The organism is Lacrimispora xylanisolvens (assembly GCF_002934545.1).
GTDB lineage: Bacteria > Bacillota > Clostridia > Lachnospirales > Lachnospiraceae > Lacrimispora > Lacrimispora xylanisolvens.
The window spans coordinates 230,687-288,357 of sequence record NZ_PTJA01000001.1 but is presented as its reverse complement, the minus strand read 5'-3'; the positions used below and the strand labels follow the sequence as shown (position 1 = coordinate 288,357).

Sequence of the window (57,671 nt, the reverse complement as noted above, 5' to 3'; positions counted from 1 at the left end):
ATAAGTTGCTAAAAAGCATCTCAAAGCCGGAAGGAATCCAATTTTTGATCCGGTCTAACCCCTTCCTGCATAGAAACCCGGCCATACTACCTGCCATGACAGACAGAACCATGGCAGAGGCAGGCTCTGCTATTACAACAACAGAAGCGGCAAGGGTGCCGGCTAACCCGCCGACCTCCCCGCCGCACACAGTGCCTGCTTTATATCCCATAAATACCGGAATCACCAGAGAAGATAAAATTTTTGACATTTCATACAGGTGCTCATTCTGGAATATGCCTGCCGAAAAGGCTGACAGCAGTCCTGCTGTCACAAAAAGAGGTATGCATTCAGCAATCACCCTGCTGTAATACTTCAGTACTTTCCCCGCTAATTTCATCTGTGAAATTCCCCTTTTAAACCCATTATATATTTTTGTAAGTATTATAACATGGTTTACAATCAGATGAAAGGCAGTAGTTTCACAATGAATTAATCTAATTTTCTTTTAATGATTCCACCAGCTGGTCATATTCCGGAGCCGCCATAAAATTTGTTATCAGGACCAGCTGTGCATTGGGATTGCTGTGAGCTGCACGCTCCTTTAATTCCTTATGAGTTACCACGATCTGGGCATCCTGAGGAATGGAGGATACGGGCGAGTGAACCACTGAAATATCTCCAAATCCTGCTGCTGCCAGCTTTTTTTTCAATACAGTAGCTCCCATTGCGCTGGAACCCATACCTGCATCACAGGCAAATACAATTTTTTTAATACTGCTGCCAGATGATACATTCATTTCTACCGTCTGATTTCCTTTGGACTCCTGTTTCATCTTCTTAACTTTATCCTTCGATTCCTCTAAATCTCCGCCTTTTCCTGTGAACCGAAGCAGAGGAAGAGCCACAAGGAAGGAAACTGCGGCAGCTACTGCAACACCTGCCAGCGTACCAAAGTATCCGCCTTTAGGTGTCATTGCAAGAACAGCCAGAATGCTTCCGGGAGATGCTGGTGAGATTAATCCCACGCCCAGGATCTGGAAGACAAAAATTCCACTGGCTCCACCTGCTATAACTGCCAGAAGTAAAAGAGGATTCATCAGGATATAAGGGAAATAAATCTCATGGATTCCCCCTAAAAAGTGAATGATGATTGCGCCGGGCGCTGAGCTCTTGGCAGATCCTTTACCCGCGATGCAATATGCCAGTAAAATTCCAAGTCCCGGTCCCGGGTTTGCCTCCAGAAGAAAGAATATGGATTTCCCCACTTCCTCTACCTGCTGGATTCCCATAGGAGAAAGAATTCCATGGTTGACGGCATTGTTTAAAAACAGAACCTTGGCAGGTTCAATAAAGACGCTTGCCAGAGGCAGCAGTTTATGATCCACAAAGAACCCGACTCCTGCTTCCATCACCCGGTTCAGAACCTCTACAACAGGTGCAACTCCCTTTAAGGCGATAGCTGTTAAGATAGCACCGATGATGCCCAGGGAAAAGTTATTAATCAACATCTCGAAACCGGCGGGGATCTTTTTCTCTATTTTCCGATCAAACTGTTTAAGTATCCAGGCACTGACCGGACCTACAATCATTGCCCCCATAAACATGGGGATACTGGATCCAACGATCACTCCCATGGCTGTGATTGCTCCGATCACGCCGCCCCTCTGACCATAAACGATCGTACCACCCGTGTAGCCGATCAAAAGTGGCAGAAGCATGCTGGCCATAGGAGAAACCAGTGCTCCGATAGCTTCATTGGGATACCATCCCGTTGGAATAAACAATGCCGTAATCAGTCCCCATGCAATAAATGCACCGATGTTCGGCATTACCATACCGCTTAAAAAGCGGCCAAATACTTGTACCTTCTCTTTCATTTTGCATACCCTCACTTTATGATATAGTATTTACTGTGTGACCCGTGGAAGGTATGATTGGCCAATCAATTCCTTTTCATAGCCCTATTATAATCAATGTGAGGTTTAAATTTCAACACGAAGTAACTGGGATTTGGCGCTAGTTTTAGCGCCAAATATTAAAAAACATAGTCAGTCTCTGTTTATCCATAAAAAAAGATGCCGCTTTCAGCTGTAAATCAGCTGTCTCGCGGCATCTTTTTCCTATCATAATTATAAATATGCTTTTAAAAGGGAAACCTTATCAAGCTTCTCCCATGGCAGATCTAAATCGTTTCTTCCAAAATGACCATAAGCAGCAGTCTGCTTATAAATCGGACGGCGTAAATCCAGCATCTTAATAATTCCAGCCGGACGTAAGTCAAAGTTTACCCGGACAATCTCAACCAGCTTTTCATTGCTTAGTTTACCGGTTCCAAAGGTATCAACCATGATGGAGGTAGGGTGAGCAACTCCAATGGCATAGGACAGCTGAATCTCGCACTTATCGGCAAGGCCTGCTGCTACGATGTTCTTTGCAACATAACGGGCTGCATAAGCGGCTGAACGGTCTACCTTGGTGCAGTCCTTTCCAGAGAATGCTCCGCCGCCGTGACGTGCATAACCGCCATAGGTATCTACAATGATCTTACGACCGGTAAGACCGCTGTCTCCATGAGGTCCGCCAATTACAAAACGGCCGGTCGGGTTAATGAAAAATTTAGTATGATCATCCACCAGCTCAGCAGGAAGGATCTCATCAAATACATACTTTTTAATGTCTTTGTGGATCTGTTCCTGGCTGACATCTTCATCGTGCTGGGTAGATAATACCACCGCATCAAGGCGAAGAGGTTTGCCGTTCTCATCGTATTCTACCGTCACCTGTGTTTTTCCATCGGGACGCAGATACGTTAAAGTTCCGTTCTTACGAACTTTTGTCAGCTGAAGTGCAAGCTTATGAGCCAGTGCAATGGGATATGGCATATATTCTTCTGTCTCGTTGCTGGCGTATCCAAACATCATGCCCTGATCTCCGGCTCCGATGGCATCGATTTCTTTGTCTGACATCTTGTTTTCTTTTGCTTCAAGGGCGCGGTCTACACCCATCGCAATATCCTGGGACTGCTCATCAAGAGCAACAATCACACCGCAGGTATCACAGTCAAAACCATACTTTGCACGGTCATAACCAATTTCTCTTACTGTTTCACGCACTACCTTCTGAATGTCTACGTATGCCTGGGTTGTGATCTCACCCATAACCATAACAAGACCGGTGGTAGTACAGGTCTCACAGGCTACCCTGCTCATGGGGTCCTGTCTTAACATCTCATCAAGAATTGCATCTGAAATCTGATCACACATTTTATCCGGATGTCCTTCAGTAACGGATTCTGATGTAAATAATAATTTTTCCATGTTGTCATTTCCTCCTCTGCTTACATGGGGGAATAACAAAAAGAAAAGTCCGCAGCAACGCGGACTTGATTCATATTTGTATCAAATCCTCTTATTGCTCGATTTCTCGCTCAGGTTGGCACCTTCCGGGCGTTTCTTATGGTTATAAACCACAAAACCGACTGGGGTTGCCGTGACTTCACAGATCCTTTGTATCTCCATCACTCTGAATAAGGGATATTACGACTTTTCATTTGTTATTCAATTTTAGCAGTTACAATATCTGCTTTTCCATTTTACTCTAATAACGGGCATATGTCAATAGTCCAGTATTTTTTCTGTCAGGTCAGTCCCAAAGCTTTTCGGGGTAAAGACCGGCGGCTTTAAAGCCTGCAATTGCGTCCACTACCGTCTTTTTATCTTCCTGATAAGTGACACCATACCAGCGGTCTGTACTTTTTAATACAGTTACCTCTGCTTTTTCTTCTTTTAGCAGTTCATCTACCACAAAGGGAAGAAAGTATTCGCATTTAAGAGGATTCTCTTTTAACTCTTTGTTTAAAAAGACGGGGAATCGTTCTTTCAGCTCCGTTAAGATACTACTGGTAAATCCCCATAAATTCATGGATACAAGAGTATCTTCTGAAAGACCGGTCCAGGTTGCACCATCATCTTCCGTAAATTCCGCCTTCTCTCCATGTTTTTCTATTCTGGTCCTCTCACAGATATCGGTGAGCAGTCCATGTTCCGAAACCGTGCATACACCTCTGGCAACATGGCCGTTCTCTGTCAGTGTGTTGTAAAGCTTATAGCCAACCATGGAAAACTGGTATTTATTCCCGTCCTGAACCTGGGATAAGAAGTTGAAAACAGATTGAAACGCACTTTTTCCATAATAATCATCCGCATTGATCACGGCGAATGGACCATCAATCACTTCCTCACAGCAAAGGATGGCATGACCCGTTCCCCAGGGTTTAACCCGTCCGTCCGGCACTTCAAATCCGTCAGGCAGTTTAAAAAGCTCCTGATAGACATATTCCACCTTTACGTGAGCTGCCATGCGGTCACCGATATGCTCTTTAAATTCTTTCTCAATGGCTTTCTTAATGATGAAAACCACCTTTTCAAAGCCTGCTTCCACTGCATCGTAAATAGAAAAATCAATAATCTTGTTTCCATGGGCGTCCACCGGATCGATCTGTTTTAATCCGCCGTACCGGCTGCCCATCCCCGCTGCCATAATAACAAGCACCGGTTTCTTTTTCATTTCCATATCCCCATCCTCCTGTCAAGCAAAACGGCGGGGGAAGCCCCCGCCTATCCTACTTTTAATTTAAATTTCTGAGCTTCTTTTTCTGAGTCCACTTTTTCAATCATGGCTCCCAGACCCTGAAGCTTATCTTCAAAGCATTCATAACCTCTTTGTATATAACCAATTTCATCTACTACCGTATATCCGTCTGCTGCAAGACCGGCAATCACCAATGCGGCCCCTGCCCTTAAATCAGGTGCATTCACAAAGGCTCCTGTTAAGCCGGTTACGCCGTCAATGACAGCCACGTTACCTTCCACCTTTACGTTGGCACCCATGCGGGAAAGCTCATCCACATAGCGGAAGCGGTTTTCAAATATACTCTCAGTTACCACACTGGTACCGCCTGCCAGAGCAAGTGTTACTGCCATCTGAGGCTGCATATCAGTTGGGAATCCCGGATAGGGAAGTGTTTTTATATCAGTATGCTTCTGATTGGTTTTACCTACTACACGAACTGCGTCGTCAAATTCCACCACTTCGCAACCCATCTCCAGAAGCTTGGCCGAAATGGCTTCCAGGTGCTTTGGAATTACATTCTTCACCATGACATCTCCCCGGGTAATTGCTGCTGCACACATAAATGTACCAGCCTCAATCTGATCAGGAATAATGGAATATTCTGTCCCGTGAAGTCTGGAAACTCCTTTTATTCGGATGGTGTCGGTTCCGGCTCCCTTAATATTGGCGCCCATACTGTTTAAAAAGTTAGCCACGTCAACGACGTGAGGTTCCTTCGCCACGTTCTCTAAAATGGTCTGTCCTTCTGCAAGAGTTGCCGCCATCATAATGTTGATGGTTGCGCCAACGCTTACCACATCAAGATAGATATGGCTGGCTACCAGATCGATGGCGTGAGCGATTACTGCTCCCCGTTCAATCTTTACGTCGGCACCCAGAGCACGAAAGCCCTTTAAATGCTGGTCAATTGGTCTGCTTCCAATGTTACAGCCTCCCGGAAGAGGAACCTGTGCACTTTTGTATTTACCAAGCATGGCTCCGATAAAATAGTACGAAGCTCTGATTCTGCGGATATATTCATCATCAACCGATACTTCACGGATTGTCTGTCCATTAATGCGGACCGTATGTCTGTCTATCCGCTCTACTGTGGCTCCGATTTCCTCGATTGCTTCCAGTAATACGTTAATATCTCTTACATCAGGCAGATTATCAATCAGCACATCCTCATCTGTCATGATAGCTGCTGCAAGAATTCCCAAAGCGGCATTCTTGGCTCCTCCAATGGTCACTTCTCCGACCAGGGGATTACCGCCTTTCATAATATACTGCTCCATTTCACACCTCTGACTATCCTTTTATCTATTACAATTCTCTTAATTTTTAACATTCGCCTTTCATGATTATAACATATCTTACGGATTTGTAAAGAGAACGCATTTTCTTATTCCATTATTACTCCGCAGATAAAATCATTTCCAAGGCCAGAGAAGTAAGCAGAGGCATCATTTAGGCCCATTTTCTGACTATCCTTCGTTTCCGGATTATATAGTGTGACATTATACTGGTCATAGCCTGAGATAAGAACATACCCTCCCTGACCTGTGAAGGCTGCAACCGGACACCCCTGGCCGATAAAATAAAGAATCTGATTTAAGGTAGCACCTCTGGCATCAATCATAAAGACTCCATCCATTAATCCATCATCTTCAAAGCCTGACAGATTCCGGATTAAAGCTGCGCCTTTCTTCAATGGGTCTTTCATGGCTTTAACAGGAGGCCGATTCACACGGTTCCACAAAATCTGCTGATTCTGATCAGTCACAATCCCCATCTTATCATAGGCAAGCTCCATCGCCTTAATAAAACTTCTGCTGCTTCCCAGATAATGACCTCCTGCATAGGCCAGATATCTGTTATCCTGACTCTTAGGGCGGCTCTTTAATTCAACCACCTCGGTTGTTTCATAGGCTACCTTCTTTGGCACTGCAATGGTTACATCCCGGCTGGATGCTTCCTGATCCAGCTGGACAAAATAAATCTTTTTGCGGTCCTCTGAAGCGTACCAGCCGATCCCCTTTAATTCTTCATTGGAAATCTCCTGGTTGCAGACAATGGTATCCTGCCTGGAGACCGAATAGGACTGGCTGTCGTTTTTAAGTACCTGGGTTAAGTGAATCCGGCTTCCATCTACCGTCACATCCGCAATATAAGTCTGATCCTGTTCATATTTCTTAACAATCGAACCGCCTTGATCCATAATCTCAATCCGGTACATGGGAGCATCAAGAACCCTGCCGTTCTGAGACCAGATATCACCGTTTTTCGCAATTCCATAGATGAAATCATCACCTACGAAGCCCAAAGGACGAAAACGGTTGTCCTCTCCTCCGCTGATTTCTCTTTTAATTCCGGTATCCAGGTCCATCAGATGAATCACACTGGCACCGAAAACGTCATTTCCTTCCTGCCATGCAAAATGACGCTCTGTACTGCTGACCGCATAGCCTCCCTCAGAAACAGAATCTGCCAGCACCATATATTCGTTGCTGTTTAAATCAATTCCATAAACAGACCTGCCGGCCATAAGATAGAGCATTCCGTTGGTCCCTAAATGGGAAAGCTGACCCACTTCTTCTTTCAGCATCTCAAAGGATGAGGTGACCGGTGTAAAGAACCGCTCCCCTATGGCATTCTCGCCGCTGCTGTACCGGTAGAGAGCAATACCCATGCTCCCTTCATGTATCCCCCGGTTCATATATCCGTAGACTAGAAAATCCACATCGCCGTTGTCACTTACGGAAAGAACCTTGATGTCATGCTGGTTATAACCACTGCGAAGACCATCGTCGGTTCCGCTCCGGAATGAAAACACCTTTACTGCATGACCCTGTTTCTGATCGTAGGTCCATAAATCCCGATTGATTCCATAAGCAATACAATTTCCGCCAGGACTTTTCTTTGTCTGAACTTCATCTGCATTGGTGATCCCAAGTGTGATCCGTTTTCCAGAGAACAGTTCTTTCTGTCCGGAGAATATCTGATTGGTATTCCGTTCAAAGTCCATCAGATAAATGCGGCGGCTGTCCCATTTCATTGTGTAGGTATCTTCCACCTCATACAGTTCTGAATCTACTCCTTCACCAGCCCTCTCAGCCTGGTACTCCAGACTGACACTGCACATCACACCATCCAAATCTTTCAGAGTGGTCCGGATTTCTCCAACCGGTTTCATAGACATCCCTCCCCAGGTGAGCTGGGAAAAACTGGACCGTATGGAAACATGACCCAGAGAACTGTTATCTTCCGTATTACTGGTCTCCAGATATGTGGTCAGATCCCTTGCCTGGTCATAGTTAAATGTCTTCGTTGTGAAATCAACAGCAAAATCAATCATATCCTTTGCATTGGTACTGTCCGTCCACATGATCCGGGTGTAATAATAAAGTGTTCCGTTATCCGAGGTGTCCAGTGTAAGAACCAGTATATATTCCTTGTCTTTTGTCAGAAGATTCTGTATGGGAAGAGATGCCTTTACGACGCCTTCTTCCTGGTCCCATTTGCTTAGGCTGGTGCGTTCCACAAGGCGGCTTAAATCAAGACTGCGCACTTCATACTGTATCCCGGTTATGGTGCCGTTATAATCTGCAATCCCAAGGTTTAAATTCCGGTCCTGGGGAAGTACGGTAAGTGCCTCTCTTGATACAGTCTGTGCCATATCCTGAACATAGCCATGCAGAAGATTCATCTTTTTCCCGTACATGTCCGCGTATACAACAGGAAGGGCTGCCTCATCCATGGAGGTATATACCATTACATCATTTTTTTCTGTATTTCTCTGATTCCACATAAAATAAACTGCGATAGCCATTACGAATACCACAGATAAAATACCTATCTTTTTAGCCAAACGATTCATATAAAACATCCTTTATTTTCCCAGTTTTGATCTTCTTTATTGTAAACAATAATGAACAAAACTACAATGAAAACTTTCTTAAACATTCGTTAAATGGGAAAAAAGTCGATTGGCATCTTACAAAAATCCCTTCTTAGCTGCTGATATTCCTAAACTGCTCCGCCAGCTGATAGGAAGTCCCTTCCCTGGTGATCACAAAGATGGTATTGTTCCCGGCAATGGTTCCTACAATTTCGTTCCAGCCCAATTCATCGATAAACGAACAGACAGAGGCCGCCATACCTGGCTCGCAGGTGATGACAACTACATTTCCTGACTGCTCCACTGCCCTGACTGCCATGGAAAACAGTACAAAAAGCCTGTGGGAAATCTGATGTTTGGAAATAATCCCGCTTTGAATATATCCTTCCCCATTTACTCCTTTTATCAGATTCATCTCACGGATATCCCTGGATAAAGTCGCCTGGGTCACATGAATCCCCTCCGGGCCTAAGTATTCCTTAAGCATTGTCTGAGTTTTGATGGGCTGTCTCCTGATCAATTCAAGAATTTTCTTCTGGCGCCTGCTTTTTACATTCTCTTTTTCTAATTCATTCACGGCATTCCCCTTTGTCTGCGCGCCTAAATAATCTCAACTCCGGCTTCCATGTCCCGGTCAGGAACCATAAGGGCCAGCTTCCCTTCCCGATCCTCTGCCACCATAAGCATCCCTTCCGATTTTAATCCTGCCATCCTGGTAGTTTTCACGTTTTCCAGAACCATCACTTTTTTTCCAATAACTTCTTCGGTTTTATAATATCCCTTAAGTCCGGACAGGATCTGACATGTCTTATTCCCAACCTCCACCTGAAAGCATAAAAGCCGGTTCGACTGGTTGACTTCCGTACATTTTACGATTTTTCCGACCTTAAATTTCATTTTGATCAGATGATCACAAGTTACATATTCTTCATTCTGGTATTCCATTTTTTCCCTCTCTTTTTCCCATCAGTTCACAACCACGGCCTGGGCTGCCCGGAATTCATTGGGCAGGACATGCCTGAGCTGGATAAAGTTCCTGCGAAATGTCTTAACCGTACTATAGCCCACCTCTATTGCAATATCAGTAATAGATTTATCCGTATCAAGAAGCATCTCACAGGATTTGTCAATCCGGAGCCGGTTTACAAAATCAGAAAAATTACATTCTACCTGCATCAATAAATGGCGGTTCATCTCCTCTATGGAAATGCCGAATCTATCTGACGTTTCCAGGGCCTGTATTTCATCCTGATAATTTTGGGAAATATATTCTACCAGCTGGTAAGCCAGTTTTTTTTCTTCTATATTAGTTATATTCAAAACCCTTTGGTAGGTCCTCCGATAATCGCTGATCTTATTTTCCATACGGTAGGAAAATACCTTGGATATATGCGCCGCATCCACATATCCAAGAACAGACGCTATTTCTTCCAGAGTCATATCCGTATACAAGAGATAATTGATTGTCTTCACAATCCGCATCTCACTGACCAGTTCATGAAATGCAAGTCCTGTCTTCTCAAATATGTACATTCGGACCGATGATCTGCTTAAATAAAATTGTTTTGCGATTCTCTCCAGTGTGATTTTTTCTCCCAAATGCATGTAGATATAACGCAGGATCAGCAGCCGGTTGTCTTTTGAACCGTTTTTCATACATAACTTTTTATTCGGGTTATCCATCACACGGCAAAATGCGATAATCAAAGAAGAAATCAGCATAATAATATTTATCTCCTCATAGGATCTTCTTTCCCTGAAATCCAATACAGATTCAACCCCTGCCTCTTCCCTGATCTTAAAAAACAGATATTCCACCTCTTCTTTCGTTTCCTGCGTAAGATACGCATATGGGGTCTCTTCCAGTTTTTTTAAAGCAGAAACCGGATCTGACATGGAGGAAGAGGATTTTATCGTTTCCGCCACCACATCATAATTATATTTAACAATTTCGAAGCTCAAGACTTCTTTCACATCCACGATCTGCGTACACTCCCATGGCAGTATGGAAAGCAGTATCCCTGATTTTAGTTCATACCGCTCCCTGTCTATTTCAATACTGCCTTTCCCTTCTCTTACCAAAATGAATCTCGGACTTTTGTGATACAACGGCAAAGTTCTTTCCGCGATTATTTCGTAATCAAAGGTGCATATTTTTTTTATATCTGTCTTTGAGCAGAACTGTGTCTGCAGTTCAATATACTCCTTCATCTTATCAAATCCTTCCAGATTTTGAGTAATACGTTTATAAGCTTTCGTATATTCATATGTTTTCTAATAATATAAGTAGTTCTATTCATACACCTGGGGGAAATATCCCATTTTACCTGTATATAAATAAAATGGGATCCTGTTTTCTCCATGATCTTATTTGTTGACAATCCTTGTTCCGGTTTTACCGCTTAAAGCCTCTGCAGCCTTTTCCAGAGAACAGATAATGGATACGCCCTCCTTTTTCTGTTCTATGAATTTCATAGCAGCTTTTACCTTTGGAAGCATACTTCCTGCAGCGAAATGGCCCTCCTTTATGTACTGCTCTGCCTGGGAAAGAGTGATTTCGGAAAGATCCTCCTGATCCGGTTTTCCAAAGCGAATGGAGACCTTATCTACGGCTGTCAGTATTACAAATGCATCTGCATTCACCAGTTCTGCCAGCTTTTCAGCTGCCAGGTCCTTATCAACCACTGCGGCAACTCCATGATAAGAGCCATCCGGCTCTTTCACTACAGGAATTCCGCCGCCTCCCCCAGCAATGACGACATGATGGGCATTGATCAGCGTATTTAATGAAATTCTTTCATAGATACTTACCGGTTGGGGAGAAGCAACCACCCGGCGGTATCCGCGCCCGGAATCCTCAACATACTTCTGTCCTGTTTCCGCCATCAGGCGCCCGGCTTCTGCTTCATCATAATACCTGCCTATGGGCTTCGTCTGATTATTAAAAGCCGGATCCTTTTCGTCTACGATCACCTGTGTCAGCATGGTAATCACAACCGTATCCTGAATCTGCTTCTTAACAAGCTCCTGATCAATGGCCTGCTGGAGATGATAGCCGATATACCCCTGACTCATTGCCGTACACTCAGGAAGATGCATTTCAGGTACGATTCCAGCCTCATGACCTTTCTCAAAAGCAAGGTTTATCATTCCTACCTGCGGACCATTACCATGACATACGACCACCTCATATCCTGCCTTCACTATATCCACAACTGCTTTGGCCGTAATTCTTACCCGTTCCAGCTGTTCTTCCGATGTATTGCCTAACGCATTTCCACCCAGCGCGATTACAATTCTTTTCACTCTGACCTGCCTTTCTAGCAAAGGGTTGCATACATCACAGCTTTAATGGTATGCATACGATTTTCTGCCTCATCAAAAACCTTGGAATATTTTGCTTCAAATACCTTGTCTGTTGCTTCCATTTCAGCCAGACCGAATTTCTGAAAGATATCCTCGCCGATGGTAGTTTTTCTATCATGGAAAGAGGGGAGACAATGCATAAAGATGGCCTGACTGCCTGCATTCTTCATGATCTTTTCATTTACCTGATATGGGCTCAGCAGCTTGATTCGTGTCTCCCATACACAATCCGGTTCTCCCATGGAAACCCAGATATCCGTATAGACAACATCCGCTCCCTTTGTTCCCTCTTGTGCATCCTCCGTTAATGTTATGGTGCAATGATTCTCTGCTGCAATCCCTTTGCACACATCAACCAGATCTTCAGCCGGCCATAAATCCTTTGGAGCACAGGCGGTAAAATTAAGTCCCATTTTGGCACATGCCACCATCAGTGAATTTCCCATATTGTTTCTCGCATCACCCATAAAGGTAAAGTTTATTCCTTTTAAAAATCCAAAATGCTCTTCTATGGTCAGTAGATCTGCGAGCATCTGTGTGGGGTGAAACTGATCCGTTAATCCATTCCAGACGGGTACTCCAGCATACTGAGCGAGCTTGGTAACCAGTTCCTGGCTATATCCCCGGTATTCAATCCCATCGTACATTCTTCCAAGAACTCTGGCCGTATCCTCAATGCTTTCTTTCTTCCCCATCTGGGAACTGCCCGGGTCAAGATAGGTAACTCCCATCCCCAGATCGTTGCCTGCCACTTCAAATGAGCAGCGGGTTCTTGTAGAAGTTTTTTCAAATAGGAGAACAATATTTTTTCCCTCAAGATACTTGTGGGGAGTATTGGTCCTCTTTAAATCCTTAAAATTCTTAGCCAGATCAATTAAGTAGCGGATTTCCTCCGGTGTAAAATCCAGTAATTTCAAATAGCTTCGGCCTCGTAAGTTAACTGCCATTTCTTTTTCTCCTCTTTTCTTAGTAATTGACCGGTTCACGGTCCAGCGGCATGCTCATGCAACGGGGGCCGCCTCTGCCCCTGGACAGCTCTGCACTTGGAATTTCCAGCACCTTCAGTCCCCGCTGTTTCAATAATTCATTGGTTTTTGTATTGCGCTGGTAGGTGATAATGGTTCCCGGAGAGATACAAAGAGTATTGGAGCCGTCATTCCACTGCTCTCTTTCTGCTGCAATCATATCCTCTCCTCCGCATTTGATCAGTTCTACCTGATCGATGCCCAGGCTTTTCTCAAGAATGGTCTCAAGGTCAGAATTCTGAACTTCCACCTTAATCTCACCTCTGCAGTTTCCTTTTTCAATCTTATAAATCCGAAGAGGTCCAAGAATTCCCGGGTGGATCGTAAATTTGTCGTAATCAATCTGTGTAAATACCGTGTCCAGATGCATAAACGCGCGGCTGTTGGGAATATCAAACCCGAGTATGGTCTCGATGGCACTGTTTTCATTCTCAAAAATATTTTTAGCCAGCAGCTCCAGTGCATCTGGTTCCGTTCTTTGGGAAATTCCCACAGCAAGAACCTTATCGTTGATATTTAAGATATCTCCGCCTTCAATATGAAATGCATTGTAACGGTCATAGTATTTTTCAACCTTTTCCTTAAAATCGGGATGGTATTTGAAAATATACTCGCCATAAATCGTCTCCCGGTTCCTGGTCACAGAATACATCCGGTTCAGGCTCACTCCATTACCAATGCATGCAAATGGATCACGGGTAAAATACAGATTGGGCATGGGATCAATCACCAGCTTAGAGGGGTCACTCATAAGGTCAACCAGAGAATCGCTTTTCGTATAATTGAGTTCCTTCAGGACAATGCCTTCCATGGATTTGAGCACAAGCACCTTGCTGTCATCCTTAAACTGCATCATATAATCGTAGATTTTCTTTTTATACAGTCCTGTGGATATCCCAGCTTCATTGATCCATTGCTTAATGAACTCATCTCTGATTTCATCGCTTAAATCCAGCACCTCAGCCATAACATCTTCCAGATACAATACCTCTACGCCATTGTTTCTTAATGTCTCGGCAAATGCATCATGCTCCTGCTGCGCCGCCTCTAAAAAAGGAATATCATCAAAGAGAAGCCTCTCCAGTGTATCTGGTGTCAGATTTAATAATTCCTTTCCCGGTCTGTGCAGCAATACTTTCTTCAAGCGGCCAATTTCACTTTTTACATTAATACTCTGCATATTTAATAACCTCCTTTTATGTTTTATCATTGGCATTTTGTAACGCTTCCGCTTCTTAGCCTTGGCGTCTTCCAAAGAATAGCATCAAAAAATTGGGTTTGGAATAAACTTTATCATTTATTTTTATGCATAGTTATGCTTTTTGAACAAAACCAAGCCTAAACCTTATACATTTTGCACAATTTTCTTGACCTCTACTTTGCAGTTTGCTATACTGGAAGAAAAAAGCCAAAAGGTAATTATGAAGCTGTTACTTTACTTATACGACAATATACTTTTAATTTTATACTTTGGAGTGAGCCTTCTTGCTTTCTGCCGCTACTTGAGTGAGCGGTGCTGCATCTCTGCCTGTTTGTCCGCACTCTATCTCTGTTTATCCGTCAATCAGCTTGTTGCAGCCATGGCAGAATTTATCCCTGAATTCGGTCAGTTCTACCGGGCTGCCTATTTTACTATGCCTGTATGGAATACGGTTATATCCATATCCGCTGCTATCTGCCTTTTATACCTGAGTTATCAGCTAAACCACACATCAAAGCTTCCATTTTATGAATACATGATTCTGTGTATATTCATTTTTCTTCTGTTGCTGATTCCCACCTTAAAAAGCAGCAGGACTACCTTGTTTTTTTACAGCTCTCTGTTCCCCCTTTTCTTACTTTACAGAGTCTCCTCCTTTTACGCTCTTAAGAATCAGGCGGCCTGCAGTCAGAACAAGAAGCTTTTTTCTGATTTTCGTCCTGTGCTATTCTGGTCCGTTTTCCTCTTTTCTCTTTCCGGCATCATTGAAAACTATATCAGGATTTTTATTTTCCCTGCCCGCATCAGGCTATCCTTCTGCCGTATCTTTTCTATTGACTTTTTATTTGGCATATCTGCCCTGGTTTATATCTGTTTTTTCCTTCGAAAAACAGCAGCTCTGCACACATGCAAAGCTGCTGTAAATTCCCAGGAGCAGGTGCCGGAATCTTTCACTTCCCCAGATACCGAATCTGCCTCTTATTATTCTTTTTGTAAAGCCTATTCCCTCACTCTGAGAGAACAGACCATCCTTACGGAACTGTTAAACCGCACCACTGATGAGCAGATCAGCGCCAAGCTTCTGATCTCGTCCTTTACCGTCCGCTCCCATGTCCATAACCTCTTAAAAAAAACCGGGGCAAAGTCCCGGCAGGAATTATATATTCTTTACGAGAACACAAAAAAGCAGAAGTCAGGTTAAGGTCGTCTGCTGCCGGCTTTCATAAAACTTTTCATATTTACCAATCAGTTCCGACCGGTTTCTGGAATCCGTTTTTTCATAGATGCCATGGGCATGAAATTTTACGGTCCCCACAGACAGTCCCAGTTCTTTTCCCATTTCCTGATAGGTCTTGTCCTTCAGCAGAAGATACAGTACATCACACTGACGATTGCTTAATCCATAAGTCCTGATAAAAGGATCCTCCGGGTAAGGGGTCTTAGCCTCACAGACTGCCGCAACAGGAAGAGGAATTCCGGACTCCATTATCTCAGCCGGTTCTCTTCTCTGAATCAGCTGGGAGAATCCGCTTTTTACTCCGATCACTGCCAGGATTACGAAAAATATGTCTTCACTTAAATTATGCTCCATAAATACCTTTAGGTTCAACGTATTGATCACATATTGAAAGTGGTAGATGACCATGCTGTCTTCCGCAAAAATCAGCACAGAAAACAGGCCGCCTATGAGAAAAAGAAACCGATATGCCCTGATCCTTACTTTATACTCCCTGTCTTTCGAAAAAGCATACCGGATAAAATAAGAAAGAACAAAGCATGCCAGATAAATCTGCCGTACTGTATAAAATACCCAGTGCTGACTGACTGATCCGTTTAAATCTCCGACATAAACCGTTATACAGATCAAAGGCATCATAATGATTGCATGAAGGATACCGATCTTTTTTTCAAGTAAAGAAGCGGTGAGAAGCATATACAGGGTACTTATGGCAATTCCACATATAACCTTAACGCTGAAATAGGTCAATACATTATAGGTTCCTTCAAAAAGAGGCAGTTTGAGCAAAAATTCTGACATGAAAATAATCATGGAATTAAGACAATAAAAGAACATAAGCATGCCGGTCTCAAACTCCCGGACATGCTTTGTTTTGCAGTATGCAGTTACATTAATTGTACAGGAACAGGCAAATATTATAATTAATACGATGTCGAAGATAAAAATTGTTGTACTCATTTGGACCTCACATTATCCATACTGCTTCTCCTCTGAAACACCTTGCTTTGCTACCGTTTCCAATTATTCTCCTTATGTCGAATCATATCATTAAAAGTAAATTTTTGTCAATTCAGCCCATTGATTAATCATGATTTAGTAGGCTTCTCTGAAAATAGAAGAATGCTAAAAGATTAATGATCAGACGGTAATTGCGCCTGTTATCAGCATGTAAACAGATATGGCTGCTCCTATCAGAATGAACATGATTACGACTTTTTCCTTTTTTGAAAAGACTTTTTCCACTCCATTTTCCTTTCCTGCTTTTATATAGAGGAAAATGCCAATTATATAAACCAGCATGCAAAGAAGAAAATATCCAATTCCGGATGCCCAAATCGCCCATGCGTAAAAGGCAGTTCCAAGAAGTCCGATTGTTAATTGTCTGGCTTCTCCCTTTTTTTCTCTATTTATATAAGAGAGCTTTACCTGATATATGCACACCAGAATCCAGGTTACGAAAATTGCTGCAGTACAGAGTGAATATGCAAAATTATAAGCCTTATTCGTAAATAACAGAGTGAAGATAAAAATCTGTGAAAGAACCGTCATAAAAACCAGTGAGAAGGTTGGGACATTCTTGTCATTTACTTCTCCGAATTTCTTTGGAAGAAGATTCTGTTGTGCCATTAGCAATGTGGTCTCAACCGGAAGCATGGTCCACGACAGCCAGCAGCCCGCAACAGATATAATCATAGCAATATTTATAAAAGCCGCTCCCCATGGACCTACAATATAAGAAAGAAGGTATGCCATGGCAGGCTGCTTTAATTCGCATATTTGGGCACGGCTCATCAGCCCATAAGGTAAAAGAGTCAAAAGAAGATAAACACATAAAAGCCCTATCAGGCCCAGCACAGTCGCCTTTCCAGCAGTTGCTTTTGTTTCTGCACGGTCTGCCATCATTGCCGCTCCTTCGATTCCCACAAATACCCACATAAGCACCATCATGCTGGAATTTACCTGAGACATCACATCCTTCAGGGAAAAATTTCCTGATACAGTCCCCCAAAAATCGGCAGCAAATATATCAGCCTTAAACGCAATTATTGCAGCAATTACAAAAAGCAAAAGGGGAACCAGCTTACAGATGGTAATTATGGTATTTAAAAATGCAGCACTTTCAATCCCCCTGTTTACGACCAGACACATAATCCATAAAATAATACTTGCTGTAATAATAGAGAGAAGATTATTTCCATTCCCAAGTGCAGGAATAAAATAACTAAGTGCGCTCATCATAATGGTGGCGAAGGCAATGTTACCCAGCCATGCAGATAACCAGTATCCCCACCCGCTGATGAATCCTCCAAAGGGACCAAAGGTTTCTGTTGCATAGCTGAAAATTCCGCTTAATTCAGGCTTCTTACTAATGATGTTAGTCAGTGACAGGCAAAGCATGAGAACACCTGCGCCTGAAATGATCCACGCTGCAATGGCCGCTCCCGGGCTTGTCCCCGCCGCCATGTCTGATGCGATTCCAAAAATTCCGCTCCCGACAGAAGAGCTGATTACCAGTGCAGTCAGTGCCAGCAGCCCTAATTTCTTATTTTCTTTTTCCATGAAAACCTCCTGTGTATTGATTCTTTCATAGTAAAGAATTTCAGAAAAAAATGACTGCCTCAATCGGACTGTTTATTTGTAATTTTGAACTATATTTTTACAGATGAAACCGCTTAAAATTCATAATATATCAAGAATATAATTTTTGATTGTTAACAATGTCTATACCAAACAACAACAAATACTTGATTATTTTTCCTTTTTGTTATACCAACAGCTTAAGAAAACAGAAAAACAGCCCCCTTTTTAAAGGAAGCTGCTTTCACTATTCCCTATCTGCACCGTCCGGAGTTACATCTTCTTCGGTGCATTTCATTCAGTAGCAGTACTGACACGATATCCCCCAGCAGACCATTCCCCTGTGCCGGTCCGGGATTTGCTCCCCAATAAGGAGGCTTCGGTCCGGGTCCTGGTCCCCAGTAAGGCGGTTTCGGCCCGGGTCCTGGTCCCCAGTAGGGTGGTTTCGGTCCGGGTCCTGGTCCCCAGTAAGGCGGTCTTGGTCCTGGTCCCCAGTAAGGTGGTCTTGGTGCGGGCGGACCCCAGTAAGGCGGTCTCGGCCCGGGCGGCGGCCTCCAGCCAGGAGGTTTTGGTCCGGGCGGGCCCCAACCGGGAGGCCCCCATGTGGAGTATCTGTCATTAAGTTCCGCTTTTTCTAACTCCTCATTTTCCCAATCCGCTGGCTCTTGCTGCATCTGCGCTGCTGTCTCAGTCTTATCATTGTTCCCCATCAGCAATTCATCCGTTATGGTTCCTTCTTCACGAATCTTTGCGCAAATGGAATCACAAACCTGATGAATCAACAGTCGATCGGGGAATTCATCGTACATTGGGCTGTCTTTATAATCCAGGTGATCACATGCGGAAACGACGTATTCCTGCAGACGTTTCATATGTCCCGGGTACATTCCCTGTAAATATTCCAGATCCTTTGCAATGATATCCTTCGGCTCCAGAGAACTTTCCCTGATGCTCCTGTCACCATAAAGCATGTATGGGGGCAGGCTCTCATTATCCTCTCCATAAGTATAGTCCGGGTTGCCTGGCACGGTTGTTATCACTCCCTGCTTTTAGCTTATACAACACCATTCTATGCTAAGAAGTATAAAAAAGTTCGGTTATTGCCATTAAAAAAGACGTTCTGGATAAATTCCTTTTGAAACCAGATCTTTGATTGCCGCTGAAACAGCTGGTTTATCTTCTTTATAAGTTACCCCAAACCACTTATCTCTTGTCTCCAGTACGTGAACTCTGGCTTTATCCTGGCTGATCAGCCGGTCAATAATCTTAGGAAGAAGATATTCGGATTTAATGTCCCCTTCCTTCAGGTTCTCTAAAAATACAGGGAATCCATGCTCCAGTTCCATTAAAAATGCCGGTGAAAGTCCCCACATATTCATGGATACGTTCTGATCTAAAGAGACCTTAACCGGATTACCCGCCTCATCTCTTCCATGAGCTTCGCCGCCGTCCATAATGAGCTCATAAGTCTCCGTAACTTTCTCTAAGACACCGTCAGACCCTACCTGACATACCCCTCTGGTCACACCTCCGTTTTCGCTTAAGGTATTGCCCAGGATAAACCCGCTCATGCACAGATCAAATGGCCTGACATCTGGATCCATCTGGTTGACCAGATAATCATGAATCTTAATAAACCCTTCTTTTCCATAATAGTCATCTGCATTGATTACCGCAAACGGCTCCTGTATCACATCTTTGGTGCACAGAATTGCCTGTCCTGTTCCCCAGGGTTTCGTTCTTTCTTCCGGCTTATGAAAGCCCGCCGGCAGATCATCAAGTTCCTGGAACGCATACTCCACCGGTGCAATCTTTTCAATCCGGTTGCCAATAATCTCTTTAAAATCCTGTTCCAGATCTTTACGAATGATAAATACAATTTTGTTAAAGCCTGCATTCAAAGCATCATAAATGGAATAGTCCATAATGATCTCGCCACTGGGGCCAACTGGTTCCAACTGTTTGATTCCGCCGCCAAACCGGCTCCCGATTCCGGCTGCCATAATAACTAAAGATGTTTCTTTCATAATACATTCTCCCTGTTTCGTTTTATCTGTTCCATAGTATAGCATAATTTTGGCAGATAATCCACATTCAGCGAGAACCTTTACCCTTACTTATTATTCCACTGTAAACGAAACAGAATTTTCAGTTGCAGAATCTGCTCCGATAAAAAGTCTGAATGAACCAGGCTCACAGACGTACTGCATGGTATTATCATAGAATTTCAGCATGGAAGTATTGATATCAAAAACCACCTCTGCCTCTTCTCCCGGCTTTAGATAAACTTTTCGAAAGCCCTTAAGTTCCCGGTTCGGCCTGGATACACTTCCCACTTCGTCCTTAATGTACAGCTGAATCACCTGCGCCCCCTCCCGGTGTCCGGTATTTCTCACACAGACAGACGCCTGGATTGATCCATCCCCGCTCAGAATTTTGTGGCTTAAGGTGATGGGTGAAATTTCAAATGCTGTATAAGACAAGCCGTACCCAAATGGAAATAAAGGCTCATTGGGACAATCAATATATTGGGAAAGGTATTTTTCCTTTTTCCCCAGCACCGGCCTGCCTGTTGGGAAGTCGTTATAATATATGGGAATCTGACCCACTGTCCTCGGAAAACTCATAGATAGTTTTCCAGAAGGGGTTACGTCGCCAAATAAAATATCTGCAATGGCATTGCCTCCCTCTGTTCCCGGAAGCCACGCCTCCAGAACTGCCTTTGAATCCGCAAGCACATCTTCTATAATAAGGGGTCTTCCATTGAGTAATACAGTAACTATGTTTGGGTTTATTTTCTTCACCTGACGGAGCAGTTCCAGCTGAAGCGGATCCAGATGCAGATTGGTTCTGGACGCAGCCTCTCCTGATTGTGCAGGATATTCTCCCAGTGCAAGGACAACAATATCTGAATCCTGAGCAGCAAGCAGTGCCTCTTTTAACAGAGCTTTGGAAGCTTTGATATCTGACAAAATCTGCTCCCTTACTTCAGAATGCAGTTCCAGCTTTGTAAGGTCAGATACAACAGGAGCCCCTCGATAAAAGGAAGCTTCCGTCACGCCAGCCCGCTTTACTCCCTCTTTGATTGTTATCACATCTTCCATTCTTCCAAAGATTGACCACACTCCCATCAGATATGGACTGTCTGCGTGAGGACCAATAAATGCAATTTTTTGTCCTTCCTTTTTCAGCGGCAGTATCTGATCTTCATTTTTAAGCAGTACCATTGTCTGTGCTGCTGCCTGTCTTGCCAGTTTCCTGTGCTCCTTTGAAAGAATCACATCTTCTTCCCACTGGCTGTTTGCATCTTTAAAGGGATTTTCAAATAATCCAAGCCTGTTTTTCAATACCAGAACCCGATATACTGCTTCATCAAGCAATGCTGAATCAATTTTATTCTCATCCAGCAATTCTTTGATATTTCTGCAATAACAGGTTGTCATCATATCAATATCCACGCCCGCTTCCAGAGCCAGCCGCGCTGCCTGCTTTTTGCCCTCGGCAACACCGTGATGAATAATTTCCTCAATTGCAGCCCAGTCAGAAATCAATACTCCTTCAAATCCCATATGTGTTCTTAAAATATCCCGCATCAGCCACTTATTTGCTGTTGACGGTATTCTGTCTAATGTATTAAATGAAGTCATTGCGGTTGCACAGCCAGCATCGATGGCAGCCTGATAGGACGGAAGATAACTGTCAAATAATGTTCGGTTAGACAATTCTACCGTATTGTATTCCCTACCTGCCATGGGAGCACCATATCCTGCAAAATGCTTTACACATGCTGCAATTTTATAGGGCTGGCTCAATTCCCCATCCCCCTGATAGCCTTTGACCATGGCGCGCGCAAATTCACTGTTCAGATAGGGATCTTCCCCAGTTGACTCCATTACTCTTCCCCATCTGGGATCTCTGACAAGATCAACCATGGGGGAAAATGTAAGATGCAGTCCTGATACTGCCGACTCTTTTGCAGCGACCTCTGCTCCTATCTTAGCAATCTCCGGATCAAAGCTGCACCCCTGCGCCAGTGGTATGGGGAAAATAGTACGGAATCCATTGATAATATCCGCCATAAACAGCAGCGGTATCTGATGCGGCTGTTTTTCCATGTATTTTTTCTGTATACCAATCAGTTTATCCGCACCTGCGATACCCAGTACAGAACCGGCCAGATCAACCTCCTGCTGCATAAAACCTGCCTGGTTATTGGGACCCGTCACGACTCCCTCTTCTTCAAAATAATAGCCCGTCACCTGTAACAACTGGTCTATTTTTTCTTCTACAGACATATCACTCAGTAATTCTTTTAATTTTCCATCTTCCATATTATTTTCCTTTACGAATGATTTGTAAGTCCAATGCAGGACCCCCGTTTAAGCAGAACTGCTTCATATACGATGTGACTGGTCTTCTCTCCCTGCATCATTGCAAACAATGCGTCAATTGCACTGACTGCCATCTGCTCCGCAGGCTGAGAGATCGTATCCAGTGCAGGACTGTAATACTCTGCCACTTCAATACCATCGAAGCCAATGACGGAAATATCCTCTGGGATACGCAGGCCTTCAGACAGAATAGCCTTAGCCGCTCCTACCGCCATGATATCCGCCATGGCAACAACAGCCGTCATATCTTTATTTCTCATCATCAGGTTTTTCATCATATTAAACCCGAATTCATAACCGGACTGGGATGTATTAAAACTGGATACAAGCAGTGGATCAAACGGGATTCCATTTTCCAAAAGAGCCCTTTTATATCCTTCAAACCGAAGGGTATTGGGAGTCTTCAGCTGACCATATGCATTGTAGATACAGCCAATTCTTTTATGACCTAATTTAATCAGGTAATCGGTTGCCTTAAAATTCTCAGCCTCATCGTCAATAATTACGCTGGAATACAGGTCTTTATTCACCTTATCATCAGCTGAGACAGTCAGCAGCACACATGGCACACCCAAATGTTTAAAGTCCTCTTCTGTATATTCAAATCCTCCTCCCATCAAAATGATGCCACATAGATTTTTATCCATAACTTCCTGCTGTGCAATCAGCATTTCCTGCCCGTTGGAGTTAACATTGCGAAGTTCCAGACAGTAGCCGCGCAGCATAGTTTTTTGCTCTATGGTATGAATCATTTTCTGAAAAAAGGGATTTGTTATACTCTTTACCAGAACCGCAATCGTCTTTGTCTGGGTCCTTTTCAAATTTCTTGCATTATTATTCGGTATATAATTTAACTCATGCACAGCCGCCATAACTTTCTGCTTTGTCACCGGACTGGCGAAGCCGCTTCCATTTAACACCCGCGATACAGTGGAAATACCAACTCCGGATAATTTTGCAATGTCTTTAATTGTTACACTCATGTGCTGCATCCTTTCCTGCCCTGTCTTAACCCTGAAACCAATCTAACACTATTTTAACATTTCCCCTTGTGAAAATCTACAAATCATTTCTTCTCCGCTGATGTATATTCCGTTAACTGATCATTAACAGCTTTTATTACATCATTAACCCCTGCTGCCTCCAGTTGTTTTCTGTATTCTGCCACAGCTTCTTTTGGCTCCTGTTTTGTCAGACCCAGCATAATCTGTATTCCCAGCTGAGAATCTACATTAGAAATTGCAGACAGCTGTGAAGATACAGAAGAACTGTCAAAGCTGAAACCTGCGTACGGGTTGTCAATTGCAGACTTGCCCCATTCTTCGTTTAATGTATAACGGCGGGGATCCTCTGTGGCCTGTGGTATATTTAATGAATCAGTCCGCAATCCCCAACCGGCAAATCCAAAACCGTCTTTATCCGAATTAAAGGTATCAGGCTGCCTGATCATACCGTCAGCTACTTCATACTCTCTTCCAAGAATTCCATACTGGAACAGATCATAACATTCTTTATCTGTCATCAGCTTTTCTATTACTTTCAAACAGCGATCCGGATATTTTGAGTTTGCACTGATACCAGTTGCATTCTCTACACCCATTTTCCGTTCAATTTTATTTGCAGCTTCTGCGAAAGCGTAGAACTGGGTTTCAACATCGGGTAATTTCTTTTTTTGTGTTCCATAGGAACCTGTCCAGTCTGGCTGATGGCTGATGTAGGAAGCCGATAATCCATTATAAAAATTATCCTTGTCATCCTGGGCAGAAGATAAAACATCTTTTCCCCAATATCCTTTTTCCGCCCATTCATGCATTTTAACCGCGAATGCTTCAAATTCACTGGTAAATGCAGGGTGAAATACTTTGTCCGTATTCTTCAGGGAGGAAGTCAGATACATCTCCGTATTTGGCACTCCCGGAGCATCAATCCAGTCGCTGGTTGTTCCAACAAACATTCGGTACAAATCCATAGACAGGTTGGCACTTCCGTTTAAAGGTGCCCAGCCATTTTCTTTTGCCGCATCCATGTAGCGTTCCATATCTTCCACTGAATTTACGTTAGCAATCCCACTCTTTTCCAGTAAATCTTTCCGGGTAACAAAGCCGTATGCTGTATATTCACTATAAGTGCTGGGTACACCATAAATTTTACCGTTTACTTCCATGCTCTTCCAGTAGCTGTCACCAATGGAAGACTTTAAAGATGGCGCTTCATTGGTCAGCAGATCTGTAATATCTGCAAGAGTTCCCTGTTTTGCCAGTGTTGCGTATGGTACCGGAGCAGTTCCTGATACATATGCCATATCAAATTTTTCCCCAGATGCCCAGAGCAGCGGATACTTTGTTGCAACATCATTCCAATCAATATATTTAATCTCCAGTGTCGTATTAATACTGGTCTTCAGTTTTTCATTTAACGCCGACAGAACATCTTTATTTGCCACACCTTCTGTTCCATATAAATACATAACCAGATTTACTCCATCGCTGTCCTTTGTTTTTGCTGCCCCTGCAGACGGATTGCTATTTGTACAGCCTGTGACAAGCCCTGCAGCCACAGTGATTGCCAGAATTGCTGAAATCAGTTTTTTTATCATTTTCATTTCCTCCTGTTGTAGAATTGATCAGCCGGATATGGGCTAGCCCTTCACGGCACCTATGGTAAGTCCGCTTACAAAATATTTCTGAACAAACGGATAAAGCAGAACAATGGGACCAGTTGCAATCACTGCAGTCGCCATTTTAATAGATTCAGACGGTAAATCTCCGGTGTTTATGGTCAGCCCCTGCTGAATCAGCAGTTGTATATTCGCCTGACTTACAATTCTCTGCAAAAAATACTGCAGAGGAAACTTTGCCGGTGTCTGGATGTAGAGCATTGCATTGTACCACTCATTCCAGTATCCCAGAACCTGGAACAGCCCTATTGTTGCAAGGGAGGCTTTTGCCAGAGGCATATAGATCTGCCAGTAGATTCTGAAATCATTTGCCCCATCTATATTTGCCGATTCATACAGAGAATCCGGAATGGATTTCATGAAATTTTTCATTAAGAAAATGGACCACGGACTCATAAGACCCGGCAAAACCATTGACCAGATGCTGTCCTTTAACCCCAGGCCATTGACATACAGCATGTATGTTGGAATCAGCCCACCGCTGAATAGTGTGGTAAAATAAATAAAAAATGAAATCTGATTTCTATAGCGAAAATCTTTACGGCACAAAACATATCCGGCCATAGACATAAAAAACAATCCAAAAACGGTTCCTGTAACTGCAATAAAAATAGTTACCCTGTATGCATTAAACAAATTAGTAAAATTGCGAAACAGGAACTTGTAAGCACTAAGAGAAACTGTATCCGGAATCAACTTATATCCCTCACTTACAATTTCCTTCTCACCCATAAATGAAGATGTAACCATTAACAAAAACGGAAAGAGACAGGACAACGCAAAAATCGTAATGATTGTATAGAAGCATATCTGCATCATCTTTTCACTGCGTCCTGCAATTTTTTTCTTTTCCATATATATCCTCCTGATCTAATAGGCTAAAACAATGCACTGTCCGGCTCGATCTTTTTTACTATTGCATTTACCGTCAGAACCAGCACCAGGCCGAATACCGATTGATAAAATCCAACAGCAGCTCCCTGGGAGAAATTAAACTGTCCAACCAGACTGCGGAAAACAAAGGTGTCAATCACATCTGTCTGTGGATAAAGCACGGAATTTGTTCCAATTAAATTGTAAAACAAATCGAATGAGCCTTTTAGAATACCACCAAGACCAAAAAGAATTAACAATATCATTGTTGGTTTCAGCATGGGAAATGTAATATACCGGATTTTCTGCATGGGGGAAGCCCCATCTAAAGATGCCGCTTCGTAAATATCCTGTTCAATTCCGGCAATCGAGGCCAGATAAATAATCATTCCATATCCAGTGCCAGACCAGATTTTAAAAAATACAATAATATATTTCCATATCCCCTGATCGGAATAGAATTCATGTTTGGGAAATCCCAGACCAGCCAATATGGTATTAATGAAACCATAATCATAATTAAACAGGTTGTAAGAAAAAAATCCTACTATTACCATAGAAATAAAATACGGCAACAATATAATTGACTGGGATATTTTCTTAAACCACTTATTTCCTACTTCTGAAATCATAACAGCAAAAACAATCTGGAATGCATTACCCAAAATAAGAAATACAAGATTATATAGAATTGTATTTTTTGTAATGCGTAGCAGATCTCCGGTACGAAACAGAAATTCAAAGTTTTTAAGACCGACAAAGGCACTTCCAAAAATGCCTTTCCCTATGTTATAATCAACAAACGCAATATATGCACCAGGCATAGGTATGTAAGCAAATATAAAAAAATAAATTAAGACCGGTAACACCATAAGAAACAAAATATATTTCTTTCTCACTTCATGGACAAAATGATTCCAGTGTAGCTTTATACTCTTCAAATTATTCTCTTCCTTTCTGCAGCACAGTTCCATTACAGTCTGGTAGCAGCCCCATAAACTGTAAATTTATTCGTTTTTCACATGGAAACGTTTACATATGCTTTTCATTTTGTGTTTTATGCACTGATTATATTATTCATCTTGCGCTTTGTCAAACACTTTTTTGTCATTTTTCATTCTAAAAGCAGGCGTTTTTCTACTTGTTTTAATTATATTATTGACTTTCATATTTTTTTCTTCTATACTTTGCATTAAGTTTTATCATTTTCACATTTTTATGGAAACGTTTTCACATAGACATAATTTATTACAAGATTTGATTACAGAAAGGATACTCATTATGAAACGACCCCACGATTTACTCTCTCTGCACTCGGATACCCTTAATTTTCTGCTTGTTCCGACCGGAGACATATTTGAAATGAGTTCAGGCTCAGTCCTCATCAATCAATTTCGCGGAAATGCAAAGGATGGCTCAGCCAATAATATCTTTTTAAGAATATATGAAAACAATAAAGTAAAATCAGTCCATCCTCTCTTAGGACAGCAATCCGCCTGCCACGTAAGCCGAAACGAAAACTGTATCCGGTACGAAGGGCGCTGTGCAGGAATCGCCTATATCACAGATCTTTTTCTAATTGAAAACTCTTGGTTTTACGAAATTACGCTGAATAGCGAAGACGAGATAACGGTCGACTTACTATACGGACAGGATATTGGTTTGTCAGGCAAGGAAAATGTTCTTACCAATGAACTTTATACCTCTCAATATCTGGGACACAGTGTTTTTGAGGGGGAATATGGATATACCATCTGTTCCAGGCAAAACATGCCGGACAACGGCTGTAATCCATATCTGCAGCAAGGATCTCTGTCACACAGAATCATACACTACGCAACTGATGGTCTGGATTTTTTTGGTCTGGAGTATAAAAAAACCAATACGCCAGCAGCATTGCTCAATGGTCTTACCGACCGAAATCTGCAGTATGAGTTTGCATACAGCTCACTCCTGACTGAACCATTTACATTTTCCGGAAGTGATACCTCTGTTTTTTATGGTCATTTTTTTAAACATCACAAAGAGAAAATTACTCATCCAGATTTTCTGACCGTCATAAAAGAGCAATATAAACAAAAACACTCTGGAGAGGGTACATTCAGCCCGGTTCAAACTTACCGGATAAAGGAAATGTACGGGGCGCCCTTAAATTCTCTCGAAATGAGCAGTGACGAAATAAGAAGACTGTTTCCCCAGCAGCTATTGGCGGAAACAAAAGACTCACAAATCATTTCTTTTTTTACACCGGATCATAGCCATGTTGTGACTGTAAAAAAAGAAGAAGAGGTAATCCGCCCTCATGGAACTATCATTATTACGCCTCCTGATGGGAGTACTATTTCCAACGATCTTATTTCTTCTACACATTATATGTACGGAGTTTTTAACAGCCATGTAGTTTTAGGAAATACCAACCTGCATAAACTCATATCCACTCCCAGAGGCTTTTTAAATATACTAAAAAACAGCGGACAGCGGATCTATGTGCGCAAAGACAGAGATTTCCACCTGCTCTCTCTTCCTTCCCTTTACGAGATGGGTATGAACTACTCTCGTTGGTACTATAAAACCGAAGATGACCTGATTCTTGTCACTGCTTATTGCAGCAGCAAGAATCCAATTCATGAAAAAGCCCTGCCTCAGGCTTCCCAGGTGCATCTGGAAGTGTTAAGTGTGAATGGCTGCAAATATGACTTCATTGTTACCAATCAGTTATCCATGGGTACCAATGAATTCACTCATGACATCTTGGGAACAGTTACAGAAAACAAAATACATTTTCCGTTTCAGACAGATAAATACGAGAATCTATCTTATGATATTATTTCGCATGAATCATGCATAATCTCTGACGACCGTATTTTCTATGAAGAAGCGTTGCCTTTTGATGAGACCTTTGTTACGTTCTCCTATACAAATACCGATACCCTCCATCTGACAATCGGCGGAAGTTTTGATCCGAATGCCTGCATTTCCAGTATAGCTGATTTTGGGAAAGAAAAAGCATATGCAATGGAGCAGTATGCCTCTATTATGAAACATTTTCATTTATATGCCCTGGAAGAAAATGAACGTTTATCTATTCTAAATGAGACCGCGTGGTGGTACACACACAACGCCATGATTCATTTCTTAATGCCTCACGGATTGGAGCAGCCCGGAGGTGCAGCATGGGGAACAAGAGATATCTGCCAGGGACCGTTGGAATATTTCCTGTCTACGGGCAATTATGGGATTATACGAGAAATATTAATTAACATATTTTCTCATCAGGAGAGCGCGACCAATGAGTGGCCACAATGGTTTATGTTTGACCGTTATGATATGAATGCCGGCGAATGCCATGGAGATGTTATCTTCTGGCCATTAAAGAGCCTTGCAGATTATCTTACTGCCAGCCAGGACTACACTATATTGCAGGAAATTCTGCCATACGGGGATAATTGGGAGAAAAAAGAATCTCTGTTTTCCCATATTCAGGCTGCAGTATCCCAGATACAGAAAGACCGTTTTATACCCGGCACCGGGCTGATCACTTATGCAGGCGGGGATTGGGATGACACGTTACAGCCGGAAAATCCGGAAATGAAGGAAAAACTTGTCAGCACCTGGACTCAGGCTTTAGCATGCCAGACTTTTATGATTCTGGGGGAGGCTCTTTCCCATTATGATGCGCCTTTCTCCCGTACACTCTTAGATTTAGGAGAATGCACCAGAAAAGCATTTTCAGACTATGCAGTAAAAGACCATATTATAGCAGGGTTCTTAGAGTGGAACGAAACCGCGAAACACTTGCTGCATCCAGCAGACAATGAGACCAATATTCATTACCGGCTGCTGCCTCAAACCAGAAGTATCATAGCAGAGCTGGCTGACCAGAGTCAGGCTGCCAAAAACATTGAAATTATCCATCAGTATCTGGAATGCCCGGATGGAGTCAGACTGATGGACGCCCCGGCGTCTTACGACGGAGGTGTAAGCCATCTGTTTAAACGAGCCGAGCAGGCAGCAAACGTAGGAAGGGAAATCAGTCTCCAATACTCCCATGCACATATTCGTTACATTGAAGCAATGGCAAAATACGGAAATGCGAAAAAAGCCTGGGAAGGATTATTCCAAATCAATCCCGTTCTCATTCAGAAAACAGTTCCAAATGCCTGTCTCCGGCAAAGCAATATGTACTTTAGCAGCTCTGACGGAGATTATAAGGATCGTTATGAGTACCAGCAGGATTTCCACCTTCTGCGCAGCGGCAGCATTCCGGTAAAAGGCGGCTGGCGCCTCTATTCCTCTGGCCCAGGCATTTATATGCACCAGTTAATCAGTCATATTCTTGGAATTCGTTTTCAGGCCAGTGCTATTATTATTGATCCTGTTCTTCCCAATTACCTGGGTGATTTTGAACTTAGCCTGGAATGTTTTGGAACGGTATGTACCTTTCATTATCGTAAAAGTGAATCAAATTGTGTTCAGCTTCTTCACAATGGAACCGATCTTAAACATACATATTGCAGCAACCCCTACCGCAGCGGCGGAATCAAAATTGATAAAAATACATTCTTAAGCGTTAAAGAAAAGGAATTTACTGTCACATATTAATCCAGTTATAAAAGCAAAAAGGGATTTAAACCATAGCGGCTTAAATCCCTTTTTGCTATTTTGTAAGCGAAATTCTAACAAGCGCCTTTTTCAGTGCTGTTTCCGCTCTTACTATATCGATCTCTCCGCTCTGCTCTTTCAAGCGGCGTTCTGCACGAACCTTTGCCTCTTCTGCACGGTTTAAATCGATTTCCTCCGGCCACTCTGCCACTTCAGCCATAACAACAATTTTCTCCGGTAAAATCTCAAGAAATCCAGACATCAGAGCAGCTTCTTTTATGCCCCCTGCTTCGTGAATTTTTAAGACTCCCGGTGCTACAATCGCCGTCATCGGAATGTGTCCCCGGTATACACCGATTTCACCTTCAGTTGTGGTGAGTTCTACCATAGAGGCCTCTCCCTCATAAAACGTTCTCTCGGGAGTTATGATCTGCAGTTTAAATAAATCAGCCATCTTCCCACCCCCTATTTTTTCACGCGGGCAAGAACGTCATCAATGCTACCTGCATTTAAGAAATAGCTTTCCGGTATATCATCGTGCTTTCCTTCCAGAATCTCCTTAAAGCCCTGAATGGTTTCAGTAAGAGGCACATAACGTCCCTCCAGACCGTTAAACTGAGTTGCAACGAAGAAAGGCTGGGATAAGAATCTCTGAATCTTTCTTGCACGGGCTACTGTCAGCTTATCTTCCTCAGAAAGTTCATCCATACCAAGCATGGCGATAATATCCTGAAGCTCTTTGTACTTCTGAAGAACCTCCTGCACGTCACGGGCAACACGGTAATGCTCTTCACCCACAATGCGGGGATCCAGAATTCTGGAAGTAGATCCAAGAGGATCAACTGCCGGATAGATACCAAGCTCTACGATGGAACGGTCAAGAACCGTAGTGGCATCGAGATGAGCAAACGTATTAGCCGGAGCCGGATCAGTTAAGTCATCTGCCGGCACATAAACTGCCTGAACAGAGGTGATAGAACCGTTCTTTGTAGATGTAATACGCTCCTGAAGTGCACCCATCTCTGTTTGAAGAGTGGGCTGATAACCAACGGCTGAAGGCATACGTCCAAGAAGTGCGGATACCTCAGAACCGGCCTGGGTAAAACGGAAGATGTTGTCGATGAATAAGAGAACATCCTTACCACCCTGGTCACGGAAATATTCTGCCATGGTAAGTCCAGTCAGACCCACTCTCATACGTGCACCCGGCGGTTCGTTCATCTGGCCGAATACCATGGTTGTTTTATTAATAACGCCTGATTCCTGCATTTCGTGATATAAGTCATTTCCTTCACGGGTTCTCTCGCCAACTCCCGTAAATACGGAATATCCGCCGTGCTCTGTTGCAATGTTACGGATTAATTCCTGAATCAATACGGTTTTACCAACTCCTGCACCGCCAAAGAGTCCGATCTTACCGCCCTTCTGATAAGGACAGAGAAGGTCAACGACTTTGATTCCGGTCTCAAGAATTTCCGTTTCCGTCAGCTGCTCAGCAAAGGTGGGAGCTGGTCTGTGAATCGGGAAATACTCTTTTACTTCCGGTGCTGGTTTTTTATCGATTGGATCACCCAGAACGTTAAAGATACGTCCCAGAGTTTCTTCTCCAACCGGCACGGTAATAGGAGCGCCTGTTGCTGCGGCTTCCATACCACGTACCAGTCCATCGGTTGAGCCCATGGCGATACATCTAACGGTATCATCGCCAAGATGCTGGGATACTTCTACAACCAGTCTGCCGCCGTCTTTTGTAGTGATATCAATGGCTTCATTGATGTCCGGCAGCTTGCCCTGGCTGAACTTGATATCCAGTACGGCACCGATGATCTGGGTGATCTTACCAATATTTTGTTCTGCCATCTTGTTTCTCCTTTATTTATATTTCTTTCTTTATTAAGGAAGTTCGGCCTGCTAAACGATCCGAACAGTTATGATATTGCATTGGCACCGGCTATAATTTCGGTAAGCTCCTGGGTAATAGACCCCTGTCTTGCCCTGTTATAGATCAGCCCAAGCTCTTCTATCATATCTTCCGCATTATTGGTTGCAGAGTCCATGGCAGTCATTCTGGCCCCATTTTCACTGGCTACGGCTTCTAATAAGGCACCGTAAATCAGACTGCTCATATATTTTGGAATAATGGAATCCAGAACCACTTCCTCATTCGGCTCATAGTTCATAAACGCCAGATCCATCTTATCGCTTCCCGTTTCCATCTCAACTGGGAGCAGCTTCTTAAGTGTTGGAATCTGAGTCACCGTATTCTTAAATGAAGTATAAACCAGATAGATCTCTCCGATCCGGTTTTGCCCGAATGCGTCCAGGAGCTCCATGGTTATGTCAGCAGCATCCCGGTAAATAGGTTCATTGATTACTTCGGAATAATCCTGGGCAATCTTATATCCCTTTTTCCCCAGTGCTTCTTTCCCCTTGCGTCCAATGGCATAGATATCGGTAAGCTCAGGGATTAAACGCTCATCCTGCTGAACCAGCTTTGCAATGTTGCTGTTATATCCGCCGGCGAGACCCCTGTTGGAAGTAATCACAATAACTGCCTTCCTTTTGGAATCCCCTGCCTTTAAATATTTATGCTCAATTGTACCGGACTTGCGGAGCATGGACTGAATGGTATCATACATCATATCATAATATGGCTTGGAAGCTTCTGCTTTCGCTCTGGATTTCTGCAATTTAACGGTCGATATGAGCTTCATGGCTTTGGTAATCTGTTCGGTACTGGAAATACTGTCTCTTCTTCGTTTGATATCCCTAATGGATGCCATGATTTTCACCTGCCTTTAAAAAACACCTGCTTTGCACTCGTTGATTGCCTTTACCAACAGTTCTTCTGTCTCAGGTGTCAGCTGTTTTGTTTCACGTATACTTGCAGGAATCTCAGAATATTTGCTGTCAATAAAGCTTGTTAAAGCCTTCTCGAAGTCGAGGATTTTCGCTGTCGGAATATCCAAAAGCAGTTTTCTCGTGGCTGCAAAGATAATGATGATCTGATATTCAACCGGAATGGGCTGATACTGACCCTGCTTTAATACTTCCCTGATTCTTTCTCCCTGTGCCAGCTGTTCAGCTGTCTCCTTGTCAAGCTCGGAGCCAAACTGGGCAAAGCTTGCAAGCTCTCTGTACTGAGCCAGCTCCACACGGATCGGAGCTGCGATCTTCTTCATCGCCTTGATCTGAGCAGAACCGCCAACTCGTGATACGGAAAGGCCTGCATTAATAGCAGGGCGGAATCCTGAGTTAAACATCTCTGTCTCCAGATAAATCTGACCATCTGTGATAGAAATAACATTGGTCGGAATGTAAGCTGATACGTCGCCCGCCTGAGTCTCAATGATGGGAAGCGCCGTTAAGGAGCCTCCGCCTAACTCGTCGGAAAGTCTGGAAGCACGTTCCAGAAGTCTGGAATGAAGGTAGAATACGTCTCCAGGATAAGCTTCACGGCCCGGCGGTCTCTTAAGAAGCAGTGACAGGGTACGGTAAGCTGCTGCATGTTTACTTAAATCGTCATAAATAACAAGCACATCTCCACCATTTTCCATCCACTCTTCTCCCATTGCACAGCCGGAGTAAGGAGCGATATACTGTAGAGGAGCTAAATCGGAAGCAGTGGATACCACAACGGTTGTGTAATCCATAGCGCCATACTGTTCCAGTGTTTTTACAATGCTAGCAACGGTAGATGATTTCTGACCGATGGCTACATAAATACAGTGCACTCCCTGACCCTTCTGGTTAATAATGGTATCCAGGGCAATGGCTGTTTTTCCTGTCTGACGGTCTCCGATAATCAGCTCTCTCTGACCTCTTCCAATGGGAATCATGGCATCAATTGCCTTAATACCGGTTTGAAGAGGAGTATCTACTGATTTTCTGTCAATAACGCCATGAGCAACACGTTCAATTTTACGGAACTTATCTGTCTGAATCGGTCCTTTTCCGTCGATCGGCTGACCAAGGGCATTCACCACTCGCCCGGTCAGTGCATCTCCTACCGGAACTTCTACCACACGCCCGGTAGTTTTTACAATATCGCCTTCACTGATCGCGCCGGCACCAAGTAATACTGCACCAACGTTGTCCTCTTCCAGGTTGAGAACCATGCCATAGATTTCTCCGGGAAATTCCAGAAGTTCTCCCTGCATTGCATTCTCAAGACCGTGAATACGGGCGATACCGTCCGCTACCTGAATGACTGTACCGACATCAGAGACTTCCAGCTTCGTTGAATATCTTTGAATCTGTTCCTTGATGACGGAACTGATCTCTTCTGGTCTTAAATTCATTAAGGTTTGCACCTTCTTTCTGATTTTATTAAGGAAATCATGTTAGCTGCAGCTTTGATAAACTGCGGCGTAACTCATAAATCTGGGTTTTAATGCTGGAATCAATGACCCGGTCTCCAATTCGAATAACCAGTCCCCCTATAATTGCGGGATCTACCGAATAATTCATCTCAAATTCCACATAACTGGTTGTTTCCAGGAGTTTCTTTTCAAGCTGAGCCTTCTGGTCTGCTTTTAATTCCACAGCGCTGGTCACATGGGCCACACCAATTTTTTTATATTCCCTGACGGTACTGATAAAATAATTGCATATCGCATTAATTTCCTTTTGTCTGCCTTTTTCGACAATAATAATTAGAAAAAAAAGCAGAGTATCCGATATGCGGCCACTAAATACTTCCTTAATAATCCCGGTCTTATCTTCCTTACCGATCTTAGGATTATCAAGAAGTCCCGCCAAATCCTCATTCTCATGCCAAATGCTTAACAGAGCTTTCACTTCCTCAAACAAAGCGTCCACTTCCTGCTTTTCCAAGGCTTCCTCAAACAAAGCATCGCCATATATCTTTGATACTAGCTTTGCCATGTGCTTTCCCCCATCTCTCTCAAGGTTTCATCGATCAGTGAATCCTGCACGGAAGAATCAATGGATGCAGCTACCACTTTACCCGCCATAACGGATGCGATGGATATAATCTGCTCTTTCATATCATCAAGTGCTTTCTTCCTCTCTAATTCTACTTCACGATTTCCCCTCATGACGATACGGTTCGCTTCTTCCCTGGCTTCTGAAATAATCTCAGCCTCACGCTGCTTCGCTCTTTTTCTCGCATCCTCTAAGATCGCTTCTGCCTCTTTTTTCACTTCTGAAAGCCTGGCCTCATATTCATTCTTCATGATATGGGCAGCTTCCTTGTCTTCGGCAGCACTTTTCAGTTCTCCTGCGATCTTTTGTTTTCTTTTTTCCAGGGCATCGCGCACCGGATTAAATAACTTATAGGATAATGCGAAAAACAGGATAAATACGTTAATACCCGTTATAAACGAACCAAAAAGCAGCTGTGGGTCAAATCCCAATAATCGTTCCAAGTTCTCGCCTCCTCTTGCTCTTTCTTACTGAATTCTGCTATTTTCTTTAGCTGAAAGGTTTTAAGAACATAAGAATGGCTGCTACTGCGAAACCATAAAGACCAGTTGTCTCTGCAACTGCCTGACCTAAAAGCATGGTGGATGTGATGTCAGATTTAGCTCCTGGATTACGTCCAACTGCTGCTGCCGCGTGTCCGGCTGCAATACCCTGTCCAACACCAGGTCCAATACCTGCGATCATGGCAATACCTGCACCAATTGCTGAGCAACCGTAGATAAAATCCTGTCCTGAAATTCCGTTCATAGATAAATCCTCCTGAGTTAAAATAATTAATTTCTGCCTGATTCTGAAAAAATACATGCTTAGTCTAACTTGTCATTTACATATACCATGGTCAGCATACAGAACACATAAGTCTGTATACAGCCAGAGAACAAATCGCAATACACATGTAAAAATGCGGGAATACCGATATTTACAAAAATCGGCATCATCCCATACCACAATCCCATAATCACTACTCCGGACATCATGTTTCCAAATAGACGGAGTGCCTGAGATAACGGATTTGTAATCTCTCCGATTATATTAATCGGTAATAAAACAGGAAACGGCTTTGCAAGACTTGTAAAATGTCCGATTCCATGGTTCTTAATTCCCTGGTACTGCACGATGAAGAACGTGAACAGACCGAGCATAAACGTGACACCAAAGTCTCCTGTGGGAGTTCTGAGACCGAACAGACCGCTGATATTGCAAAAAAGAATAAAAATAAAGATTGTTCCAATGTAATTAACAAACTTTTTCGCGTTGTGTCCCATGGTTGCGCCGACCAGTTTGTCCAGCGATTCCACGACAAATTCAATTATATTCTGGAACGTCCCCGGTACTTCTGTCGCCGTCTTCATCTTCTTATCTGTAATGAACACAAGAATCAGAATAACGATTGTTACAATACTCAGGCCTATCTCCGTTGTAGTAACCCACAGTTCCTGCCCGAAAGCATGAAACTTTGTTATACCCTTGATCATAAAATCCACTTGATTGGCACTTGCAACGACCATACGCTATTGCCTCCTTTCTTCCGTAGATAATTCACATAAATACAGCTTTAATTCCTCTTAGCGAAACGGACTGTAATTTTGTGTATGACAGGCTGTAAGAATGCTCCTGCTTTGAGTCCAAAGACTCCGATTACCAACGCTACCGGATTGATCTGCGACTGGAAATAAACAATTACGATAACCAGAATTGCAATCAACAGCAGATAACGGATTGAAGTACCTATTATACTGTTCCTCTGTACTATCTTTGGGTCAGATGATTTCATGGCATTCACCAGCACCAAAGCCATAGATAAAAAAGCAGAAAGGGCAAGCAGCATGCCAAGAAGAAGTCCTGCGAAAACAGAAGGCTTGGGATATAAAAATAATGCGGCGAGCATTGCTGCCACCGTAAATATAACAATACCGACCAAGACCTCTATAATAAGATTCTTCGTCACTTTTTCCATCAATAAATCCTCCCTTTATACGCGTCTCCATTCCTTCATTTCTTTACGCGGCTCGGCTGTTTCGGCTTATTAACAATCTGCCGTACTTCAGCCTTTTTTTCACTCTGCAGCTTCTTAAGAGCCTCCCGCTCTTCTTTTTCATTCATCGCCAGGGTAGCCTTTGCCAGTTTATATGCATTAAGACCCCCAGCCATAAATCCAAGAATGAGAAACAGTAAGGTAAATCTCGTTCCTGCATACCGGTCAATATAGTAACCAGCAAAAATACAGACAAAAACAGGCACCATAACACTGATTCCCAGTTGGGTTACCATCATGAAGCTTCTCATTACGCTTCTGTTATTGTGCATAACTTCACCTGCTTTCTATCCCTGCTCATGTATTAATTATTATACATGATAAAAAGAGTTTTGTCTATTATACACGGAATTTTAACTTGACATTTGTAAGACATAGATAAAGAACTTATATATTTTCCCATAATTTGGTTAAAATATAATAAAAGATGTAACCATTTTATAGACAGTTTCAGACGTATTGTTTATAAAAAAATCCGGCTGACCCGCGATAAATCGGGGCCAGCCGGATTATATGAATTAAACTTCTTTTGCTGCAGGAAGAATTGTTTCTACTTCTGCATGTGGACGAGGAATTACATGTACGGAAACCAGTTCGCCTACACGCTGAGCTGCTGCTGCACCTGCATCAGTTGCTGCCTTAACAGCTCCTACATCGCCTCTTACCATAACAGTTACAAGACCGCCGCCTACGAATTCTTTACCAATTAAAGTTACGTTAGCTGCCTTAACCATAGCATCTGCTGCCTCGATGGATCCAATTAAACCTTTAGTCTCGATCATTCCTAATGCATCATATTTCATTTTTAAATCCTCCTGGGTTTTTATAATTAATTTTTAATAGTTCCCTATTTAACAATTGTTACCTTAGATGAACCGGAAAGGCCCATAGCATTGGCTTCTTCCGTGTCTAAGTGACATTCTAACGCTGAAGTCTCTGTTACGCGGATTGCCACGTTGTTAAAGATTCCTCCACGGATGCCCTCTGTTTCAATCTTAACTGTCTCACCATCGTGTACGCCGAATTTTAAAGCGTCAGCCGGTGACATGTGAATATGTCTCTGGGCAATGATTAAGCCCTCTTTTGTCTCTACGGTGCCTTTTGGTCCTACCAGAGTGATTCCTGGTGTTCCTGCCAGTTCGCCAGACATTTTAGGTGTTGTATTTCTGCCAAGTTTAAAGCAGTCTGCAGCCAGGATTTCTACCTGGGTCTGCTTTCTTACAGGTCCTAAAATGCGGACTTTCTCAATAGCTCCCTTGGGACCGCATACTGTTACCATTTCCTTGCATGCATACTGTCCAGGCTGGGATAACTCTTTCATGTTGGTCAGCTGGTAGCCGTTTCCAAACAGAGTATCTAAATCTTCCTGAGACAAATGCACATGGCGGTTGGAAACGCCTACCGGAATCGTCAGCTCATCACTGCCGGATTCTGATTTAACCGCGTCCATTAAAAGCTTGATTACCGCTTCATACTTATCCATTGCTGTTCTCCTTTTTCAGTTCTGATTACTGGCCTTTCATAGCCAGAACGATTTCCTTTACAAGAGCCGCAAGCTTATCATTGTCATCGCAGCCGCTCTGGCAGGAAGTCGCCGGAGCGCTTTCCTTTTTCTCAAAGGAAGCAACAAGCTCAGCAGGACTAAAGGAAGAGGAAGCCTGTGATTTTTCTTTCCACATGAAAGTTGGATCGTCATCTACAATGGTTGCGCAGTCTTTTAAGCCGAATGCTACTGTCTTAACGTTCAGTAAGTGTTTCGGGCTTACATTTTCAGAAACGGAGCTTCCGCCGCAGGTTCCGCAGCCTAATGTGAAGGCAATTGGAAGGCCTGTGCTGATTCCGGTTCCGCCCTGGCTTCCGCCTGTGTTTACAAGAATTCTGGAAGCTGGTTTTGCTGCAAATTTTAATACCATATCTCTGTCCTGAGTATGAATGCTCATGGTATGTCCGATACCGTTCTGTAACAGACGGTAGCTTAAACCACATGCTTCTTCCCAGTCCTTAACGGTATAGAAACCAAGAACGGTTGTCAGCTTTTCATAGGATAACGGATATCCTTCGCCTACGCCTTCCTGTTTACCGATTAACACTTTTGTGCCTTCCGGAATGGTGATACCTGCAGCTGCAGCGATCACTTCAGGGGAACGTCCTACAAACTTTGCGTTCATGTTATGACCGTTTTTGAATAACAGGTTGCAAACCTTGTCAGTTTCTTCTTTTGTCATGAAGTAACCGCCCTGGCTCTTTAACTCTGCTACAACTTCTGCGTGATTGCTCTCTTCGCAGATAATGGACTGCTCAGATGCACAGATAGTACCGTAGTCAAATGTCTTGCTGGCCATAATGGTTCTTACTGCATGTTTTACGTCAGCAGTCTTTTCGATGTATGCCGGAGAGTTTCCTGCGCCTACGCCGATTGCAGGTTTTCCTGCACTGTAAGCAGCTTTAACCATACCAGGACCGCCTGTTGCGATGATTAAGGAAACTTCCTTACATTTCATCAGCTCATTGGTTGATCCCATGGAAGGCATGGTCACGCAGCCGATAATTCCTTCTGGTGCACCAGCTGCAATGGCAGCTTCACGCATAACCTCTGCTGCTTTCTGAGTACATTTTGCTGCAGATGGATGTGGGGAAAATACGATTGCATTTCCTGATTTAATTGCGATCATGGATTTGAAGAATACAGTAGAGGTTGGGTTTGTAGAAGGTACGATACCCATTACAAGACCTACCGGCTCTGCTACTTCAAAGGTCTGCTTTGTGGTATCTTCACAAAGAATTCCTCTTGTCTTCATGTCCTTGATCTCTTCATATAAAAGTGTGGAAGCTGCATGGTTCTTATAAGCCTTATCCATCACTTTACCGAATCCTGTTTCTTCCACTGCCATCTGAGCCAGACACAGGGAGTGCTCCTCGCCTGCCTTTGCCATACTTCTTAAGATGACATCAATCTGTTCTGCTGTATATCCTGCTATTTTCTTTGCTGCCGCTTCGCCGTTTCTGGCTAAATCCCTTGCTTCCTGGATGGAACGCAAATCATAATCAAAATTTTCCATGTTCCGTATCTCCTTTTCTAAAAATCTTAATCATTTTGTCCGTAATACTTCCTGAATTCTTCCAGCAGCAGGGTTTTATTTGCCTTTGAAATCTCTCTTCCAGCTATGCTGAATTCGGGATATTCACGGGCAAGCGTCCTAAGCTCTGTTACCTTCATATCTTCAAGTATCTTCATGGTCTCAGTAAGACCGTCCTGGTGCATCCAAAGATCAATGGTCTCTCTCTTTATGGTATCCACCAGCTCTGTCTCTGAGTTTGGTTCTTCGTCTGTTATCTGAGCAGATGATTCAACTGTCTCATCGACTGGTGTGGCTGCCTCTACTTCCGGTTCCATAGTAATCTCCGGTACTGGTGCCTTCTCCGGTTCATCTGGAGTGTTGCCGCCGATGACAGCTGCAAGTTCCTCATGAGGCCTTGGAATCACATGGCGTGTGATTAATGCGGCACTGTTAATTCGCTCCACTGCCGCCGCTCCGGCCTCAACCGCTGCCTTCACTGCCGCCACATCGCCGGTCACCGTAACAGTAATGAGACCTCCGCCAACTTTGGTTTTCTCTACCAGAGACACATCCGCTGCCTTTAACATGGCATCGGCAGCTTCAATTGCCACCAGCACACCTTTTGTTTCTATAAAGCCAAGTGCCTGCATCATTTACCTCCTTAAACCAAGTCAGCCCAGTTAGCCGGATAGGTTGAGTAGAATACTCTTGCCTTGTCCGGAGAACCCCAGATTACCTTTGATCCTGACGGTACAAAGAGCACATCTCCGGCTTTTGCCGTAAAGGTCTTTCCGTCAATGGTCACAGTTAAGGTTCCTTCGATTACATAGTCGATTTCTTCATAGGTCAGTTCCCACTCAAATTCAGAATGGTCAATCACCAGGAAACCAGCGCTCATTTTTGACTCTTCTTTGCTTACAAGCTCCTGATAATAAGCTTTTACATTTGGATCACCTGTATCGAATACATCCATCTTTACAGAACTTCCGCGAACAACCTTTAAACCGTTGCCATGGCTTTCTGACTCATATGGTTTTAAAATGTCGTTTAACATTCCCTTCTCCATGAGAGCCTTCAGTACCATATAAATTTTCTCGCTGTCAATATCCATTCCTGCAAACGCTCCTTTCGCTTCTGCCTTCTCCTCTGCTTTGTCGCAGAAGGTGATTCCGTAAGCATCTGCTGCATCTTTTGCTGACGGTGTGATAATGCTTCCGCTCTCTACGTGAAATACACTCTTGCCTTCTGCATGCAATGTTTCCACGTCTTTTGCGCATATCAACTGCTTCATATGATCACTTCCCTTCTATATAAACTGGCAGTCTTCATCAATAATCCCAATTACTACGGCATCAACGGGAATCTCATCGTTTCCCAGCATGCGTCTGGCTGAAGAGCCGGTGGAAACGATCACGCGGTCACCGATTCCGGCGCTGATGATGTCTGCTACAATCAGTCGTTCACCTTCCCGTGTACCACCAATGATCTCGGCAAGCATAAACTTATAACCGTTTAAAGACTCTGCCTTTCTGGTCGCCCAGATATTGTCAATCAGTCTTGCTGCTACCATTCCATCCCGCCTCTCTTCTCTCTTTGCCTGATTTCTTCCATCGCTGCCTCTACCGATGCCGTATCTCCAAAAATCGCTAGCATGATCATGTTCTGTGGGCAGCTACCCTTGATATCTTCTACTGTAACACCCACGGCTTTTTCAGCCACATCGGCGGCACATACCATTTCTATAATCCGGCCCTGAATGAGACCAATGGCATCCACCTTTCCGATAGGAGTGGAAGCTCCTGAGCCTTTTCTGCGGTTTAAAATATCAATGGTTCCAGGTGACGGCGATTTAATAATCCGATATTCCATACGTCCACTTCCTTTTAATCCATTTCCTCCTGAGTACAGGAGAATGCGATTCCCAGAGGAGTTACAAACATGGGGTTGTCCGGTTTTCGTGTATGGATCCCAGTCTGCTTCTCAATAATTGTTTCGATTCCTGCTAAGCAGCAGGTACCGCCTACTAAGTAAATCTCATCTACGTCATATCCTTTGATGTGGCGGTTAATGATGGAGGCTACCTTTTCGATTACCGGCTTTAATACCGGAAGCAGCTCTTTATGGTTTTCTTCTTTTCGCTTATAAAGCTCTGCTTCTGAAAAGGAGAGGTTATAAGCTCCGGATACAACCAGGGAAAAATGAGTTCCTCCCGTGGGCTCATCAGCTACGTAAACTACTTTTCCATCTTTTAAGATAGAAATTCCAGTGGTTCCGCCGCCGATATCCACCACTGCGCCGTTTTGTATCTTTAGTACTGCGTTTGCTGCCGTTGGTTCATCAAGAAGGGCAGTGATTTCAAATCCAGCTCCCTGTACCACATTCTTGATTGCGCCTCCGTCCAGTGAATCGGTTCCCGGAGGAATGGCTGCAGCTGCATAAAGCAGTTCCGTATCCAGCTTTTCCTCCAGTTCTGCCTTTAACTCACGAACGATTCGGATGGCGCCGATGTAATCAACTACCATTCCGTCACGGACCACATCCGCATACCGGTAAGCGCCAGCCACTGGCCTGAAATTCTCATCAAGTACAGCTACTACCACGCACGCTGTTCCTAAATCCACCCCCGTATAATAAACGGAGGAACGTTCCCTGACAGGATTTTTTACCACTGCTTCAAACTGGCTTACCAGTTGGTTGCAGCTATCAAATGTTATTTCTTTCTTTGACATGCATTTCCTCCATACAACAGGCAGATCATCTGGGATAGGCGGTTAATAACCGGGTTAAAATTCTTTTCTCCTGCTTCTGCTGCAAGTTCTCTGACACAGCAGCGCAGACGGTGTAACAATACAATTTCTCTTCCTTTTTCGGATTGGGCATGAAAGCCGGTGATCTCAAAGCAGTCAGAGTATGGTTCGTTTTGGTTTTCCTTATTAAATCCGGTGCAGGACTCAAATGGATTTATGTCGCCCGAAGCACCTTTCCCCACGAAAGATAACTTCCGCTCTAAATCAAATACCTGCTCTGCTAACAGCACGTCCCTGTCTAATAAGGAAATTCCGGCTTCCAGAAACTGTGCCTTTAAGGTTTCCAGTTTTAATAAGAAACGGTCCGGCGCAGGCTCTGTAACTGTGACTGCAACTGGTGTCTCTGCGATCACTTCTGCAGGTTTTGTCAGTTTGCGTTTCGCCGTCAGGGGATCATCGCAAAATGATATCTTTTTGTCCAACAGGAACTGACGCGCTCCTGGTGTAAGCTTTGCCTGTGCAGGAAGATCATAAGAGGCAAAGGGTTCTCTTCTGAATAAAATTCTCAAATCTTCTTCGGTGATGAATTTCATTAATAGCCCCCCTTACAAAGCTTACGGTAAATTGTTTCGATCTCTTCTACCGTAGGCACTCTTGGGTTGGTCAATGTGCAGTTATCCTTTAGTGCTTTCTCTGCCATTTCCCGTACAGCCTGTTCGAATTCGTCTTTGTCCACGTTTAAATCGGTGATCTGCTGCGGTATTTTAATCTTACTCATAAGATTTTTAATGTGACGCACCAGGCCGTGTACCGTGGCTTTCTCTGTTCCTGCTGCTATGCCAAGCATGTTGGCAATGGCAACATATCTGCTGCATGCTGCAAAATCTCCGGCTTCCTCTAAACCAGCGTTATAGCTGATGACATGATGAAGCAGAATTGCATTGCTTCTTCCATGCGGAATGTGGAAACGGGCTCCCAGTGCATGTGCCATACTATGGCAAAGTCCTAAAGATGCACCGTTAAAAGCAACTCCTGCCAGACAGGAAGCATTGTGCATGTGAGTTCTTGCCTCCATGTCGCTTCCTTCTTCCACAGTACGTGCCAGATAGCTCCATACCAGTCTGACTGCCTTTTCCGCACATGCATCAGTAAAATCACCTGCATTGGTTGAAACATAGGCTTCTAACGCATGGGTTAAAACATCCATACCGGTATCTGCCGTAATATGAGGCGGTACTGACACTGTAAAGCGGGGATCAAGGAATGCTGCATCCGGTACCATACTGTCGGAACGCAGAGGATATTTCGCCTGAGCTTCCGGATCAGAAATAACGGAAAAATTAGTTACTTCGCTTCCGGTTCCGCTGGTAGTTGGAACTGCAATTAAATTCAGCTTGTCATTTCCCATCTGTGTGTAAATGTGGCTGGCTGCCTTTGCGGTATCGATGGCAGAACCTCCGCCTAAAGCGATTATCGTATCCGGTCCAAAGCCTTTCATTCCACCGATTGCCTTTGATACAACGGCAATCGTAGGATCAGGCACTACTTCTGAGAAAACTTCAAAGCTGCTTCCTTTTTCTGTCAGCAGGTCTGTAATTAAATTCACCTTACCGGACTGAGCCATAAAGGGATCACAGATGATATAAGCTTTTTCTATAGAGAGTTCCTTGATTTTTTCCAGACAGGAAGATCCCATATATACCTTTGTGTTCATTACAAATTGCTCCACGTTACATTTCCCTCCTTTCCTAATATTTGCCCATGTTCTTTGGGCATTGAGGTATACCCGTAGGGTATTTCTTTAGATTTGCCCATGCTTTCTGGGCTTTTTATAACTTCCATCAACTCATCAATTCCCGTGCGGTCCGATAAGTTGATGTGAATGCAGGGAGTTGAAATTCCTGCTTTCTTTAACTGACGGATACACCAGCCGTCATTCTCCGGCTTTTTTCCGCTTCCTGTAATAACTCCGATTACCGGCACCCGGAATGCTTTTGCAAATCCCGGGGGATAACTCTCCCGGCATGAGGACTGGTCTACCAGCATCAGTACATGGGAGGCGTCCTGAGCTGCCGCGATGATGTGTTTGTGCATCCAGGGACTCTCTAAATAAACTCCCGGTACATCTAAGGTTTTCTCCCCATATACCATGTTCTGTGTCCGTTTGACAGGACCGTCTAAACCATTGATTGCGGCTGCAAGGGCAGTTTTTCCGCTGCCGCCCGGTCCGATGATCATGATTCTCTTTTTTCTCATGTTTTGGTTATGTCCGGCACGGTAAAACCAAGTACACGCCGTAAGGTTTCACACACTGCCCGAAGGCCTGTCTCCACACTGTCCACATCTCCTGCGATGATGACGGAGCCGGTGAAACGGTCTAAAAATCCCACCTGAACACTGGCTGCCTTCGCTGCAATATCAGCAGCAATGATGGAGGTTTCAAAAGGGGACAGGGTTAAAATTCCGATGGCTCCAAGCTCATCGATACCCAGACACTCATATACCTCCGGTATTGGCGAAGCGATTACATGAGCGATGGTAACCTGCTTGCCGGGAACGGATTCTTCTATGACTCGCTGTATCTCTGACACGGCGCTCTCCCCTTTCTAGTGTTTCACCACAGTAACCGGGAACTGATACTCATTCATCCAGCCTTCGATACGGTCTAAATCCTCCGCACTTAAGCTTGGATCTCCATCAATTGGATATTCCATATCCAGCTGGTTGTATTTGTTTACTCCCAGCTTGTGATAAGGAAGTAAGTCAATTCCCTTAAAGTTTTTGTAATCACGGAACGGCATTAAGAATTTAATTACTGCATCGATTTCTTCCCGGCTGTCGTTGATTCCCTTTAACATTGGCATACGAACCTTTACGTTGTAACGACGGTGAAGCAGTTCTTTTAAATTGATTAAGATCTGTTCATTGTTTACACCGGCCAGTTCATTGTGGCGAACCGGATCCATATGCTTGATGTCATAAAGGAATAAATCCACATATTCTGCGATCTGTAAAATCGTTTCGGTTTTTGTGTAACCACAGGTTTCAATGGCTGTGTTAATGCCTTCCCTCTTGCATGCCATCAAAAGATTTAAGGCTGCCTCAGGCTGAGCAGTCACTTCACCGCCGCCTAATGTCACACCGCCGCCGGATATATCATAAAATGCGGCATCTTCCTCTACGATTTTTAACAGCTCGGAAATTGTCTTTACCTCTCCGGCAATGGAAAGCGCTGAATTGGGGCAGACATTCTTACATTTCATGCAGCCGATACAATCCTTATCCCGTCTGATTTCATGTTTTCCGGTCTCTTTGGACATCACATGGATTCCTACGGGGCAGACGCTTTCGCATGCCCCGCAGTCTGTACAGGAATTCTGCTTAAACATCACCTGGAATTTCCGTACCAGTCCTTCCGGATTGGCACACCATTTACACCGGAGCGGGCAGCCTTTAAAGAATACCAGGGTTCTGATTCCCGGTCCGTCATACATGTTGTACTTCTGTACGTTAAAGATCAGCGCCTTACGTTCAATATCTCCTGTATTTCCATGGTCCATTGTGATTGTTCTCCGTTTTCTTTTAGAAATGTGTCAACATGGTTCTGCTGATGATCTCATCCTGTACATCCTTGCACAGCTCTACGAAGAATGCGCTGTATCCAGCTACGCGGACGATTAAGTCACGGTAAAGTTCCGGATGTTTCTGAGCCTCAATCAGTGTGTTGTTATCTAAGTAGTTAAACTGCATTTCGCCGTTTCCGAACATGCATGCGGTACGAAGAAGAGTAATTAAGCTTTCTTCTCCTTCTGGTGTATCAAGAAGTCCGGCCATAATCTTAAAGTTGTGTACCATACCGATATTCATGCTGTCGTTCGCCATCTTGGATACAGACTTGATGATCGCTGTCGGTCCCTTGAAGTCAGCACCCTGAGTTGGGCTGATACCATCGGATAATGGCAGCCATGCATGACGTCCGTTTGCAGAAGCGCCTGTTAACTGACCAAATGGTGTGTTGTTGGAAATGGATAATGTACCGTGGCTTAATACAGAGTATAAAGTCTTATACTGTCTGTGCTCATGCTCAGTAAAGTCAACTAAATCTGCAGCGATTAAATCTGCGTAATCATCGTCATTTCCGTATTTTGGTGCATTGAGGCAATCGGTGCGGATCTGGTCATAGCCCACAAAGTCAGCCTTTAATGCTTCATTTAACTGTGCAAGTGTATATTTTTTCTCTTCAAATACCAGCTTTTTAATTGCTGCCATGGAATCTGCATAGGTTGCAAGTCCTGACCATACAACACCAGGTCCGAAGTTATACATAGCTCCGCCTGCTGATACGTCTTTTGCTTTTTCCATACATCCTTCATACATGATGGACATTAATGGCTTTGGAGCAAGCTCTCTGTGAACGCGCTGGGAAATAACGGTTGCAACAGAAGACCATTTTGTAATGTACTTAATTTCTTCCTTCACAGCTGCTTCGAACTCTTCATAAGTCTTAAAGCTGTTGATGTCTCCCATATCAGGACAAACCTGTTTGCCATACCATAACGGTACACCTTTGTTAAGTACAAGCTCGATACAGATTGGCCACTGTGTATAAGCAGTTGAAGTCCACTGATACAGACGTCCTGATTTCTGAGGCTCTACACAACCCATCAGACAGTAGTCACGTGCATCTTCAATAGAAACGCCCTTTGCAAGCATCATCTTGATGTGTGCGTCGTCAAAGTGGCAGGCAGGGAATCCCATACCGGAACGAACAACATCTACGATTTTCTTCAAGTACTTCTTCGGGGACTTGTTGTGAATACGGCATGCAAGAGATGGCTGATAAATCTTTACATGACGGACAGCATCCATAAGAAGGTATGTTAAGTCATTGGTTGCATCCATTCCGCTTCTTGTTACACCACCTACGCACATATTAACGAATGGCTGGTAACCTGCGAAGAATTTGGAACCGCCTTCGCTGGTGATCCACATCATCTCAGACATCTTAATAAGCATACAGCCTGAAAGCTCAAATGCCTGGAAATCATTCATACGGCCAGCTTCGATATCAGCTTTGTAGTAAGGGTACATATACTGGTCTACACGTCCGATGGACATACCAGTCTGGTTCTCTTCTACTACAAGCAGTGACTCGATGGTCCATACAGACTGAATTGCTTCCCAGTAAGTTCTTGGCTTGTGAGCTGGAACGTATGCATTTACTTCAGCGATCTTTAAAAGCTCATCTTTACGCTTTGGATTGGTTTCTTTCGCAGCAAGTTCTTTTGCATACTCAGAAAGTCTCTTAGCGTAGATCATAACGCCTTCTGTTGTATCAATAATGGACTTGTAGAAGTAGATCTTCTCAATGTCATCTGGATTTTCGTATTTTAACTCTTTTAAATGATCCTTTGCTTCCTGCTGGATATCAAGCATACCCTTGTTCATTAAGATTACGTCATAACCAGGGTTGGAGTCACCGCCGCCGTTTACTGCATGATAGGAACAGTCAGAAACGAAGGATTCGCCGGATAATTCCCAAACACCAGCTTCACGATACTGATCTTCGCAGTACTCATCAACGGATTTACCCTCCCAGTATGGGAAAAGCTCTTCTCTCATGATCTTTTTGTCTTCATCAGAGATATAGAATGGATCCTGAGGACGGCTTCCGATGGTATCGATTTCATCCTTCATCCATCTCCATGCAATATCAGGAGAGAAAGCACCTGCACGAGGAGCGCCGTTTGGAGCACCTACGATCAGCTCGTTGTCCTGAATTACAAGGGGAGCTGTTTCGCAGCAGTAACGGAAACATTTTGCACGAAGCATGATCTTTGGCATACCTGGATTTTCTGCAGCAATCTTTGTGATCGCGCGGGCACGGTATGTTGTGATGGTTGGCTTGTGTGTTAAGTAGTTCTCTTTTAATTTCTGAAGTCTTGTTGTAATACCGTCAGGAATGGTTGTGCCCTCCTCGGCATATACTGCAGTTGCTGCTTTTGCAGGCTCATTTTTATTGATTTCGTCAGAAACAGTTTCAAACATCTTCATCAGGGAAGCTCTTTCTTCTGGTGTCATGTTTTTCGTTGCTTCTACAAATTTATTAGAAAATTCACGAATATCCAATCTGTTTACCCTCTCTTTCAATTATTTCTCTTACAGTTCCTTTGATAATGCTTCTAATATCTGCTTTAATAGTTCTTTTGCATCTCCATGCTGACTGGCAGGTGCCGCAGCCTGGGTGCAGGAACACAATTCTGTTTTTGCATTTTCCAGATATTCATCGGCTTTTCTCACTCCATATCCCACTTTCCGGATATAGATGAAATTCATGGGGGAAACATTATCCGATGTAATACCGGCTCCGGCTGTAATACTTCCTAATGTCATTGCAGGAAATAAATTCGTGGTCATTCCCATGCTGCCTAATGTGGCAGGGGTATTGACAAGCACTCTTCCAACCGGTTTTTTCAAAGCGAACTGGCGGATTACTTCTTCGTCTCTGGAATGGATTACCAGAGTGTGGCCATGGCTTTCATTTACCAGGAGATTCATACATTTCTCGCAGGCATGCATCCAGTCGTTTTCGATGTAGTAGGCAAGTACGGGACAGAGAAGTTCTTTTGCAAATGGGTTTCTGTCAGAAATATATTTCTGCTGGGAAACCAGAACACTTGTGTTTTCCGGTACTGTAAAACCTGCACGTCTTGCAAGTTCTATGGCCGGTCTTCCCATAATCTCCGTATCTGCATTTCCATGCTCCAGGTTGAGAAGATCAATTAACTGCTTTTCTTCTTCCCCGTTCATGAAATACGCACCGTTTTTCAACATTTCCGCTTTTACTTCTGCCGCGATTAAGCTGTCCACTACCACATACTGTTCTGCCGCAGATACGATTCCGTAATCAAAGGTACGGCTAATGATAATATCTTCAACCGCCTGTTTCAAATCAGCTGTCCGCTCTATAAATACAGGACCATTTCCGGTGCCTCCGTAGATGTAGGGCTTTCCGCTTTGTGCTGCCTCACGGTTTAATTCCGGCACTCCGGTATTGACCACCATGGCTGCTGCCGGGTGATGAATCAGTTCCAAAGCTCCTGCCTTCGTTACCGTCTTTAAATATCCGATGGCTCCTTCCGGAAGTCCGTAGCGAAGACCGGCTTCCTTCATACAGTCAAGAAGTCTGCCTGTTACCTTCACCGCCCGCTCATGAGGAGCGATGACGATGGGGTTTCCGGACTTCACTGCAATCAGTACGTTATAAATCGCAGTGGAGACCGGGCTTACAGAAGGAGTTAAAGCAGCGATGACTCCCACCGGAACGCCTACGTCCATGGTTTTACGTACAGGGTCTTCATTTAAAACGCCCACACATTTCATGTCCCGTAAGTGCTTCGGAAGAAATTCGCAGACAAAGGTGTCTTTTACAAGCTTATCTTTTGCACGTCCGTAGCCTGTTTCCTCTGCGGACATCACGGCCAGTTCTTCTGCCAGATCCTTTGCTGCACTCGCAAGACCTTCGACGATGGTATCAAGCTTTTCCTGGGGGAAGGTGAGCATGGTCTTACCGGCGTCTCTTGCGCTTTCCATTAAAATCCTTGCCTCCTGAATGGAGAGAAGGTCTTTATCTACAAAATTCATTTCTCTGTTCTCCCTTCAACCGGGATACGTTCTATTCCTGCTCCGGCGCAGCGATTGCATATCTCCTGATGATCTTTTCAAGATCCGGATGAGGTCTTGGGATTACAACACAGCTGTAAATCTCAGCGCCCATATCGCTTACTGCTTTAACGCCTGCATCTACTGCAGTCTTGCAAGCTCCTACATCTCCGCGTACCAGAACGGAAATATATCCGGAAGCAACGTTCTCATAACCAATAAGTTCAACATCTGCAGCCTTACACATAGCGTCAGCCGCTTCTAATGCGAATACCAAACCAAATGTTTCAATTGAGCCGATGGCTTCATATCTTACCATATACTGTTTTCCTCTCTTTACGCGTCAATATCATGAACTGATACAATGTCGCCGACTTCTTTGATCGGTCTTGGCATTACATTATGTGCAGTCAGTTTGCCGATGGCTGCTGCTGCTTCTGCGCCTGCGTCAACTGCGGAACGTACTGCTGCCACGTCGCCCTTTACCATAATGGTTACCAGGGTTGAGCCTACGTTCTCATAGGAAATTAATTCTACGTCTGCTGCTTTTAACATCTTATCTGCTGCTTCCAGAGCCGGAGTTAATCCGAGAGTCTCTACCAGCCCTAATGCTTCATCTCCGTAATATCTCACCTTCGTAAACCTCCTGAAATTTATTTGCGGTATTTCTTGTCTACGTACTTGTCTACGGTTGCCTTGCCATCGTCATTAATTGCATAACGCATGCGCAGATCACCCTTTTCATCTAAATCATAGCTCTGTAAGTTAACCAGTCCGTTTGCCTCTAAGGACATAACGTGATCCATATAACGATCTTTTGTAAACTGACGTTCACTGCCGTACTCTGACTTTAAAGCTCCCATAATCTGAGCGATGTCAGCACTTTCTACTCCGTATAAATAATTTAAAACCGCTGTTCTTGCAGGTAATAACATGTTTTTATTCCCCTTTCCTGAATAAATCCAGTGGATTCATGGTAACTACAATCGCACCTAATACGATTACGATAGAGCCGATTACAATCGTAGGGGTAACTGCCTGTCCCAGAAACAGGATACAGAAGAAAACGCCCCAGAACGCATATGTTACATTTAAGGACATACCAATTGCACAGCCAACGGTGGAGTTGCTCTTATACCAGCAAAGGAAAGATACTGCTGCACTTAAGCCTGCAACTGCCAGCCAGATAACCGGAATTCCTGCTGTTAAAGTTCCGCCTAAAAGTCCTAAGCCTCCAACGATAGGAAGAATTACAAATAAGTCTATAATACCGGAGATAAGCTGACGTAAGTTTACAGCAACATCAGTGTCGATCATAGCTCCGCCGTAGGTAGAGAATACACCTTCCAGCGCCCAGCAGATTGCTGCGATGAAGGAGAAGATAATTCCCAGAGTGAAGTTATCACTGCCTTCCGGCTTGGTCCAGTTGATGATGATGGCACCAGCCACACATACAATCATACCAACCATAACTCTTTTTGTAATTTTCTGTTTTAAGAAGATCCAGGCAAAGATTGCACCAAACAAACTGCATAATGCGGAGATCGGGATTGCGTAAGCTCCTGCCATGGCAAGACCAACCAGATAAGCGCCGTTTGCAATAGGTCCGCCAAGAATGGATCCGATTACAATCATTTTTCCAGGGAATGTATTAAGACTTCTGCCCATCTCACGGAGACGGCCGCTCTTTGCATTGTAAGCAGTCAGCCAGATTCCTGCGAAAAGGTCATTTAAGCCGGATAATACATATGGTCCTGCTAAAAGGCCTGCTGCGCTGGCAAGAGGTTCATAGTAACCGGCTACCAGTACAAGAACTGTATAAATTCCGTAGGTAAGTCCGGATAATGCACCGGTTGTCATTCCAGTTGTCCTGAATTTTTTGTTAATAGCTGCCATTTTCGCATCCGCAGATGCTGATGTCATTCCTTGGTTACCCATTACTTAATCTCCTTTTTATCCTTCGGAAGAATTGTCTCAACTTCTGCATGTGGACGTGGAATCACGTGTACAGATACCAGTTCTCCAACTCTCTGTGCTGCTGCTGCGCCTGCGTCAGTAGCTGCTTTCACTGCGCCTACATCACCTCTTACCATAACAGTAACAAGTCCGCCGCCTACAAATTCTTTACCAACAAGTGTTACATTTGCTGCTTTTACCATAGCGTCTGCAGCTTCGATTGAGCCGATTAAACCTTTTGTTTCGATCATTCCTAATGCATCATATTTCATTGTTTAGTCCTCCTTTTTATTTAGCAATTCAAATGGGTCAACGGATACCAGTACGGCTCCGATGATAATGATAATAGAACCAATGATAATGGTCGGGGTTACTGGCTGTTTGATAAACAGGATACAAAACAGCACGCCCCAGAACGCGTAGGTGATGTTAAGTGACATTCCCATGGCACAGCCTACTGTGCTGTTTGACTTATACCAGCAGAGATAGGAGATTGCCGCACAGAGACCGGAAACGATCAGCCATGCAACGGGAGGCAGGGAAAAGAGTGTGCCTTTTAAAAGTCCCATACCGCCTACGATAGGCAGAATTACAATTAAATCTACAATTCCGGATAAAAGCTGACGGATATTGATTACTACATCTGTGTCAAGCATTGCACTTCCGTAAGCTGCAAATACGCCTTCCAGCGCCCAGCCAATTGCTGCTACAAAGGCACAAATGATACCAAGAGTAAAGTTGGAGCTGCCTTCTGGTTTTACCCAGTTAATAACGATTGCTCCCACAACACAGATCAGCATACCAAGACCAACTCTGGGTACGATTTTCTGTTTTAAGAAGATCCGTGCAAATAATGCTCCGAAAAGAATGTACATGGCAGAAATCGGGATTGCATAAGCTCCTGCCATTGCCAGGCCCATTAAGTATGCACCGCTGGCAATTGGTCCTCCTACAAGGGAACCAAGTAAAATGATTTTGCCTGGAAACAGTTTTAAGCTTCTTCCGATCTCACGTATTCTTCCGGTCTTTATGTTGTACACAGTAAGCCAGATCCCGGCAAATAAGTCATTGAGACCAGATGTTACGTAGGGAGCAGCAAAAAGCCCCACTGCCCCGGCGAGTGGTTTGTAGTATCCGGCGATCAGTACGAAGGTGGTGTATAACCCGTACATAAGACCGGATATCAAACCGGTTGTAACGCCAATTCGTTTAAATTTCTTTCGCGCTTCCGTCATTTAAGTTTCCTTCCCCATCTGAATAGTGCACAAAATTTAAGTTGTCCTGTTGCTTTTTCTTTCACGTTCAGCTGAAAACGTTTAGAAAATGCACGACGCCTGTTAATGTTACTAATTTTCTACTGGCTGCCTGCATTTTTCTATGCATTTAGTATAGGACTTCCCCCTATGGGGAATGTCAACTGATTTTTTTTTATTTTTACACCAGATTAAATGGTAATTTTTACCCTGGTGCTCCACACATAAAAAAGGCTCTCCTGAAACAGAAATTTTTACTCATTTCTATTCCAAAAGAACCTGTAAAATTAACTTTTTTAACCGTCGGGAGTTGGATTCATGCTCCCTTACTGGCGGTAGACCGGCACAATCACTTCTGTTACGAACTCTTCCGGGTTCCTGGTAGTCCAGTAATCCACCACATACCGCTCAAAGCTTTCTTTCCCGCACTGATATCCCCGCTTGGCTGCCCAGTTTACGATCCGCTCGTATTCTTCGTCTATGGTCTCATGTTTTCCAATGTGATAGACGGAAGCAACCATGATACCTCCATAAGTCTGGCGGTTTAAGCATTCCTTGCAGGGGTGAATGGCTTTCTGCATAATGGTTGCAGTGTCGCATCTGCCTTTCATCTTATCCTCGAAGGAGTCAAACTTAAGAATTACAGGACCTGTAATCTCATTCTCAGCCTTTTCAAGGTGATTGGTCCATTCTATATTAATAATGGATTCCATATAATTGTATCCAAAACTCTGTGTCAGGCTGCAAAACGTGGACTCCGGAAGGAATCTCACAGATACCTCATGTACATTGTTCTGGAGCACCATCTTGGCTTCCTGAATCAGCTCGTACCAATCCTTAACAGCTACATAGCTGTTGTGAATCTGCTGCTCCTGGAGGCAGAGCTGGTCGATTTTGTTGCGGAAATTCTGTTCCAGATAATAGTAGGTATTGCCCTCAACAAGCCCCTGCATCTCTTCCAGCTTAAATCCCATCTGCTTGTAATACTTTACAACAGGTACGGTCATAAGTGTTTCTTTGTTGTAATAGCGGTAGCTGTTCTCCTTACATATCATATCTGGTGATATGATTCCGATCTTGTCGTAAAAACGCAGAGCCTTTGTTGAAATGTTGCAGATCTTACTCACTTCCCCTATTGAGTACAGTTTTTTTTCTTCCATGTAAACCCCCATAAGCACTGGCATTGTCTATGTGTTCCGTGTTCGATTTACTCATTTTATCATTCGTACTATATACATATAGAACCAGTATAATCCTTCCCGTATAGGGGAATGTCAATACCTACTTATTTGTTATTTCTTTTCATAAAAAAACCACAGGTTCCTCCTTTCACCGGATTGACCTGTGGTTTTATGAGTCTGATTATTTTACCTGCTCTACCATCTGCAGAATGTCTTTCTTGGATTTTACTCCTACAGAAGTTGCCGCCAGCTTACCGCCCTTGAAAATTCCTACCGTAGGAATGCTCATAACCTTAAACTGTCCGGCAAGATCCGGCTCATTGTCCACATCAACCTTACCAATCTTTAAACCGGAATGATTCTCAGATGCAATCTCATCAAGAACCGGTGCAAACATCTTACAAGGACCGCACCAGGTTGCCCAGAAATCCACCAGCACGACATCATCAGTTTTTAAAACCTCTTCATCAAAGTTCTGCTTTGTTAATGTTACGATTGACATATATTACTCCTCCTTCATTCTATCTCTTATTTCAGGGAATTTGCTTTATTCCATTAGTCTTATCATTATTTCATGGATTATGCCCTGTATCTATAGGACTGTATATCCTTTAACTTTTTCTTATTTTGTTTTGTTACTGTTATTATAAAAGTTACAGTTGTATTTGTCAATAGAATTTTTGCAAATTATTCTACATCCAGTCCCAATACTTTTATCATTGCCAGGAATTTATCCTTTATTTCTGACAAGCTCACAGTCTCTTCCCCTTCTGAAGCAAGTTTTTCCTGATCCAGTACTCCGGCTGAAATTCTTCCGCCCTCGTATCCGCCGCTGAGCTTAAGTCTGAGATTTAAATCCTTCTTATTGTATATGATATTCAGTTCTTTTATCTGAAAAGCACGTTTTTTATCATCACCGTTTCCAAAATACACCGTGGTATTAAAACTGATTTCACCTTCCGTTCCGGTTATCTGACCAGATAAAAGTGCTCCCTGATTTTCTACTCTTTGAAATCCAACATAGGCAAGATCCGGTATAATGACCTGTGAAATGGAAAGATCTTTGCGTATGGAAAAGAGAACTTCCTGATTTTCCCCTTCTGTCCTTCGTTCTTTCAACAGTTTCGCCCAGCTTTTTGGCTCCCTTCCGGGAACGTCCTCCATCAGCTCACCTGTTTCCTGCAAAATGGAGTCAAACTGTTTTGCCGGAACCAGCGCACGTATGGTAACACCGTTTTTATCTCTTCCGGTAAACTCAACCCGGCTCTTTCCTACCACATCAATGATGTGATCCTCCAGCTGTTTTAAGCGATTTTCCACCTTCGCCTTTTTCTCTGGTATAGGGGATACTCCAATCTGGTTCTTAACATCAGCCTGTGTTGTTTTAACCAGTGCCGCAGAGATCTGGGGCACATGGATTACCACCCGGTCGGGATCTGCCCAATATTGTGCTCCCTCCCGAATCGCTCCCAGAAAGTAAACGTCTATCTTACCCTGGGCAAATGTATTCTCAAGATTCCTCTGTTCTGTGACGGAAATGCCAAGTCCTCCGGGCAGAATCAGTACCGACTTCCCATTTAGGTAAGCTTCGTCTGCAACCAGTTTAAAGGAATCCTCATACGCGTTGCCATTGCCCTTTTCACTTCCCCAAAGCTCCTTTAGCATGCCCTGTGTCTGAAGGGCAGAGCGGCCAAGATAAAACCTGGCATAATAGATAGGAAGATAATGCCAGCCTGCTGCAGCAAGAACAATAACAGTCACTGCTATCCCTGCTGCCCAGATAATCGGTTTCTTCTTATTATTACATGATGCCGGTCTGGCTGAGTTTTTCTTCAAAGAATTCATTAATTTCAAGCACCTTCTTCCTTAATACAATTCCCACCAACAGGGAGAGTGGAATATACACCAGGACATTTCTAATGTCAATCCAGTAAGCATTTCCATAAAGTCCTGCCACACATTCCCTCATGGCGTTAATTAAGTGAGTGAAGGGAAGCAGGGGATTTACCATCTGAAAGAATTTTGGTGTTACCTGAATGGGGAACGTACCGCCAGATCCAGCTACCTGTATAACCATAAATACAACAACGATGGCTTTTCCTACGTCTCCAAAAGACACTGTCATGGAGTACGTTATATTTGTAAAAATGATACTTGCAATTACCGCAGCCAGCACAAATTTACCCGGCTCTACACACTGAATTTTCAACATATAAAGATCGCCCAGGGAAACAACCAGTGCCTGAAAAATTCCAAGAAGCATAAACGTAAGGTATCTGCCAAAATACGTTTCATACAGCTTCAGTCCCTCTGCCCGTGAAGGTTCCACTTTTGTTTTCAGCAATGCCACCAGGATCAGACCTCCGACCCAAATAGCAAGTATGG

The 57,671-nt window shown here is 43.6% G+C and carries 58 protein-coding genes and 1 riboswitch (2 of these 59 running past the window's edge); of the genes, 2 read left to right on the top strand and 56 right to left on the bottom strand.

All coding sequences use genetic code 11. From position 1 onward, the window contains the following. The 12 genes from BXY41_RS01425 to arcA all read right to left on the bottom strand — a co-directional run. On the bottom strand, nt 1-379 hold the start of the coding sequence (locus BXY41_RS01425; RefSeq protein ID WP_104433812.1) for a PTS sugar transporter subunit IIBC family protein. 950 nt of this gene lie to the left of the window's left edge; the window shows 379 of its 1,329 coding nt (coding positions 1-379); its start codon is at nt 377-379; its stop codon lies beyond the left edge, outside the window. Nucleotides 380-476: 97 nt separating this feature from the next. Then, nucleotides 477-1,859, bottom strand: coding sequence for a PTS mannitol transporter subunit IIBC (locus tag BXY41_RS01420; RefSeq protein WP_104433810.1), 1,383 nt, complete (start codon nt 1,857-1,859; stop codon nt 477-479). Between the two features lie 252 nt (nt 1,860-2,111). Further along, nucleotides 2,112-3,299, bottom strand: a complete 1,188-nt coding sequence (gene metK / locus BXY41_RS01415; protein WP_104433808.1) for a methionine adenosyltransferase — start codon at nt 3,297-3,299, stop codon at nt 2,112-2,114. Between the two features lie 88 nt (nt 3,300-3,387). Then, nucleotides 3,388-3,515, bottom strand: a riboswitch (SAM riboswitch). Nucleotides 3,516-3,624: 109 nt separating this feature from the next. Beyond that, a complete protein-coding gene (locus tag BXY41_RS01410; RefSeq protein WP_104434608.1) occupies nt 3,625-4,548 on the bottom strand; it encodes a nucleotidyltransferase family protein in 924 nt (307 codons plus the stop codon). 50 nt (nt 4,549-4,598) lie between these two features. Further along, a complete protein-coding gene (gene murA / locus BXY41_RS01405; protein WP_104433806.1) occupies nt 4,599-5,891 on the bottom strand; it encodes a UDP-N-acetylglucosamine 1-carboxyvinyltransferase in 1,293 nt (430 codons plus the stop codon). Nucleotides 5,892-5,998: 107 nt separating this feature from the next. Further along, entirely contained in the window at nt 5,999-8,473 is a 2,475-nt protein-coding gene (locus BXY41_RS01400; protein ID WP_104434606.1) for a hypothetical protein, read from the bottom strand. A 133-nt stretch (nt 8,474-8,606) separates the two neighbouring features. Continuing rightward, the gene (locus BXY41_RS01395) at nt 8,607-9,071 is read right to left on the bottom strand and encodes an arginine repressor (protein WP_104433804.1); all 465 of its coding nucleotides are present in this window, start codon (nt 9,069-9,071) and stop codon (nt 8,607-8,609) included. Nucleotides 9,072-9,094: 23 nt separating this feature from the next. After that, complete coding sequence (locus BXY41_RS01390; protein WP_104433802.1) at nt 9,095-9,439, bottom strand: hypothetical protein; 345 nt, start codon at nt 9,437-9,439, stop codon at nt 9,095-9,097. Between the two features lie 21 nt (nt 9,440-9,460). Then, a complete protein-coding gene (locus BXY41_RS01385; RefSeq protein WP_104433800.1) occupies nt 9,461-10,705 on the bottom strand; it encodes an AraC family transcriptional regulator in 1,245 nt (414 codons plus the stop codon). A 156-nt stretch (nt 10,706-10,861) separates the two neighbouring features. Continuing rightward, entirely contained in the window at nt 10,862-11,800 is a 939-nt protein-coding gene (gene arcC / locus BXY41_RS01380; RefSeq protein ID WP_104433798.1) for a carbamate kinase, read from the bottom strand. A gap of 14 nt (nt 11,801-11,814) precedes the next feature. After that, entirely contained in the window at nt 11,815-12,807 is a 993-nt protein-coding gene (gene argF / locus BXY41_RS01375; protein WP_104433796.1) for an ornithine carbamoyltransferase, read from the bottom strand. Between the two features lie 19 nt (nt 12,808-12,826). After that, nucleotides 12,827-14,065, bottom strand: coding sequence for an arginine deiminase (gene arcA / locus BXY41_RS01370; RefSeq protein ID WP_104433794.1), 1,239 nt, complete (start codon nt 14,063-14,065; stop codon nt 12,827-12,829). A 241-nt stretch (nt 14,066-14,306) separates the two neighbouring features. Here arcA and BXY41_RS01365 point away from each other — a divergent pair, with 241 nt between their 5' ends. After that, on the top strand, nt 14,307-15,287 hold the full coding sequence (locus BXY41_RS01365) for a helix-turn-helix domain-containing protein (RefSeq protein ID WP_104433792.1): 981 nt from the start codon (nt 14,307-14,309) through the stop codon (nt 15,285-15,287). Here BXY41_RS01365 and BXY41_RS01360 read toward each other — a convergent pair. From BXY41_RS01360 to BXY41_RS01320, 9 genes are all read right to left on the bottom strand, one after another. Beyond that, a complete protein-coding gene (locus BXY41_RS01360; RefSeq protein ID WP_104433790.1) occupies nt 15,279-16,283 on the bottom strand; it encodes a helix-turn-helix transcriptional regulator in 1,005 nt (334 codons plus the stop codon). The two genes, BXY41_RS01365 and BXY41_RS01360, sit on opposite strands and share 9 nt — an antisense overlap. 180 nt (nt 16,284-16,463) lie before the next feature. Next, nucleotides 16,464-17,885 carry an arginine-ornithine antiporter gene (gene arcD / locus BXY41_RS01355; RefSeq protein WP_104433788.1) on the bottom strand — a complete coding sequence of 474 codons (1,422 nt, stop codon included), beginning with the start codon at nt 17,883-17,885 and terminating at the stop codon, nt 16,464-16,466. 272 nt (nt 17,886-18,157) lie between these two features. Beyond that, nucleotides 18,158-18,931: a hypothetical protein gene (locus BXY41_RS01350; RefSeq protein ID WP_104433786.1), complete on the bottom strand. Its 774-nt coding sequence runs from the start codon at nt 18,929-18,931 to the stop codon at nt 18,158-18,160. Nucleotides 18,932-19,009: 78 nt separating this feature from the next. Continuing rightward, a complete protein-coding gene (locus BXY41_RS01345; protein ID WP_104433784.1) occupies nt 19,010-19,930 on the bottom strand; it encodes a sugar phosphate nucleotidyltransferase in 921 nt (306 codons plus the stop codon). Nucleotides 19,931-20,023: 93 nt separating this feature from the next. After that, entirely contained in the window at nt 20,024-22,234 is a 2,211-nt protein-coding gene (bglX, locus tag BXY41_RS01340) for a beta-glucosidase BglX (RefSeq protein WP_104433782.1), read from the bottom strand. Nucleotides 22,235-22,245: 11 nt separating this feature from the next. Continuing rightward, a complete protein-coding gene (locus tag BXY41_RS01335; RefSeq protein ID WP_104433780.1) occupies nt 22,246-23,277 on the bottom strand; it encodes a LacI family DNA-binding transcriptional regulator in 1,032 nt (343 codons plus the stop codon). An 83-nt stretch (nt 23,278-23,360) separates the two neighbouring features. Then, nucleotides 23,361-24,890 carry a DUF3502 domain-containing protein gene (locus BXY41_RS01330; RefSeq protein WP_170072140.1) on the bottom strand — a complete coding sequence of 510 codons (1,530 nt, stop codon included), beginning with the start codon at nt 24,888-24,890 and terminating at the stop codon, nt 23,361-23,363. A gap of 42 nt (nt 24,891-24,932) precedes the next feature. Next, nucleotides 24,933-25,826, bottom strand: coding sequence for a carbohydrate ABC transporter permease (locus BXY41_RS01325; RefSeq protein ID WP_104433776.1), 894 nt, complete (start codon nt 25,824-25,826; stop codon nt 24,933-24,935). A 23-nt stretch (nt 25,827-25,849) separates the two neighbouring features. Then, nucleotides 25,850-26,785, bottom strand: coding sequence for an ABC transporter permease (locus tag BXY41_RS01320; protein WP_242980008.1), 936 nt, complete (start codon nt 26,783-26,785; stop codon nt 25,850-25,852). 340 nt (nt 26,786-27,125) lie between these two features. On the opposite strand from BXY41_RS01320, the gene BXY41_RS01315 reads away from it, so the two are divergent. Then, the gene (locus BXY41_RS01315) at nt 27,126-30,446 is read left to right on the top strand and encodes a GH36-type glycosyl hydrolase domain-containing protein (RefSeq protein ID WP_170072131.1); all 3,321 of its coding nucleotides are present in this window, start codon (nt 27,126-27,128) and stop codon (nt 30,444-30,446) included. A gap of 55 nt (nt 30,447-30,501) precedes the next feature. On the opposite strand, the gene atpC is transcribed toward BXY41_RS01315, so the two are convergent. The 35 genes from atpC to BXY41_RS01140 form a co-directional block, all read right to left on the bottom strand. Beyond that, nucleotides 30,502-30,900, bottom strand: a complete 399-nt coding sequence (gene atpC / locus BXY41_RS01310) for an ATP synthase F1 subunit epsilon (protein ID WP_104433772.1) — start codon at nt 30,898-30,900, stop codon at nt 30,502-30,504. 11 nt (nt 30,901-30,911) lie between these two features. Then, complete coding sequence (gene atpD / locus BXY41_RS01305) at nt 30,912-32,306, bottom strand: F0F1 ATP synthase subunit beta (protein WP_104433769.1); 1,395 nt, start codon at nt 32,304-32,306, stop codon at nt 30,912-30,914. 68 nt (nt 32,307-32,374) lie between these two features. After that, a complete protein-coding gene (gene atpG / locus BXY41_RS01300; RefSeq protein WP_104433767.1) occupies nt 32,375-33,229 on the bottom strand; it encodes an ATP synthase F1 subunit gamma in 855 nt (284 codons plus the stop codon). A gap of 15 nt (nt 33,230-33,244) precedes the next feature. Next, the gene (atpA, locus tag BXY41_RS01295) at nt 33,245-34,747 is read right to left on the bottom strand and encodes a F0F1 ATP synthase subunit alpha (RefSeq protein ID WP_104433765.1); all 1,503 of its coding nucleotides are present in this window, start codon (nt 34,745-34,747) and stop codon (nt 33,245-33,247) included. Between the two features lie 37 nt (nt 34,748-34,784). Then, the gene (gene atpH, locus BXY41_RS01290) at nt 34,785-35,333 is read right to left on the bottom strand and encodes an ATP synthase F1 subunit delta (protein ID WP_104433763.1); all 549 of its coding nucleotides are present in this window, start codon (nt 35,331-35,333) and stop codon (nt 34,785-34,787) included. Further along, on the bottom strand, nt 35,321-35,836 hold the full coding sequence (gene atpF / locus BXY41_RS01285; RefSeq protein WP_104433761.1) for a F0F1 ATP synthase subunit B: 516 nt from the start codon (nt 35,834-35,836) through the stop codon (nt 35,321-35,323). The genes atpH and atpF overlap by 13 nt, the downstream gene beginning before the upstream one ends. Nucleotides 35,837-35,882: 46 nt before the next feature. Further along, entirely contained in the window at nt 35,883-36,140 is a 258-nt protein-coding gene (gene atpE, locus BXY41_RS01280; RefSeq protein ID WP_104433759.1) for an ATP synthase F0 subunit C, read from the bottom strand. A gap of 59 nt (nt 36,141-36,199) precedes the next feature. Next, complete coding sequence (atpB, locus tag BXY41_RS01275) at nt 36,200-36,901, bottom strand: F0F1 ATP synthase subunit A (RefSeq protein WP_104433757.1); 702 nt, start codon at nt 36,899-36,901, stop codon at nt 36,200-36,202. Nucleotides 36,902-36,948: 47 nt separating this feature from the next. Then, complete coding sequence (locus BXY41_RS01270) at nt 36,949-37,350, bottom strand: ATP synthase subunit I (RefSeq protein WP_104433755.1); 402 nt, start codon at nt 37,348-37,350, stop codon at nt 36,949-36,951. A 35-nt stretch (nt 37,351-37,385) separates the two neighbouring features. Continuing rightward, entirely contained in the window at nt 37,386-37,700 is a 315-nt protein-coding gene (locus BXY41_RS01265) for an AtpZ/AtpI family protein (protein WP_104433753.1), read from the bottom strand. A 246-nt stretch (nt 37,701-37,946) separates the two neighbouring features. Further along, the gene (gene eutM / locus BXY41_RS01260; protein ID WP_104433751.1) at nt 37,947-38,231 is read right to left on the bottom strand and encodes an ethanolamine utilization microcompartment protein EutM; all 285 of its coding nucleotides are present in this window, start codon (nt 38,229-38,231) and stop codon (nt 37,947-37,949) included. Nucleotides 38,232-38,275: 44 nt separating this feature from the next. Beyond that, the gene (locus BXY41_RS01255; RefSeq protein WP_104433749.1) at nt 38,276-38,911 is read right to left on the bottom strand and encodes a phosphate propanoyltransferase; all 636 of its coding nucleotides are present in this window, start codon (nt 38,909-38,911) and stop codon (nt 38,276-38,278) included. Nucleotides 38,912-38,936: 25 nt separating this feature from the next. After that, a complete protein-coding gene (locus BXY41_RS01250; protein ID WP_104433747.1) occupies nt 38,937-40,487 on the bottom strand; it encodes an acetaldehyde dehydrogenase (acetylating) in 1,551 nt (516 codons plus the stop codon). Nucleotides 40,488-40,513: 26 nt separating this feature from the next. Next, a complete protein-coding gene (locus BXY41_RS01245; RefSeq protein WP_432765492.1) occupies nt 40,514-41,140 on the bottom strand; it encodes a BMC domain-containing protein in 627 nt (208 codons plus the stop codon). An 8-nt stretch (nt 41,141-41,148) separates the two neighbouring features. Continuing rightward, nucleotides 41,149-41,778 (bottom strand): cupin domain-containing protein, encoded by a 630-nt coding sequence (locus tag BXY41_RS01240; protein WP_097003136.1) that lies wholly within the window; start codon nt 41,776-41,778, stop codon nt 41,149-41,151. A 15-nt stretch (nt 41,779-41,793) separates the two neighbouring features. Next, entirely contained in the window at nt 41,794-42,057 is a 264-nt protein-coding gene (locus BXY41_RS01235; RefSeq protein ID WP_104433743.1) for a EutN/CcmL family microcompartment protein, read from the bottom strand. Then, nucleotides 42,051-42,356: a BMC domain-containing protein gene (locus tag BXY41_RS01230; RefSeq protein WP_104433741.1), complete on the bottom strand. Its 306-nt coding sequence runs from the start codon at nt 42,354-42,356 to the stop codon at nt 42,051-42,053. The genes BXY41_RS01235 and BXY41_RS01230 overlap by 7 nt, the downstream gene beginning before the upstream one ends. Nucleotides 42,357-42,370: 14 nt before the next feature. Further along, the gene (gene eutJ, locus BXY41_RS01225; RefSeq protein ID WP_104433739.1) at nt 42,371-43,216 is read right to left on the bottom strand and encodes an ethanolamine utilization protein EutJ; all 846 of its coding nucleotides are present in this window, start codon (nt 43,214-43,216) and stop codon (nt 42,371-42,373) included. Beyond that, complete coding sequence (locus BXY41_RS01220; protein WP_104433737.1) at nt 43,198-43,827, bottom strand: hypothetical protein; 630 nt, start codon at nt 43,825-43,827, stop codon at nt 43,198-43,200. The genes eutJ and BXY41_RS01220 overlap by 19 nt, the downstream gene beginning before the upstream one ends. After that, nucleotides 43,827-44,963 (bottom strand): 1-propanol dehydrogenase PduQ, encoded by a 1,137-nt coding sequence (locus BXY41_RS01215; RefSeq protein WP_104433735.1) that lies wholly within the window; start codon nt 44,961-44,963, stop codon nt 43,827-43,829. Before BXY41_RS01215 ends, BXY41_RS01220 begins: the two co-directional genes overlap by 1 nt. After that, the gene (locus BXY41_RS01210) at nt 44,948-45,490 is read right to left on the bottom strand and encodes a EutP/PduV family microcompartment system protein (RefSeq protein ID WP_104433733.1); all 543 of its coding nucleotides are present in this window, start codon (nt 45,488-45,490) and stop codon (nt 44,948-44,950) included. Before BXY41_RS01210 ends, BXY41_RS01215 begins: the two co-directional genes overlap by 16 nt. Continuing rightward, on the bottom strand, nt 45,487-45,825 hold the full coding sequence (locus BXY41_RS01205) for a BMC domain-containing protein (protein WP_104433731.1): 339 nt from the start codon (nt 45,823-45,825) through the stop codon (nt 45,487-45,489). The genes BXY41_RS01210 and BXY41_RS01205 overlap by 4 nt, the downstream gene beginning before the upstream one ends. A gap of 15 nt (nt 45,826-45,840) precedes the next feature. Further along, entirely contained in the window at nt 45,841-46,794 is a 954-nt protein-coding gene (gene cutD / locus BXY41_RS01200; protein ID WP_104433729.1) for a choline TMA-lyase-activating enzyme, read from the bottom strand. A 22-nt stretch (nt 46,795-46,816) separates the two neighbouring features. Further along, a complete protein-coding gene (gene cutC, locus BXY41_RS01195; RefSeq protein WP_104434601.1) occupies nt 46,817-49,363 on the bottom strand; it encodes a choline trimethylamine-lyase in 2,547 nt (848 codons plus the stop codon). Between the two features lie 30 nt (nt 49,364-49,393). Beyond that, nucleotides 49,394-50,878 carry an aldehyde dehydrogenase family protein gene (locus tag BXY41_RS01190; RefSeq protein WP_104433726.1) on the bottom strand — a complete coding sequence of 495 codons (1,485 nt, stop codon included), beginning with the start codon at nt 50,876-50,878 and terminating at the stop codon, nt 49,394-49,396. A gap of 31 nt (nt 50,879-50,909) precedes the next feature. After that, nucleotides 50,910-51,215 carry a BMC domain-containing protein gene (locus BXY41_RS01185; RefSeq protein WP_104433724.1) on the bottom strand — a complete coding sequence of 102 codons (306 nt, stop codon included), beginning with the start codon at nt 51,213-51,215 and terminating at the stop codon, nt 50,910-50,912. A 17-nt stretch (nt 51,216-51,232) separates the two neighbouring features. Further along, nucleotides 51,233-51,529 (bottom strand): BMC domain-containing protein, encoded by a 297-nt coding sequence (locus BXY41_RS01180; protein WP_104433722.1) that lies wholly within the window; start codon nt 51,527-51,529, stop codon nt 51,233-51,235. Between the two features lie 20 nt (nt 51,530-51,549). Further along, nucleotides 51,550-51,831, bottom strand: a complete 282-nt coding sequence (locus BXY41_RS01175; RefSeq protein ID WP_104433720.1) for a hypothetical protein — start codon at nt 51,829-51,831, stop codon at nt 51,550-51,552. A 4-nt stretch (nt 51,832-51,835) separates the two neighbouring features. Then, on the bottom strand, nt 51,836-52,834 hold the full coding sequence (locus BXY41_RS01170; RefSeq protein WP_104433718.1) for a DMT family transporter: 999 nt from the start codon (nt 52,832-52,834) through the stop codon (nt 51,836-51,838). Then, complete coding sequence (eutM, locus tag BXY41_RS01165) at nt 52,834-53,124, bottom strand: ethanolamine utilization microcompartment protein EutM (protein ID WP_097003123.1); 291 nt, start codon at nt 53,122-53,124, stop codon at nt 52,834-52,836. The genes BXY41_RS01170 and eutM (BXY41_RS01165) overlap by 1 nt, the downstream gene beginning before the upstream one ends. 3 nt (nt 53,125-53,127) lie before the next feature. Then, nucleotides 53,128-54,087: a DMT family transporter gene (locus BXY41_RS01160; protein WP_104433716.1), complete on the bottom strand. Its 960-nt coding sequence runs from the start codon at nt 54,085-54,087 to the stop codon at nt 53,128-53,130. Nucleotides 54,088-54,431: 344 nt separating this feature from the next. Next, nucleotides 54,432-55,265 (bottom strand): MerR family transcriptional regulator, encoded by an 834-nt coding sequence (locus BXY41_RS01155; protein ID WP_104433714.1) that lies wholly within the window; start codon nt 55,263-55,265, stop codon nt 54,432-54,434. Nucleotides 55,266-55,467: 202 nt separating this feature from the next. Next, nucleotides 55,468-55,788, bottom strand: coding sequence for a thioredoxin (trxA, locus tag BXY41_RS01150; RefSeq protein WP_097003120.1), 321 nt, complete (start codon nt 55,786-55,788; stop codon nt 55,468-55,470). A gap of 185 nt (nt 55,789-55,973) precedes the next feature. Continuing rightward, the gene (locus BXY41_RS01145) at nt 55,974-57,140 is read right to left on the bottom strand and encodes a hypothetical protein (protein ID WP_104433712.1); all 1,167 of its coding nucleotides are present in this window, start codon (nt 57,138-57,140) and stop codon (nt 55,974-55,976) included. Then, nucleotides 57,088-57,671, bottom strand: partial view of a YhgE/Pip domain-containing protein gene (locus BXY41_RS01140; RefSeq protein WP_242980007.1) — the end only. It continues 1,615 nt past the right edge of the window; the window shows 584 of its 2,199 coding nt (coding positions 1,616-2,199); its start codon lies beyond the right edge, outside the window; it ends in the stop codon at nt 57,088-57,090. Before BXY41_RS01140 ends, BXY41_RS01145 begins: the two co-directional genes overlap by 53 nt.

Excerpts from the sequence above, each read along its gene's own strand:
- BXY41_RS01335 (WP_104433780.1), bottom strand. The coding sequence starts at position 23,277 with ATGAGTGTAACAATTAAAGACATTGCAAAATTATCCGGAGTTGGTATT.
- atpH (WP_104433763.1), bottom strand. The coding sequence starts at position 35,333 with ATGGCAAAGCTAGTATCAAAGATATATGGCGATGCTTTGTTTGAGGAA.
- BXY41_RS01235 (WP_104433743.1), bottom strand. The coding sequence starts at position 42,057 with ATGGTAGCAGCAAGACTGATTGACAATATCTGGGCGACCAGAAAGGCA.
- BXY41_RS01330 (WP_170072140.1), bottom strand. The coding sequence starts at position 24,890 with ATGATAAAAAAACTGATTTCAGCAATTCTGGCAATCACTGTGGCTGCA.
- BXY41_RS01190 (WP_104433726.1), bottom strand. The coding sequence starts at position 50,878 with ATGAATTTTGTAGATAAAGACCTTCTCTCCATTCAGGAGGCAAGGATT.
- BXY41_RS01345 (WP_104433784.1), bottom strand. The coding sequence starts at position 19,930 with ATGAAAGAAACATCTTTAGTTATTATGGCAGCCGGAATCGGGAGCCGG.
- BXY41_RS01420 (WP_104433810.1), bottom strand. The coding sequence starts at position 1,859 with ATGAAAGAGAAGGTACAAGTATTTGGCCGCTTTTTAAGCGGTATGGTA.
- BXY41_RS01160 (WP_104433716.1), bottom strand. The coding sequence starts at position 54,087 with ATGACGGAAGCGCGAAAGAAATTTAAACGAATTGGCGTTACAACCGGT.
- BXY41_RS01175 (WP_104433720.1), bottom strand. The coding sequence starts at position 51,831 with ATGTTATTACCTGCAAGAACAGCGGTTTTAAATTATTTATACGGAGTA.
- BXY41_RS01240 (WP_097003136.1), bottom strand. The coding sequence starts at position 41,778 with ATGAAGCAGTTGATATGCGCAAAAGACGTGGAAACATTGCATGCAGAA.
- BXY41_RS01315 (WP_170072131.1), top strand. The coding sequence starts at position 27,126 with ATGAAACGACCCCACGATTTACTCTCTCTGCACTCGGATACCCTTAAT.
- metK (WP_104433808.1), bottom strand. The coding sequence starts at position 3,299 with ATGGAAAAATTATTATTTACATCAGAATCCGTTACTGAAGGACATCCG.
- atpA (WP_104433765.1), bottom strand. The coding sequence starts at position 34,747 with ATGAATTTAAGACCAGAAGAGATCAGTTCCGTCATCAAGGAACAGATT.
- bglX (WP_104433782.1), bottom strand. The coding sequence starts at position 22,234 with ATGGAAGATGGAAAATTAAAAGAATTACTGAGTGATATGTCTGTAGAA.
- BXY41_RS01410 (WP_104434608.1), bottom strand. The coding sequence starts at position 4,548 with ATGAAAAAGAAACCGGTGCTTGTTATTATGGCAGCGGGGATGGGCAGC.
- BXY41_RS01155 (WP_104433714.1), bottom strand. The coding sequence starts at position 55,265 with ATGGAAGAAAAAAAACTGTACTCAATAGGGGAAGTGAGTAAGATCTGC.
- cutD (WP_104433729.1), bottom strand. The coding sequence starts at position 46,794 with ATGGACCATGGAAATACAGGAGATATTGAACGTAAGGCGCTGATCTTT.
- BXY41_RS01270 (WP_104433755.1), bottom strand. The coding sequence starts at position 37,350 with ATGGAAAAAGTGACGAAGAATCTTATTATAGAGGTCTTGGTCGGTATT.
- argF (WP_104433796.1), bottom strand. The coding sequence starts at position 12,807 with ATGGCAGTTAACTTACGAGGCCGAAGCTATTTGAAATTACTGGATTTT.
- BXY41_RS01365 (WP_104433792.1), top strand. The coding sequence starts at position 14,307 with ATGAAGCTGTTACTTTACTTATACGACAATATACTTTTAATTTTATAC.
- BXY41_RS01185 (WP_104433724.1), bottom strand. The coding sequence starts at position 51,215 with ATGGTAAGATATGAAGCCATCGGCTCAATTGAAACATTTGGTTTGGTA.
- arcD (WP_104433788.1), bottom strand. The coding sequence starts at position 17,885 with ATGGAAAAAGAAAATAAGAAATTAGGGCTGCTGGCACTGACTGCACTG.
- BXY41_RS01255 (WP_104433749.1), bottom strand. The coding sequence starts at position 38,911 with ATGGATAAGTATGAAGCGGTAATCAAGCTTTTAATGGACGCGGTTAAA.
- atpG (WP_104433767.1), bottom strand. The coding sequence starts at position 33,229 with ATGGCATCCATTAGGGATATCAAACGAAGAAGAGACAGTATTTCCAGT.
- BXY41_RS01360 (WP_104433790.1), bottom strand. The coding sequence starts at position 16,283 with ATGAGTACAACAATTTTTATCTTCGACATCGTATTAATTATAATATTT.
- BXY41_RS01245 (WP_432765492.1), bottom strand. The coding sequence starts at position 41,140 with ATGATGCAGGCACTTGGCTTTATAGAAACAAAAGGTGTGCTGGTGGCA.
- BXY41_RS01385 (WP_104433800.1), bottom strand. The coding sequence starts at position 10,705 with ATGAAGGAGTATATTGAACTGCAGACACAGTTCTGCTCAAAGACAGAT.
- murA (WP_104433806.1), bottom strand. The coding sequence starts at position 5,891 with ATGGAGCAGTATATTATGAAAGGCGGTAATCCCCTGGTCGGAGAAGTG.
- BXY41_RS01265 (WP_104433753.1), bottom strand. The coding sequence starts at position 37,700 with ATGCACAATAACAGAAGCGTAATGAGAAGCTTCATGATGGTAACCCAA.
- atpE (WP_104433759.1), bottom strand. The coding sequence starts at position 36,140 with ATGAACGGAATTTCAGGACAGGATTTTATCTACGGTTGCTCAGCAATT.
- atpB (WP_104433757.1), bottom strand. The coding sequence starts at position 36,901 with ATGGTCGTTGCAAGTGCCAATCAAGTGGATTTTATGATCAAGGGTATA.
- eutJ (WP_104433739.1), bottom strand. The coding sequence starts at position 43,216 with ATGTCAAAGAAAGAAATAACATTTGATAGCTGCAACCAACTGGTAAGC.
- BXY41_RS01220 (WP_104433737.1), bottom strand. The coding sequence starts at position 43,827 with ATGAAATTCATCACCGAAGAAGATTTGAGAATTTTATTCAGAAGAGAA.
- BXY41_RS01250 (WP_104433747.1), bottom strand. The coding sequence starts at position 40,487 with ATGGAAAATTTTGATTATGATTTGCGTTCCATCCAGGAAGCAAGGGAT.
- arcA (WP_104433794.1), bottom strand. The coding sequence starts at position 14,065 with ATGCAGAGTATTAATGTAAAAAGTGAAATTGGCCGCTTGAAGAAAGTA.
- eutM (WP_104433751.1), bottom strand. The coding sequence starts at position 38,231 with ATGAAATATGATGCATTAGGAATGATCGAGACTAAAGGTTTAATTGGA.
- atpD (WP_104433769.1), bottom strand. The coding sequence starts at position 32,306 with ATGGCAGAACAAAATATTGGTAAGATCACCCAGATCATCGGTGCCGTA.
- BXY41_RS01400 (WP_104434606.1), bottom strand. The coding sequence starts at position 8,473 with ATGAATCGTTTGGCTAAAAAGATAGGTATTTTATCTGTGGTATTCGTA.
- BXY41_RS01210 (WP_104433733.1), bottom strand. The coding sequence starts at position 45,490 with ATGAGAAAAAAGAGAATCATGATCATCGGACCGGGCGGCAGCGGAAAA.
- eutM (WP_097003123.1), bottom strand. The coding sequence starts at position 53,124 with ATGAAATATGATGCATTAGGAATGATCGAAACAAAAGGTTTAATCGGC.
- BXY41_RS01325 (WP_104433776.1), bottom strand. The coding sequence starts at position 25,826 with ATGGAAAAGAAAAAAATTGCAGGACGCAGTGAAAAGATGATGCAGATA.
- BXY41_RS01230 (WP_104433741.1), bottom strand. The coding sequence starts at position 42,356 with ATGGAATATCGGATTATTAAATCGCCGTCACCTGGAACCATTGATATT.
- BXY41_RS01170 (WP_104433718.1), bottom strand. The coding sequence starts at position 52,834 with ATGGGTAACCAAGGAATGACATCAGCATCTGCGGATGCGAAAATGGCA.
- trxA (WP_097003120.1), bottom strand. The coding sequence starts at position 55,788 with ATGTCAATCGTAACATTAACAAAGCAGAACTTTGATGAAGAGGTTTTA.
- atpC (WP_104433772.1), bottom strand. The coding sequence starts at position 30,900 with ATGGCTGATTTATTTAAACTGCAGATCATAACTCCCGAGAGAACGTTT.
- BXY41_RS01390 (WP_104433802.1), bottom strand. The coding sequence starts at position 9,439 with ATGGAATACCAGAATGAAGAATATGTAACTTGTGATCATCTGATCAAA.